The 57241-nt window shown below is 72.8% G+C and carries 53 protein-coding genes (1 of these 53 cut by a window edge); 14 read left to right on the top strand and 39 right to left on the bottom strand.

Features of this window, described 5'->3' with window-relative positions:
• Positions 1 to 396 carry the final stretch of an HpcH/HpaI aldolase/citrate lyase family protein gene (locus SCA03_RS27170; protein WP_051856934.1) on the top strand. 468 nt of this gene lie to the left of the window's left edge, so 396 of the gene's 864 nt are visible here — the last part of the coding sequence; the start codon falls outside the window, past its left edge; its stop codon occupies positions 394 to 396.
• 107 nt (positions 397 to 503) lie between these two features.
• On the opposite strand, the gene SCA03_RS27165 is transcribed toward SCA03_RS27170, so the two are convergent.
• The 18 genes from SCA03_RS27165 to hisI all read right to left on the bottom strand — a co-directional run bounded on the left by SCA03_RS27165 (position 504) and on the right by hisI (position 17976).
• Positions 504 to 1235, bottom strand: coding sequence for a VIT1/CCC1 transporter family protein (locus SCA03_RS27165; protein WP_030887098.1), 732 nt, complete (start codon positions 1233 to 1235; stop codon positions 504 to 506).
• Between the two features lie 205 nt (positions 1236 to 1440).
• A complete protein-coding gene (gene mnhG / locus SCA03_RS27160) occupies positions 1441 to 1944 on the bottom strand; it encodes a monovalent cation/H(+) antiporter subunit G (RefSeq protein WP_086817195.1) in 504 nt (167 codons plus the stop codon).
• The gene (locus tag SCA03_RS27155) at positions 1941 to 2309 is read right to left on the bottom strand and encodes an MrpF/PhaF family protein (RefSeq protein WP_030887103.1); all 369 of its coding nucleotides are present in this window, start codon (positions 2307 to 2309) and stop codon (positions 1941 to 1943) included. The genes mnhG and SCA03_RS27155 overlap by 4 nt, the downstream gene beginning before the upstream one ends.
• Positions 2300 to 2884 (bottom strand): Na+/H+ antiporter subunit E, encoded by a 585-nt coding sequence (locus tag SCA03_RS27150; protein ID WP_030887105.1) that lies wholly within the window; start codon positions 2882 to 2884, stop codon positions 2300 to 2302. The genes SCA03_RS27155 and SCA03_RS27150 overlap by 10 nt, the downstream gene beginning before the upstream one ends.
• Complete coding sequence (locus tag SCA03_RS27145; protein ID WP_141275713.1) at positions 2881 to 4722, bottom strand: Na+/H+ antiporter subunit D; 1842 nt, start codon at positions 4720 to 4722, stop codon at positions 2881 to 2883. The genes SCA03_RS27150 and SCA03_RS27145 overlap by 4 nt, the downstream gene beginning before the upstream one ends.
• Positions 4723 to 4894: 172 nt before the next feature.
• Entirely contained in the window at positions 4895 to 5530 is a 636-nt protein-coding gene (locus tag SCA03_RS27140) for a Na(+)/H(+) antiporter subunit C (RefSeq protein WP_030883725.1), read from the bottom strand.
• Positions 5527 to 8592, bottom strand: coding sequence for a Na+/H+ antiporter subunit A (locus SCA03_RS27135; protein WP_086815520.1), 3066 nt, complete (start codon positions 8590 to 8592; stop codon positions 5527 to 5529). The genes SCA03_RS27140 and SCA03_RS27135 overlap by 4 nt, the downstream gene beginning before the upstream one ends.
• 159 nt (positions 8593 to 8751) lie before the next feature.
• Complete coding sequence (lgt, locus tag SCA03_RS27130) at positions 8752 to 9789, bottom strand: prolipoprotein diacylglyceryl transferase (protein WP_086815519.1); 1038 nt, start codon at positions 9787 to 9789, stop codon at positions 8752 to 8754.
• 108 nt (positions 9790 to 9897) lie between these two features.
• Positions 9898 to 10638, bottom strand: a complete 741-nt coding sequence (locus tag SCA03_RS27125) for a DsbA family protein (protein ID WP_030883717.1) — start codon at positions 10636 to 10638, stop codon at positions 9898 to 9900.
• 121 nt (positions 10639 to 10759) lie between these two features.
• Positions 10760 to 11575, bottom strand: coding sequence for a tryptophan synthase subunit alpha (gene trpA, locus SCA03_RS27120; protein ID WP_030883715.1), 816 nt, complete (start codon positions 11573 to 11575; stop codon positions 10760 to 10762).
• Positions 11572 to 12825: a tryptophan synthase subunit beta gene (gene trpB / locus SCA03_RS27115; protein ID WP_030883713.1), complete on the bottom strand. Its 1254-nt coding sequence runs from the start codon at positions 12823 to 12825 to the stop codon at positions 11572 to 11574. The genes trpA and trpB overlap by 4 nt, the downstream gene beginning before the upstream one ends.
• 108 nt (positions 12826 to 12933) lie before the next feature.
• Positions 12934 to 13113: a tryptophan biosynthesis modulator TrpM gene (trpM, locus tag SCA03_RS37050; protein ID WP_078873454.1), complete on the bottom strand. Its 180-nt coding sequence runs from the start codon at positions 13111 to 13113 to the stop codon at positions 12934 to 12936.
• A gap of 7 nt (positions 13114 to 13120) precedes the next feature.
• Positions 13121 to 13930: an indole-3-glycerol phosphate synthase TrpC gene (trpC, locus tag SCA03_RS27105; RefSeq protein ID WP_086815518.1), complete on the bottom strand. Its 810-nt coding sequence runs from the start codon at positions 13928 to 13930 to the stop codon at positions 13121 to 13123.
• Positions 13931 to 14230: 300 nt separating this feature from the next.
• Positions 14231 to 14644 (bottom strand): DUF2752 domain-containing protein, encoded by a 414-nt coding sequence (locus tag SCA03_RS27100; RefSeq protein ID WP_037849953.1) that lies wholly within the window; start codon positions 14642 to 14644, stop codon positions 14231 to 14233.
• A 44-nt stretch (positions 14645 to 14688) separates the two neighbouring features.
• Positions 14689 to 14943, bottom strand: a complete 255-nt coding sequence (locus tag SCA03_RS27095; protein WP_037849836.1) for an HGxxPAAW family protein — start codon at positions 14941 to 14943, stop codon at positions 14689 to 14691.
• A 143-nt stretch (positions 14944 to 15086) separates the two neighbouring features.
• Entirely contained in the window at positions 15087 to 15797 is a 711-nt protein-coding gene (locus SCA03_RS27090) for a TIGR02234 family membrane protein (protein ID WP_086815522.1), read from the bottom strand.
• A gap of 71 nt (positions 15798 to 15868) precedes the next feature.
• Positions 15869 to 17398 carry an anthranilate synthase component I gene (locus SCA03_RS27085; RefSeq protein ID WP_030887258.1) on the bottom strand — a complete coding sequence of 510 codons (1530 nt, stop codon included), beginning with the start codon at positions 17396 to 17398 and terminating at the stop codon, positions 15869 to 15871.
• A 212-nt stretch (positions 17399 to 17610) separates the two neighbouring features.
• Complete coding sequence (hisI, locus tag SCA03_RS27080) at positions 17611 to 17976, bottom strand: phosphoribosyl-AMP cyclohydrolase (RefSeq protein ID WP_030883698.1); 366 nt, start codon at positions 17974 to 17976, stop codon at positions 17611 to 17613.
• A 137-nt stretch (positions 17977 to 18113) separates the two neighbouring features.
• On the opposite strand from hisI, the gene SCA03_RS27075 reads away from it, so the two are divergent.
• Complete coding sequence (locus tag SCA03_RS27075; RefSeq protein WP_030883695.1) at positions 18114 to 18746, top strand: TIGR03085 family metal-binding protein; 633 nt, start codon at positions 18114 to 18116, stop codon at positions 18744 to 18746.
• Between the two features lie 22 nt (positions 18747 to 18768).
• Here the strand turns inward: SCA03_RS27075 and SCA03_RS27070 are convergent, their stop codons facing one another.
• Positions 18769 to 19659: a LysR family transcriptional regulator gene (locus SCA03_RS27070; RefSeq protein WP_030883691.1), complete on the bottom strand. Its 891-nt coding sequence runs from the start codon at positions 19657 to 19659 to the stop codon at positions 18769 to 18771.
• Between the two features lie 98 nt (positions 19660 to 19757).
• Here SCA03_RS27070 and SCA03_RS27065 point away from each other — a divergent pair, with 98 nt between their 5' ends.
• Genes SCA03_RS27065 through SCA03_RS27055 form a run of 3 tightly spaced genes read left to right on the top strand, consistent with a single transcriptional unit; the run spans position 19758 to position 23294 of the window.
• Positions 19758 to 20540 carry a succinate dehydrogenase cytochrome b subunit gene (locus SCA03_RS27065; protein WP_078873452.1) on the top strand — a complete coding sequence of 261 codons (783 nt, stop codon included), beginning with the start codon at positions 19758 to 19760 and terminating at the stop codon, positions 20538 to 20540.
• 1 nt (position 20541) lies between these two features.
• Entirely contained in the window at positions 20542 to 22494 is a 1953-nt protein-coding gene (locus SCA03_RS27060; RefSeq protein ID WP_030883686.1) for a fumarate reductase/succinate dehydrogenase flavoprotein subunit, read from the top strand.
• Positions 22495 to 22541: 47 nt separating this feature from the next.
• The gene (locus SCA03_RS27055) at positions 22542 to 23294 is read left to right on the top strand and encodes a succinate dehydrogenase/fumarate reductase iron-sulfur subunit (protein WP_030883685.1); all 753 of its coding nucleotides are present in this window, start codon (positions 22542 to 22544) and stop codon (positions 23292 to 23294) included.
• On the opposite strand, the gene SCA03_RS27050 is transcribed toward SCA03_RS27055, so the two are convergent.
• The 6 genes from SCA03_RS27050 to SCA03_RS27025 form a co-directional block, all read right to left on the bottom strand.
• Complete coding sequence (locus SCA03_RS27050; RefSeq protein WP_030883680.1) at positions 23291 to 23650, bottom strand: DUF6463 family protein; 360 nt, start codon at positions 23648 to 23650, stop codon at positions 23291 to 23293. The two genes, SCA03_RS27055 and SCA03_RS27050, sit on opposite strands and share 4 nt — an antisense overlap.
• 22 nt (positions 23651 to 23672) lie before the next feature.
• Positions 23673 to 25703, bottom strand: a complete 2031-nt coding sequence (locus SCA03_RS27045) for an iron ABC transporter permease (RefSeq protein ID WP_086815517.1) — start codon at positions 25701 to 25703, stop codon at positions 23673 to 23675.
• Positions 25704 to 25821: 118 nt separating this feature from the next.
• Positions 25822 to 26799 carry an ABC transporter substrate-binding protein gene (locus tag SCA03_RS27040; RefSeq protein ID WP_086815516.1) on the bottom strand — a complete coding sequence of 326 codons (978 nt, stop codon included), beginning with the start codon at positions 26797 to 26799 and terminating at the stop codon, positions 25822 to 25824.
• On the bottom strand, positions 26796 to 27656 hold the full coding sequence (locus SCA03_RS27035) for an ABC transporter ATP-binding protein (protein ID WP_030883671.1): 861 nt from the start codon (positions 27654 to 27656) through the stop codon (positions 26796 to 26798). The genes SCA03_RS27040 and SCA03_RS27035 overlap by 4 nt, the downstream gene beginning before the upstream one ends.
• A gap of 166 nt (positions 27657 to 27822) precedes the next feature.
• Positions 27823 to 28749, bottom strand: coding sequence for a recombinase family protein (locus SCA03_RS27030; RefSeq protein ID WP_086815515.1), 927 nt, complete (start codon positions 28747 to 28749; stop codon positions 27823 to 27825).
• Between the two features lie 137 nt (positions 28750 to 28886).
• Positions 28887 to 29489 (bottom strand): TetR/AcrR family transcriptional regulator C-terminal domain-containing protein, encoded by a 603-nt coding sequence (locus SCA03_RS27025; RefSeq protein ID WP_086815514.1) that lies wholly within the window; start codon positions 29487 to 29489, stop codon positions 28887 to 28889.
• A 72-nt stretch (positions 29490 to 29561) separates the two neighbouring features.
• On the opposite strand from SCA03_RS27025, the gene SCA03_RS27020 reads away from it, so the two are divergent.
• Positions 29562 to 30812, top strand: a complete 1251-nt coding sequence (locus tag SCA03_RS27020) for an FAD-dependent monooxygenase (RefSeq protein ID WP_030883967.1) — start codon at positions 29562 to 29564, stop codon at positions 30810 to 30812.
• 100 nt (positions 30813 to 30912) lie between these two features.
• Here the strand turns inward: SCA03_RS27020 and SCA03_RS27015 are convergent, their stop codons facing one another.
• From SCA03_RS27015 to hisD, 9 genes are all read right to left on the bottom strand, one after another.
• Positions 30913 to 33963 (bottom strand): Tn3 family transposase, encoded by a 3051-nt coding sequence (locus SCA03_RS27015; RefSeq protein WP_030883970.1) that lies wholly within the window; start codon positions 33961 to 33963, stop codon positions 30913 to 30915.
• A 325-nt stretch (positions 33964 to 34288) separates the two neighbouring features.
• The gene (gene hisF / locus SCA03_RS27010; protein ID WP_030883668.1) at positions 34289 to 35062 is read right to left on the bottom strand and encodes an imidazole glycerol phosphate synthase subunit HisF; all 774 of its coding nucleotides are present in this window, start codon (positions 35060 to 35062) and stop codon (positions 34289 to 34291) included.
• 64 nt (positions 35063 to 35126) lie between these two features.
• Positions 35127 to 35576 carry a RidA family protein gene (locus SCA03_RS27005; protein ID WP_051846095.1) on the bottom strand — a complete coding sequence of 150 codons (450 nt, stop codon included), beginning with the start codon at positions 35574 to 35576 and terminating at the stop codon, positions 35127 to 35129.
• Positions 35573 to 36310: a bifunctional 1-(5-phosphoribosyl)-5-((5-phosphoribosylamino)methylideneamino)imidazole-4-carboxamide isomerase/phosphoribosylanthranilate isomerase PriA gene (gene priA, locus SCA03_RS27000; RefSeq protein WP_030883664.1), complete on the bottom strand. Its 738-nt coding sequence runs from the start codon at positions 36308 to 36310 to the stop codon at positions 35573 to 35575. The genes SCA03_RS27005 and priA overlap by 4 nt, the downstream gene beginning before the upstream one ends.
• Positions 36311 to 36333: 23 nt before the next feature.
• Positions 36334 to 36993: an imidazole glycerol phosphate synthase subunit HisH gene (hisH, locus tag SCA03_RS26995; protein ID WP_030883660.1), complete on the bottom strand. Its 660-nt coding sequence runs from the start codon at positions 36991 to 36993 to the stop codon at positions 36334 to 36336.
• The gene (locus SCA03_RS26990; protein WP_030883655.1) at positions 36990 to 37154 is read right to left on the bottom strand and encodes a CG2302 family histidine operon protein; all 165 of its coding nucleotides are present in this window, start codon (positions 37152 to 37154) and stop codon (positions 36990 to 36992) included. The genes hisH and SCA03_RS26990 overlap by 4 nt, the downstream gene beginning before the upstream one ends.
• 37 nt (positions 37155 to 37191) lie before the next feature.
• Positions 37192 to 37782, bottom strand: coding sequence for an imidazoleglycerol-phosphate dehydratase HisB (gene hisB / locus SCA03_RS26985; protein WP_030883652.1), 591 nt, complete (start codon positions 37780 to 37782; stop codon positions 37192 to 37194).
• Complete coding sequence (locus tag SCA03_RS26980; protein ID WP_086818315.1) at positions 37779 to 38915, bottom strand: histidinol-phosphate transaminase; 1137 nt, start codon at positions 38913 to 38915, stop codon at positions 37779 to 37781. Before SCA03_RS26980 ends, hisB begins: the two co-directional genes overlap by 4 nt.
• Positions 38912 to 40258 carry a histidinol dehydrogenase gene (gene hisD / locus SCA03_RS26975; protein WP_086818316.1) on the bottom strand — a complete coding sequence of 449 codons (1347 nt, stop codon included), beginning with the start codon at positions 40256 to 40258 and terminating at the stop codon, positions 38912 to 38914. Before hisD ends, SCA03_RS26980 begins: the two co-directional genes overlap by 4 nt.
• 405 nt (positions 40259 to 40663) lie before the next feature.
• On the opposite strand from hisD, the gene SCA03_RS26970 reads away from it, so the two are divergent.
• The 3 genes from SCA03_RS26970 (at position 40664) to ybaK (ending at position 43971) form a co-directional block, all read left to right on the top strand.
• Entirely contained in the window at positions 40664 to 42301 is a 1638-nt protein-coding gene (locus SCA03_RS26970) for a hypothetical protein (RefSeq protein ID WP_030883645.1), read from the top strand.
• A 232-nt stretch (positions 42302 to 42533) separates the two neighbouring features.
• Positions 42534 to 43349, top strand: a complete 816-nt coding sequence (locus SCA03_RS26965) for an LON peptidase substrate-binding domain-containing protein (protein WP_030883641.1) — start codon at positions 42534 to 42536, stop codon at positions 43347 to 43349.
• Between the two features lie 115 nt (positions 43350 to 43464).
• Entirely contained in the window at positions 43465 to 43971 is a 507-nt protein-coding gene (ybaK, locus tag SCA03_RS26960; RefSeq protein WP_141275712.1) for a Cys-tRNA(Pro) deacylase, read from the top strand.
• Between the two features lie 130 nt (positions 43972 to 44101).
• Here the strand turns inward: ybaK and SCA03_RS26955 are convergent, their stop codons facing one another.
• From SCA03_RS26955 to SCA03_RS26940, 4 genes are all read right to left on the bottom strand, one after another.
• Complete coding sequence (locus tag SCA03_RS26955) at positions 44102 to 44779, bottom strand: hypothetical protein (RefSeq protein WP_030883633.1); 678 nt, start codon at positions 44777 to 44779, stop codon at positions 44102 to 44104.
• Positions 44780 to 44825: 46 nt separating this feature from the next.
• Positions 44826 to 45575, bottom strand: a complete 750-nt coding sequence (locus SCA03_RS26950; RefSeq protein WP_030887284.1) for an ABC transporter permease — start codon at positions 45573 to 45575, stop codon at positions 44826 to 44828.
• Positions 45576 to 45996: 421 nt separating this feature from the next.
• A complete protein-coding gene (locus SCA03_RS26945; RefSeq protein ID WP_371863992.1) occupies positions 45997 to 47052 on the bottom strand; it encodes an ABC transporter ATP-binding protein in 1056 nt (351 codons plus the stop codon).
• A gap of 79 nt (positions 47053 to 47131) precedes the next feature.
• On the bottom strand, positions 47132 to 48421 hold the full coding sequence (locus tag SCA03_RS26940) for an NYN domain-containing protein (protein WP_030883624.1): 1290 nt from the start codon (positions 48419 to 48421) through the stop codon (positions 47132 to 47134).
• Positions 48422 to 48813: 392 nt separating this feature from the next.
• On the opposite strand from SCA03_RS26940, the gene SCA03_RS35285 reads away from it, so the two are divergent.
• Positions 48814 to 48981 (top strand): hypothetical protein, encoded by a 168-nt coding sequence (locus SCA03_RS35285; RefSeq protein ID WP_169729687.1) that lies wholly within the window; start codon positions 48814 to 48816, stop codon positions 48979 to 48981.
• A 178-nt stretch (positions 48982 to 49159) separates the two neighbouring features.
• Here SCA03_RS35285 and dnaE read toward each other — a convergent pair whose 3' ends face one another.
• Positions 49160 to 52702: a DNA polymerase III subunit alpha gene (dnaE, locus tag SCA03_RS26935; protein WP_030883621.1), complete on the bottom strand. Its 3543-nt coding sequence runs from the start codon at positions 52700 to 52702 to the stop codon at positions 49160 to 49162.
• A gap of 184 nt (positions 52703 to 52886) precedes the next feature.
• Between dnaE and SCA03_RS26930 the strand changes: the two genes are divergently transcribed.
• The 4 genes from SCA03_RS26930 to SCA03_RS26915 form a co-directional block, all read left to right on the top strand.
• Positions 52887 to 54233, top strand: a complete 1347-nt coding sequence (locus tag SCA03_RS26930; RefSeq protein WP_030883617.1) for a DUF2252 domain-containing protein — start codon at positions 52887 to 52889, stop codon at positions 54231 to 54233.
• A 129-nt stretch (positions 54234 to 54362) separates the two neighbouring features.
• Positions 54363 to 55058 carry a hypothetical protein gene (locus tag SCA03_RS26925; RefSeq protein ID WP_030883614.1) on the top strand — a complete coding sequence of 232 codons (696 nt, stop codon included), beginning with the start codon at positions 54363 to 54365 and terminating at the stop codon, positions 55056 to 55058.
• A 50-nt stretch (positions 55059 to 55108) separates the two neighbouring features.
• A complete protein-coding gene (locus tag SCA03_RS26920; RefSeq protein WP_086817881.1) occupies positions 55109 to 56020 on the top strand; it encodes a thioredoxin domain-containing protein in 912 nt (303 codons plus the stop codon).
• A 167-nt stretch (positions 56021 to 56187) separates the two neighbouring features.
• Positions 56188 to 57241: serine/threonine-protein kinase (locus tag SCA03_RS26915; protein ID WP_141275711.1), on the top strand; the 1054-nt coding region annotated here is incomplete at its 3' end.

The following is a 57241-nucleotide window of genomic DNA, read 5'->3' as shown; positions in this document are numbered from 1 at the left end:
GAGGCCGATCTGCGCGCGGATCTCGGCGTCACCTCCGGCTCCGGGCTGGCGTACGCGCGCAGCCGGGCGATCGTCGCGGCGCGCGCGGCCGGGCTCGCGCCGCCACCGCAGTCGGTGCACCCCGACGTCCGGGACACCGAGGGGCTGGCCCGCAGCTGCGCGGAGGGCCGCGCCGCCGGGTTCCTGGGCCGGACCGCCATCCATCCGCGGCAGCTTCCGGTGATCGAGGAGGCGTACCGGCCGACACAGGCGGAGATCGCGGCGGCCGAGGAGGTGGTGGCGGCGGCCGCCACCGACGCGGGTGCGCTGGCCCTGCCGGACGGCCGCTTCGTGGACGCCGCCGTCGTCGCCGCGGCCCGCCGCACCCTCGACCTGGCGCGGAGGCCCGGGAGTTGACGTCCGCCGGGGCGCGCGGTCGGATCCGGTGCGCGGGGGTGACGGGGACCTGACGTGGGGTGGCGCGGCGTGACGCGGCGTGACGTGGCGGGGCGGGCCCCGCCGCGTCAGCCGACGGCGACCCCGAACAGCGTCCCCAGCAGATAGGTGACGCCGGCGGCCGCCGCACCCAGCGCGAGCTGCCGCAGCCCGCTGAACCACCAGGGCCGCGCCGTGACCCGGGCGACGATCGCGCCGCAGGCGAACAGCCCCACCAGCGCGAGGAGCACGGCCGGCCACAGCTGCGTCATACCGAACAGATAGGGCAGCACCGGCAGCACGGCGCCCACGGAGAACGACAGGAACGAGGAGACGGCGGCCACCATCGGCGAGGGCAGCTCCGCCGGGTCGATGCCCAGCTCCTCCCTGGCGTGTATCTCCAGGGCCTGCTCGGGGTCGCGGTGCAGCTGCTTGGACACCTCCAGGGCGAGCGCGCGCTCCACGCCCCGCGACTCGTAGAGGGCGGCCAGCTCCTCGATCTCCTCGCGGGGGCTGCGCCGCAGCTCGCGCCGCTCCACCTCCAGCTCGGCGAGGACGAGTTCGCGCTGCGAGGCGACGGAGGTGTACTCGCCGGCAGCCATGGAGAAGGCGCCGGCGGCCAGCCCGGCGAGCCCGGCGATCACGATCGTCTGGGACGAGGCCGAGCTGCCCGCCACACCGGTCATCAGACCGAGGTTGGAGACCAGCCCGTCCATCGCGCCGAAGACGGCGGGGCGCAGCCAGCCGCCGTTGACGTCGCGGTGGGTGTGGTTGTCGCGGTGTGCGACATGGGACGGGTCCGAGACTCCGGCATCGGGCATGGCCGGCACGTCTCCCTTCGATCGGGGTTCCAACGCTCGAAGAGTAGGCACGAACAGGTGTCCCGTGCCAGCAAGGAAGGCCGTACTTACCCCGCTGACCAGCAGCTTTACCAAAACCGCCCACCCGGCCCGGCCCCGCACCGGCCCGCGCCCACGGCCCCCGCCACACCCCGCGGACCGTCCCCGCCACGCCGCCGGAACCCGGCTACCGCTCCGGCCCGCCGGAGCGTCCGTCCCCTTCCGCCGCGTCCCCGGTCCCGTTTCCCCCACCGGCCTCCTCGGGGGCCTCCCCGCGCTGCTCGGCCTCCTTCCGCTGCTGCTCGGCGCGGGCCTCGGCCAGGTCGTCGGCCACGAGTCCGTCCCGGTCCACACGTCCGGTGCGGTAGGCGGCGCGGCCCACCATGTGTGCGGCGACGGGCGTGGTGAGCAGCTGGAAGAGCCCGACGAGCAGCATCGTGCCGAGGTCGATGGGGCTGCGCAGCCACAGCCCGGCCCCGATGAGCACCAGCGTGAGGCCGAAGGACTGCGGCTTCGTGGCCGCGTGGATCCGGGTCGGGACGTCCGGCAGCCGGACGAGCCCGATCCCGGCGAGCAGACACAGCAGGGCACCGGCCAGCATGAAGACGGCGCCCGCCACGTCGGCCGCGTCCGTCCAGTGGGCCAGCGGCCCCGTGGCCAGGGCGTGCGCGGGGGCGAGGGGCCGCGTCATGCGAGCCGCCCGGGCCCGTCGCGGCGGCCGTCCCGCGGTGTGCCCACGTCCTCGACGGGGGCCGGCTCGCCGGTCTCCTCGCTGGAGTCGGCGTCCCCGGAGCCGGCCTCGTCCCGCAGCGCCATGAACCGTGCGACGCCGACCGAGCCGGTGAAGCCGAGGAAGGAGAGGACCAGCAGCACCGGCAGAGAGAAGGCGTTGCCCTGCACCGCGGTCTGCACACCGATGCCCGCCATCATCACCGAGACCAGCGCGTCCAGCGCGACCGCCCGGTCCAGCGTGGACGGCCCCCGCACCAGCCGGTAGGTGACCAGCAGCGCGGCGGCGACCAGCAGCGCGGCCAGCACGGTGGCGATCACAGCCACGGTCCGAACACCTCCTCGGCCGCCTCGGAGGCGGTGATCGCGTCCACGTCGGCCCGGGTGCCGAAGGCCCGTACGACCCGGCTCTCCAGCCGCAGCGTCTCCCGTCTGGCCCGCTCCCGCTCGGCCTCGGTCCCGGCGCCGAGCACATGCAGATAGAGCGTGCCGGACCGGCGGTGCACCTCCAGGACGGTGCTGCCGGGCACGGCGGAGACCGCCACCGCCGTCGCCGTCAGCATCAGATCGCCGGGGCAGCGCATCCGCACGCCGAGCACCGCGCACGGCGGCTTGCCGGGGCCGAGCAGATAGCGGTTGATCCGCCAGCTGGAGACGATCATGTCGAGCGTGAACCGCCCGACGAACCGGGCGAGTCCGAGCGGATGCCACCGCGCCTGCTTCTCGATCGGCGGCAGCGGAAAGACCATCACCACCAGCACGGCGACGATCACCCCGGTCACCGCGTTGACGGGGTTCGCGTTGCCCCACAGGAGCATCCACAACAGCGTCAGGCCGAGCACCATCGGCCACTGGGTGGCCCGCAGCCTGCTGGCCTCGGGCAGCCGCTGAGGTGCCGTCACCGCTGCATCACCGCCTCCACATAGGGGGTACGCGCGAGCAGTTCACCGGCCGCGCGCTGTGTGAGCCCGAACATCGGCCCGGCCAGCACCGTGAAGGCGAGGCCGAACACCACCAGCGCGACGGTCGAGCCGACCATGCTCACCGGCAGCGTCGTACTGGTGGTGATCTCCTGGCCGCCGAAGGTCGCCGTGGTCCTGCGCACGGCCGGCAGCACCGCGCGCCGCTTCCCCCTGCGCCCCCGCCGGCCCGGACCGCCCCCGCCGCCCGCCGGTCCGGGGCCCGCCGCCCGTCCCCAGGCCGCCGCCCCGCCCGCGTCGGGCGCGTCACCGGCCGGCTGCCGTGCGCCCTCCTCCGAGGGACGCCCCGGCCCGCCCGAAGTACCGTCGGCGCCCGCTCCGTTCTCGTCGCCGTCACCGTCGTCGCCCTCCTCGGGCGAGGCGCCCTCCGCGGTGTCCAGCACCGTGCCGACGACGCTCATCTCGGGCGTGGGCGCCCGCCAGAACGCCAGGTTCCACGCCTTGGCCAGCGCGTACAGCGTCAGCAGGCTGGTCAGCGTCGCCCCGGCCACCAGCACATAGGCGAGCGCCCCGCCGTCCGCGATACCGGCGCGCAGCAGACCGAGCTTGCCGAGGAAGCCGGACAGCGGCGGGATCCCGGCGAGGTTCATCGCCGGGACGAAGAAGGCCACGGCCAGCAGCGGCGCGAGGGACGTCAGCCCGCCGAGGCTCTGGAGGTCGGTCGTCCCGCTGCGCCGCTCGATCAGCCCGGCGACGAGGAACAGCGTGGTCTGCACGGTGATGTGGTGCGCCACGTAGTAGATGGCGCCCGAGACGCCCTGCGGCGTGGCGAGCGCGATCCCGAAGACCATGAAGCCGATATGGCTGACCAGCGTGAACGACAGCAGCCGCTTGAGGTCCGTCTGCGCGACGGCCCCCAGGATGCCGACCAGCAGCGACAGCAGCGCGACGACCATGAGCACGTCGGCGATGCGGTTCCCGGGGAAGAGCAGCGTCTGGGTGCGCAGCATCGCGTAGACGCCGACCTTGGTGAGCAGCCCGGCGAAGACGGCGGTGACGGGCGCGGGCGCCGTGGGATAGGAGTCCGGCAGCCAGGCGGCGAGCGGGAAGACGGCCGCCTTGATGCCGAACACCCCGAGGAGCACCACCTGGATGACGGCGCCGACGCCGTGCGGCAAGTCGTCGAGCCTGCCGGGGAGTTCGGCCATCGTGACGGTGCCGGTGGCCGCGTACACGACGCCGACGGCCGTCAGGAACAGCACGGAGGACAGCAGCGAGACCACCGCGTAGGTCGCACCGGCCCGGATACGGGCGAGGGTGCCGCCGATGGTCAGCAGCACATAGCTGGCCGTCAGCATGATCTCGAAGCCCACGTACAGGTTGAACAGATCGCCCGCCAGGAAGGTGTCCGAGACGCCCGCGACCAGCACCAGGTACGACGGGTGGAAGACCGACAGCGGGGTGGCCTCGTCGTTGTCGGCCATGCCCTGCCCGACGGAGTAGACGAGCACGCACAGCGTCACCGCGGAGGAGATCACCAGCATCAGCGCCGACAGCCGGTCGGCCACCAGTACGATGCCGACCGGCGGCGGCCAGCCCCCGGCGTCCATCACCTGCGGCCCGTGCCGGTCGGCCGTCACCAGCAGCACCAGCGAGACGACGAGCACCGCCAGCAGGACGGCCGCGCTGATGAACCGCTGCACCCGCTCCAGCCGCGCCCCGATCACCAGCTTCAGACCGGCGGCGCACAGCGGCAGGATCACCGGCAGCGGCACCAGCACCGCGGCGACCTCGGCGGCGCTCCCCCCACCGCCGCTCACCGCACCGCTCCGTCCCACGCACCCGCACACCCGCGGGCAGGGCCCGGACTCCCGCAGGCGCGGGGCGGACCCCAACTCCCGTAGGCGCGGCGCGTGTTCGGCGCCGTCCGGTGCGGTGGCCGAGGCAGTGGCCGGTGCAGTGGCCGGGGCCGTGCCGTCCGCCGGACGCCGCTCACCGGTCGGCGCCGAGAATCGTCTGCCACGGATCGTCCTCCCCTTCGCTCTCCTCCGCCGTCTCCTCGGCCCGCGCCTGCCGGGCACGGAAGGCGCGGGCCTCGGCCCGCACCCGGCGGCGCAGTTCGCGGTACTGGTCGCGGGCCTTGCCCAGCCGCTGGAAGGCGCTGTGCTCCTGCGCCTCGCGCTCCTCCTCCTCGTGCGCCAGGGCCCGGTACTCGTGGCGCCGGGCACGGTAGGTGGCACGCAGCCGCTCGCGTTCCTCCGCGTAGGCGGCACGGCGCACGATGCGGATGTCCTCGATGTCGTCGGGCACGTCGTCGCTCCCGGACAGCTGCCAGGACCGGTAGGCCATGGCCACCAGGAACGCGGTCAGCGCCAGCGTGATGACGATGGCCGTCAGGATGAACGCCTGCGGCAGCGGGTCGGCCATGTGTGCGCGCCGGGTCGTGCCGGGGTAGAGCAGCGCCGCGTCGCCCGCCGGCCCGGAGGTGGCCAGCACCAGGAGGTTGACGCCGTTGCCGACGAGGACGGCGCCGAGCAGGATCCGGGTCAGCGGACGGGCCAGCAGCATGGCCGTCCCGGAGGCGAACAGGACGCCCCCGCACACGATCAGCGCGACGGTGCCCGTCACGTCCCGGCCCTCCCGTCCGCCGCGCCCGGGGCCGTGCCCTCCTGGACGCCCTGCCGCCGGCGGCGCGCCTTCTTGGCCCGCTCGCGCTCCATCCGGCGGTCGATCTCGGAGCCGAGGCTGCGCAGCACGTCCAGGACGACCCCCAGCACCAGCAGGTAGATCCCGGTGTCGAACAGCACCGGGCTGGCGGCGTGGAACTCGCCCACCACCGGCAGCTCGGCGTGGAACGTCCCTCCGTCCAGGACGCTGCCGCCGAGGAACAGCCCGGCCAGCCCGGTGCAGGTGACGATCAGCAGCCCGAGCCCCAGCAGGAATCCGGCGTCGACGGGCGCCGCCGCGGCCAGCTCCAGCCGCCCGCCCGCCAGATAGCGCACGGCCAGCGCCAGCCCGGCGACGAGCCCCGCGGTGAAGCCGCCGCCGGGCAGGTTCTCGGCGCAGAAGAGCAGATAGAGGGAGAGCACCAGGAACGGGTGGAACACCAGCCGCGCCATGACCTCGAACATCACCGAGCGCCCCTCGGGCGCCATGGTGGCGCTGGCCGCGAGCCAGGTCCGGCGCGGTGCGACCGGGGAGCGGCGCGGCGGCGCCGCCTCGGGGTGGGCCGGCAGCTTCCAGGCGTCGCGCCGGCCCGCGGGCGGCTGCTGCCAGCTGTCCCGCCCGGTCGCGGGGGCCGTCCCGTCCTCGGCCCGGCCCTCGCCGCCGGTCGCGCCGGGCAGCGGCGTGGTGACCGGCATCCGTGCCCGGCGGCGCAGATAGACGAGGCTGGTGACGCCGACGGCCGCCACGGCGAGCACCGAGGACTCGCCCATCGTGTCCCAGGCGCGCAGATCGACGAGGGTGGTGGCGACGACGTTCTTCAGCCCCTCGTGGTCGGTCGTCTCCGTCAGCCGCGGCCCGGCGGGCGGCGCGGTGCGGGCGGCGAGCGCGAGATGGACGAGCCCGGCCACGAGCGCTCCGGCCGCCACGGAGATGACCAGGTGCAGCACCCGCCGGGCCCGCCACAGCCGTACCTCGTCGGGGAAGCAGGCCGGCAGCCGGCGCAGCACGAGCACGAAGACGATCAGTGAGACGGTCTCCACGGAGAACTGCGTCAGCGCCAGGTCGGGCGCCCCGTGCAGCACGTAGAGGACGCCCGCCCCGTAGCCGGTCACCCCGGCGAGCACCGCGGCCTTCATCCGCTGCCGCGCCAGGACGCACAGCACGGCGACCGCGCACACGCCGAGGACGACGACGAGCTGCGGCACCGAGTCGTACCAGCGGGGCGGGCCCAGCCGCGTCCAGGGCTGTTCGGTCACCAGCTCGATGCCTTCGAAGGCGAGCAGGACGACCAGCGCCGTGCCCAGGTACACGGGCAGCGAGCCCCGCTGCACGCTCCCGGTGACCTGGAGGGACAGCCGTTCCAGCCCCCACAGCGCGCGGGCGAACACCTGGTCGCCGTCGACCTGCGAGAGCTTCTCCCCCAGCGCGCCCAGCATCCGCCCGGCCGCGAAGACGGCGCAGCCCAAGAGCCAGGACAGCACCGAGAGCCCCAGCGCCGCACCGAAGCCGTGCCACAGCGCCAGGTGGTACGGGTGCCGGGTGCCCGGGACGGCCGGGAGGGTGTCGGCGTAGCCGGCGGCGAGCGGGTCGAGCCAGGAGGCGCCGGGCCCCAGCACCAGCCCGGCCAGCGCACAGCAGGCCGCGGGCAGGAAGACGGCGGGTCCGGCACGCAGCCGCGGGGGCAGCGGCACCGGCTTCCACGGCGGCGTGCCCTCCTTGCGGCCGAAGGCGCCCCACAGGAACCGCAGCGTGTAGGCGGTGGTGAGCGCGGATCCGGCGACGACGGCGGCGAGGCTCCACAGCTCGGCCGGCCGGCCCGCGGCGAGCGCGAAGACGGCGGCCTCCTTGGCGGCGAATCCGAGCAGCGGCGGCAGCCCGGCCATGGACAGCCCGGCCGCGACGGCCACGGCGCACACCCACGGCAGCGCGCGCCCGAGCCCGGAGAGCCGGTCCAGCTCACGGGTGCCGGTGAGCTTGTCGATGATGCCGACGACGAGGAAGAGCGGCGCCTTGAACAGCGCGTGCGCCAGGATCATCGCGGTGCCGGCGACGGCGGCGTCCCGGGTGCCGTCGCCGACGAGGAGGACGAGGAAGCCGAGCTGGCTGACCGTCCCGAAGGCCAGCAGCAGCTTCAGATCCGTCTCGCGCAGCGCACGCCAGCCGCCGAGCAGCATGGTGGCGGCCCCCAGCACCAGCACCAGGCCCCGCCAGGGCACCTCGTCGGCGAACCCGGGCGCGAGCCGCGCGACGAGATAGACACCGGCCTTGACCATGGCCGCCGCGTGCAGATACGCGGAGACGGGCGTGGGCGCGGCCATGGCGCCCGGCAGCCAGAAACTGAACGGCCACACCGCGGACTTCGACAGCGCGCCGACGAGCACCAGCACCAGGGCCGCCGAGACCAGCGGCCCGGAGGCGGGCGGGTCGGCGACGATGCGGGAGAGCCGGTAGCTGCCCGCCGCGTGCCCGAGCATGAGGAAGCCGACGAGCATCACCAGCCCGCCGAGCGTCGTCACGAGCAGCGCCTGGAGCGCGGCACGCCGGTTGGTGCGGCGCTCGGAGTTGTGGCCGACGAGCAGGAAGGAGAAGACGGTCGTCAGCTCCCACAGCACGTACAGGGTGATGAGCCCGTCGGCGAGGACGAGGCCGAGCATGGCACCGGCGAAGGCGGTCAGGGTTCCGGCGAAGGCGCCGAGCCGCGGCTCGTCCCGGCGGAAGTAGCCGGCGCAGTAGACCATCACGAGGGCGCCGATGCCGCCGGCGATCAGCACCATGAGCAGGGAGAGTTCGTCGCAGCGCAGCGCGATCCGGACGCCGAGCGCCGGGATCCAGTCCCACTGCTCGACGGGCACCCCGGACCCGCCGGCCCCGGCTGCCGCCACGTCCCCGTACCGCGTCGCCGCCCACAGCGCGGCCGCCCCGGGCGGAAGCGCCAGCACGAGGAACGCGCGTGTGCCGAGCCACCGCACCAGCGGCCCGGCACAGCACGCGGCCACGAAGTGGACGAGGATCAACCACAGCACGCACCGAGAATTGCATACATAACTGAGCAATTCGGGCAGGCATCACCTCATCCGGCCCCCACACGACGCGGTGCCACAGCGCAGCGCAGCGCTGTGGCACCGAGGGTCCGCACGAGCCGGGGAACGCACCGGCCGCACGGCCGCACGCCCCGGGGAGGACTAGGCGGTGGAGCCGTCCACCGCCTTGCTGCCGGAGCTGCCGGAGCTGCCGGATCCGGTGGAGCTGACGGAACTGCCGGAGCTGCCGGAGCTTTCGGAGCTGTCGGGGCTGTCCGAGGGGGCAGCGGTGGCGGAGCCGTCGGAGGTTCCGGAGTCGGAGCCGGTGGAGCTGGCGGGGCCGTCGGGGCCGTCGGCGTCCTGGCCGGTCGCGGAGCGGGGCTCGACGGCCTCCTCGCGGCCCGGCCGCTTCTTCGCGGAGACGGCGATACAGGCGACGGCCGCCAGGAAGACCACGATCGCCGTCCAGTTGTTCAGCCGCATGCCGAGCACGTGGTGGGCGTCGTCCACCCGCATGTACTCGATCCAGAACCGGCCCACGGTGTAGGCGGCGACGTACAGTGCGAAGGCGCGGCCGTGGCCGAGCTTGAAGCGGCGGTCGGCCCAGATCACCAGGAGCGCCACGCCCACGCACCACAGCGACTCGTACAGGAACGTCGGGTGGTAGGTGGCCAGATCCGGGGTGTCGACCGGCCGGTGCGCCGGGTCGATCTTCAGCGCCCAGGGCAGATCCGTGGGGCGGCCGTACAGCTCCTGGTTGAACCAGTTGCCCCAGCGGCCCAGCGCCTGTGCCAGCACGATGCCGGGCGCGACGGCGTCGGCGTAGGCGGGCAGCGGGATGCCGCGGCGGCGGCAGCCGATCCAGGCGCCGAGCGCGCCGAGCGCGATCGCACCCCAGATCCCGAGACCGCCGTCCCAGATCCGGAACGCGTCGACCCAGTTGCGGCCCTCGCCGAAGTAGAGCTGGTAGTCGGTGACGACGTGGTAGAGCCGGCCGCCGACGAGGCCGAACGGCACGGCCCAGACGGCGATGTCGGCGACGGTGCCCGGCTGCCCGCCCCGGGCGACCCAGCGACGCCCGCCGAGCCAGACCGCGACGAAGACGCCGAGGATGATGCAGAGCGCATAACCGCGCAGCGGGAGCGGCCCGAGATGGATCTCGCCGGCCGACGGACTGGGAATAAAGGCAAGGGTCTCCATGGCGCCCCTGACGCTACCGTGCCCGCCCGCCGCCCCGGCAATCCGCCTGCACAACGGCTCCATAACGGCCCCGCGGGGCGGGCGGCGCGGCGGGCGACGGGCCGCCGATCAGCTCTTCGCCTCGACCTTCTTCTTCAGGTCCTCGGGCGTCAGCGGCTTCGAACGGCCGCCGTAGATGTTCTTGCCGTCCAGCAGGATGGTGGGCGTCGCCTCGTGCTGGGAGTTGCGGAAGTCCTCGTTGGAGCGCTCCACCCAGTCGTTGTGCTTCCCGCTGTTCACACACTCGCGGAAGGCCGGGCCGTCGAGCCCCTTGACCTGCTTGGCCAGCGAGATCAGCCGCTTGGTGTCGGCGTACGCGTCCTCGGTCTCCACGGGCTGACGCAGATAGAGGATGTCGTGGTACTCGGAGAACTTCCCCTCGTCGCGGGCGCAGGCCGCCGCGTTCGCCGCCTTCTTCGAACCGCTGCCGCCCATGTTGCCGTCGATGAGCGTCACCAGGTGGTACTCGGCCTTGAGCTTGCCCGCCTTCTCCAGCTCCCGGATGGTGTCGCTGAACTGGTTCTCGAACTGGCCGCACGCCGGGCAGCGGAAGTCCTCGTAGACGGTGAGCTTCGCCGGGGCGTTCGCCCGGCCGACGCTGATCGGCTTCGCCGACTGGGCGGCGTCGTCGCCCCCGCCCTGCTGGCTGGCGACCAGCGCCCCCACCCCGCTGCCGACCGCGAGGACGGCCACCACGACGGCGCCCACCCGCAGCGTCCTGCGGCGCTTCTCCGCCGCCTTGTGCCGCTCCTGCTCCGCGCGCAGGCGCTCGCGGGCGGAGCCCTTGCCTTCGCTGTTCTTCTCGCTCATCACATCCGGGGCCAACGAGGTGCCCGGAGCCCCGCGAGCCCGCCCCGTGCGGTTTTCACCCGAAAGGGGAGCCCCGGCCCGGTTCCGGGGAACCGGGCCGGGGGCTCGCACCTGCGTGCGGTCAGCTCCGGCGCACACCGGCCGCCAGGCCGGACGCCAGCTCCCGTACGCCGTCGAGGCCGGCCGCCAGATCGTCACCGGCCGCCAGCAGCCGTTTGACGAAGGCCGAGCCGACGATCACGCCGTCCGCGAACTCGGCGACCTCGGCGGCCTGTTCGGCGTTGGAGACGCCCAGGCCGACGCACACCGGAAGCCGCGTCGTGCCCCGGGTGCGCTCGACGAGATCGCGCGCCTCGCGGCCGACGGACTCGCGCGTCCCGGTGACGCCCATCAGCGAGGCCGCGTAGACGAACCCGCTGCCGGCCGCCGTGATCCGCGCCAGCCGCTCCTCCCGGCTGCTCGGCGCGACGACGAACACCGTGGCCAGGCCGTGCTGTTCGGCCGCCTTCCGCCAGCCCTCGGACTCCTCGACGGGCAGGTCCGGCAGGATGCAGCCGGCGCCGCCCGCCTCGCCCAGCTCGGCCGCGAACCGCTCGGCGCCGTACCGGTCCACCGGGTTCCAGTACGTCATGACCAGCACGGGCTTGCCGGTGGCCGCGTGCGCCTCGCGCACCGTGCGCAGGACGTCCGCGATCCGGACGCCGCCGCGCAGCGCGATGTCGTCCGCGGTCTGGATCACCGGGCCGTCCAGCACCGGGTCGCTGTGCGGCAGGCCGACCTCCACTACGTCGCACCCGGACTCCAGCAGCGCCGTGCAGGCGGCGATGCCGCCGTCGACGGTGGGGAACCCGGCGGGCAGATAGCCCACCAGTGCCGCCCGGTTCTCCGCCTTCGCCGCGGCGAGGGTGGACTCCAACAGCTCGATGTTGCCGCTCACTTGGCCTCCCCGCCCTCGTTGCCGCCGTTGTCGTAGAGCCCGAAGTAGCGCGCCGCTGTGTCCATGTCCTTGTCGCCGCGCCCGGAGAGGTTCACCAGCACCAGCCCGTCCGGACCCAGCTCCTTGCCCAGGTCCAGCGCGCCGGCCAGGGCGTGGGCGCTCTCGATGGCCGGGATGATGCCCTCGGTCTCGGACAGCAGCCGCAGCGCCTGCATGGCCTCGTCGTCGGTCACGGGCCGGTACTCGCCGCGGCCGGAGTCCTTCAGATAGGCGTGCTCGGGGCCGATGCCCGGGTAGTCGAGCCCGGCGGAGATCGAGTAGGGCTCGGTGATCTGGCCCTCGTCGTCCTGGAGGACGTAGCTGCGCGAGCCGTGCAGGATGCCGGGCTCGCCCGCGGTGAGGGTGGCGGCGTGCTCGCCGGAGCCGACGCCGTGCCCGGCCGCCTCCAGCCCGACCAGCCGTACGCCCTCGTCGGGGACGAACGCGTGGAACAGCCCGATGGCGTTGGAGCCGCCGCCCACACAGGCCGCGACGGCGTCCGGCAGCCGGCCGGCCCGCTCCAGGATCTGCCGTCGCGCCTCCACCCCGATGACACGGTGGAAGTCCCGTACGAGCTGCGGGAACGGGTGCGGGCCCGCGACCGTGCCGAACAGGTAGTGGGTGCGGTCGACGTTGGCGACCCAGTCCCGGAACGCCTCGTTGATCGCGTCCTTGAGGGTGCGGCTGCCGGAGGCCACCGGGACGACCTCGGCGCCCAGCATCCGCATCCGGGCCACGTTCAGCGCCTGCCGCTGGGTGTCGATCTCGCCCATGTAGATGGTGCATTCGAGGCCGAACAGGGCACAGGCGGTGGCGGTGGCCACCCCGTGCTGGCCGGCTCCGGTCTCGGCGATGACACGGGTCTTGCCCATGCGCTTGGTGAGCAGCGCCTGGCCCAGCACATTGTTGATCTTGTGCGAGCCGGTGTGGTTGAGGTCCTCGCGCTTGAGGTAGATCCGGGCGCCCCCGCCGTGCCGGGCGAACCGCGGCACCTCGGTGAGCGGGCTCGGCCGGCCCGTGTAGTGCACGAGGAGGTCGTCGAGTTCGGCCGCGAAGGCCGGGTCCGCCTTGGCCTTCTCGTACTCGGCGGCCACCTCGTCGACGGCGGCCACCAGCGCCTCGGGGATGAACTTGCCGCCGAAGGCGCCGAAGTACCCGGCCGCGCTCGGCGTCCGGCCCTCGGCGTCGGGGATGAAGTAGTCGGAAGTCATGCCGACACAGCTCCTGTCGGATGAGGAGTGATGGATGGACGGTGCGCACAGCCGTACCGCCGCGCCCGGCGCCCGCCCGCGGGCGGCGTCAGGGAGCGGCGGCCGGTGTCAGCGCCATCGACGTCCGCGGATCACACCCGGCTCGCATCCGATGTGGTACCTCACCTGCCGGCCGCGCACCCGGCGCGCGGGCGCGCGGCACCCGCGGGGGCGGCACCCGCGCGCCAGGCCCGCGTGCCGGGAGACCCGGAACGGGCGGGGCGGGTGCGTCGGGCGCGGATGAGGCACGGGGCCGTCAGCTCCTGCCGTGCCGCAGCGCCGGGTGCGCCCCGGCGGCGACGAGATCGGCCACGGCGGTCTTCGGGTCCTTGCCGGTGACCAGCGATTCCCCGACGAGCACGGCGTCCGCGCCCTCGTTGGCGTAGGCGATCAGATCGTGCGGCCCGCGCACGCCCGACTCGGCGACCTTGACGATGTGGTCGGGGATCTCGGGTGCGATCCGGGTGAAGTTGCCGCGGTCGACCTCCAGGGTCTTCAGGTTCCGGGCGTTCACCCCGATGATCTTCGCTCCGGCAGCGACGGCCCGCTCCGTCTCCTCCTCGTCGTGCACCTCGACGAGCGGCGTGAGGCCGATGGACTCGGCGCGCTCGATGAGGGAGACCAGCGCCTCCTGCTCCAGGGCCGCGACGATCAGCAGGACCACGTCGGCGCCGTGCGCCCTGGCCTCCCACAGCTGGTAGGAGGAGAACATGAAGTCCTTGCGCAGCACCGGGATGTCGACCCGGGCGCGCACCGCCTCCAGGTCCTCCAGGGAGCCGGCGAAGCGGCGGCGCTCGGTGAGGACGGAGATGACGGAGGCGCCGCCCGCCTCGTAGTCGGTCGCGAGCCCGGCCGGATCGGCGATGGCGGCCAGCGCGCCCTTGGACGGGCTGGAGCGCTTGACCTCGCAGATAACCCGGACGTCGTCGCCCTTCAGCGCGGCCAGGCCGTCCTTGGCCTGCGGAGCCCGGGCGGCGCGCTCCTTGAGTTCGTCGAGGCTGACGCGCGCCTGCCGCTCGGCGAGGTCCTCACGCACGCCTTCGATGATCTCGTCGAGCACACTCACCGAGCGGCCCCCTTCTTGGCTGGGTGCGGACCTCCGCGCGCGGCGGTGCGGAGGATGGTCAGGCACTGCGATGGTATCCGCCACAGGACGGAGGTCTCGCATCCGGTTGACCGAACGTCCACATAGCGGGACGAAGCAACGCTGTGCGGCCGCACCCTCACAAGCGGGACATCCCCGCCGGGCCGGTTCCTCGCCGCGAGCAGGCCGGTTCCACCCCGCGGACAGGCCCGGCTCTCCCCCGCGAGCAGGACGGGTTCTGCCTCGCGGACAGGCCCGGCTCACCCCCGCGGACAGACCCCGTCACGGGGCGAGCGCGGACCCGAACGGGGTGTTCCGCAGCAGCGTGAAGGCCGCCAGGGCCGCGGCCGCCGCCCACAGGACCGCGGTGCGGGGCCCCGGCCGGGCGAGCAGGCGCATCGGCGGAGCGTAGGGGCGCCCGCGCGCGGTGAGCACCACCCAGTGCAACCAGAAGCCGGCGAAGGCGAGGAAGAAGAGCACGGCGGCGGCGTTGGCGCCCAGCGCCGGACCGAGGTCACCGTGCGCGAGGGCGTGCGCGCTGCGCAGGCCGCCGCAGGCCGGGCAGTACACGCCCAGGAAGGTCCACACGGGGCAGGCGGGGTAGCGGCCCGGCTCGCCGGGGTCGACGGCGGCCACATACACGAAGGCCGCGCCCGCACCCGCGAGGGTGGCCAGGGGCGCGGCCAGACGCGGCACCGCACGGCTGAGGCGGTGCCGCACACCGGCGTACGGCCGGTCGGTCAGTGGCTTTCCTTGGCGAAGGAGTTGCGGTGCGCCTCCAGCTGGGCCGCGTTCATGCCCTTCGTCTTCGACTGTCCCATGCCCATGACGTGCATGATGCCGCCGACGATCGCGCCCACCGCCAGCAGCACGAGACCCGCGATCACACCGACAGGCTCGGCCCGCACCATGAACAGCGAACCGACGCAGAAACCGATGAAGGCGATGATCACGCCGGTCCACGCGGCCGGGGTGTGTCCGTGGCTGTGCGCCATGAATGCTCCTAGGTGTCCCAACGAGGTGAACGAGGCGGGCCGGAACCCACCTGCCCCATTGTCCCCCTCGCACCTCACAGGGCCCGCACGGGGTCCGCCGTACGTGCGGGCCGGGCCGCTCCCCGGCGTGCGGGTACGGGCGCTCAGGCCGTTCCGGTGGTCGGATCCTCGCCGCGGTCCAGTGCCTTCCACAGGTCCTCGGGGCGGTCCGGGTCGATGCGCTGCTGACGGGCGGCCCGCTGCCGCAGCGGGGTGCGCTCGTAGCGTGCGCTGCCCGACATCGACGGCCAGACACGCGCGTACCGCAGGGCCAGCACCCCGGCCAGCACCAGCAGCAGGCCACCGGCGGCCGACAGATACGGCCAGGCGGTCACGTCGACGGTCCCGATGCCGCTGTCCGCGAGGCCGCTCGTCTTCGCGGCCTCCTCGGTGAGGGCCGCGGTGTCCCGCGAACCGGCCAGCGCCGAGGTGACGACCCCGGCGCCGCAGAGCGTCAGCAGCCCCGCCACGACGAGCCGTCCCGCGCGCCGTACGGCGAAGACGGCGACCAGCGCGGCCAGGCCGACCAGGGCCAGCGCGCTGGGCAGGCCCGTCACGTCGCCGCCCGAGGCGTGCACCGGGACGGTGCCCTGGGCGAAGGAGGCCGTGGACTCGCTCCACGTCTGCCCCGAGGCGATCAGCGCGAGCGCGGCGCCGACGGCTCCGCCCAGCAGCGCGACGGCCAGGGCGCGGTACGCGCCGCGACGGCCGGGCCGGGAAGCCGCGGCCGGACGCGCACCGGCGCTCTCCTGCTCGGGCTGCTCCGGCTGCTCCGGCTGCTCCGAGGGCGCGGACGTCTCCTGTGACGCGGACATCTCCGAGGACGCGGACCGGCCGGCCTGCGCGGCCTCGTCACCGTCCGCTTCGGGAGCGGGGGTTCGGGAAGTCACTCCACCACGCTACCCCTGAGCCGTTCAGCCGTTCGGACCGCCCTCAGCACGGCCGCGGCCTTGTTGGCGCACTCGGTGTCCTCGGCCGCGGGCTCGGAATCGGCGACGACTCCCGCGCCCGCCTGGACATACGCGGTGCCGTCGCGCAGCAGCGCGGTGCGGATCGCGATGGCCGTGTCGGCGTCGCCCGCGAAGTCGAGATATCCGACACATCCGCCGTAGACCCCGCGCCGGGTGGGCTCCAGCTCCTCGATGATCTGGAGCGCGCGCGGCTTGGGCGCGCCGGAGAGGGTGCCGGCCGGGAAGCAGGCGGTGAGCGCGTCGAAGGCGGTCCGGCCCGGCGCGAGCCGCCCGGTGACCGTCGAGACGAGATGCATGACGTGGCTGTAGCGCTCGACGGACATGAAGTCGACGACCTCGACGCTGCCCGGCTCGCACACCCGGCCGAGGTCGTTGCGGCCCAGGTCGACGAGCATCAGATGCTCGGCCCGCTCCTTGGGGTCGGCCAGCAGTTCCTCGGCGAGCGCGCTGTCCTCGCGCGGGTCGGCGCCGCGCGGGCGGGTGCCGGCGATGGGATGCATCATCGCCCGGCCGTCCTCGACCTTCACCAGCGCCTCCGGGCTGGAGCCGACGATGTCGTAGCCGTCCAGCCGCAGCAGGTACATGTACGGGCTCGGGTTGGTGGTGCGCAGCACGCGGTAGACGTCCAGGGCGCTCGCCGCGCACCGGGTCTCGAACCGCTGCGAGGGCACCACCTGGAACGCCTCGCCCGCCCTGATGCGCTCCTTGATGTCCTCCACCCAGCCCCGGTAGGTGTCGCCGCCGGAGCGCGCGGTGAACTCCGGCAGGGCCGAGGCGGGCAGCACGGCGGGGGCGACGGGTGCGGGGCGGGCGAGGTCGGCGGCCATCGCGTCGAGCCGGCGCACGGCGTCGGCGTACGCCTCGTCGACGCCGGTCTCCAGGTCGTTGTGGTTGATGGCGTTGGCGATCAGCAGGACGGTGCCGTCGCGGTGGTCGAGGACGGCGAGGTCGGAGGTGAGCAGCATGGTCATCTCCGGCAGGCCCAGATCGTCGGTGGGCGCCTCGCCCGCGCCGGCGCCGACGGCCTTCTCCAGCCGGTGGACGATGTCGTAGGCGAGGAAGCCGACCATGCCGCCGGTGAAGGGCGGCAGATCGCCGTCCTCGTGCAGATCGCGGGGCGTGTGCAGGGCCTCGACGGTGGCGCGCAGCGCGGCCAGCGGATCGCCGTCGCGGGGGACGCCGACGGGCGGGGAGCCCAGCCAGTGCGCCCGGCCGTCCTGGACGGTCAGCGTGGCGGCGCTGCGCACCCCGATGAAGGAGTACCGCGACCAGGTCCGGTTGTTCTCCGCCGACTCCAGCAGAAAGGTGCCGGGGCGCTCACCGGCCAGCTTGCGGTAGAGGGCGACGGGGGTGTCGCCGTCGGCGAGCAGTCGCCGGGTGACGGGGATGACCCGGCGGTCCTTGGCGAGCGTACGGAAGGTCGGCAGATCGGGCGCGCACGTCATGGCCCGTCAGCCTACTTCTTGGCGGGTGCGCCCCGGGCTGCTTCTTGTGACTTCGTGCTGCTTGTACTGCTTCGTGCGCTCCATACCGCTTCGACGTGCTGCTTCGACGTACCGCTTCGACGTACCGCTTCGACGCGGTTCTGTGGACGTGCTGCGGGGCGCCCCCGTGGACAGGGCCCGCGGACGGGGCCCGCGGACGGTGCGGCCGCGGGTCAGGACGCGGTGGGGCCGAGCGGCAGGACGTCGGCGTCGAAGCAGGTGCGGGCGCCGGTGTGGCAGGCGGCGCCGACCTGGTCGACCCGCACGAGGACGGTGTCCGCGTCGCAGTCCAGCGCCACGGACCTGACCCACTGCACATGGCCCGAGGTGTCGCCCTTGACCCAGTACTCACCGCGGCTGCGGCTCCAGTACGTGGCCCGCCCGGAGGTGAGGGTGCGGTGCAGCGCCTCGTCGTCCATCCAGCCGAGCATCAGCACCTCGCCGGTGTCGTACTGCTGGGCGATGGCGGGGACGAGGCCGTCGGGGCTGCGCTTGAGGCGGGCGGCGACGGCGGGGTCGAGGGAGCTCTCCTGGGACATGCGTCCATTGTCCCGCAGGTCGCCGCGCAGCCGTCACCTCCCGCGTCGCCCTCCCGCCGGCGGATACGCCCTGACGTGCGGGGAACACGCAGCGCGACCACTCGGGCACGGTGGCGCCGCAGGTCTACGCTGACCGCATGTCGACCCATGCCAAGCGGGAACGCCTGCTGCTCGCCGACCTGTTGGAGTCCTCCGGACCCGATGCCCCCACCCTGTGCGAGGGATGGAGGACCCGGGATCTGGCCGCGCACGTGGTGGTGCGCGAGCGGCGCGGGGACGCCGCGGGCGGGCTGCTGCTCAAGCCGCTCGCCGCCCGACTGGAGCGCGTCCAGGGCGAGTTCGCCGCCAAGCCGTACGAGGAACTGCTCCAGCTCATCCGCACCGGCCCGCCCCGGATGTCGCCGTTCGCGCTCAAGCAGGTGGACGAGGCGGCCAACACCGTGGAGTTCTTCATCCACACCGAGGACGTACGGCGTGCCCAGCCGGACTGGACGCCGCGCGAACTGGACGCCGTCTTCGAGGACGCGCTGTGGCGGCGGCTGGAGTCCGGCGCCCGGCTCTACGGCCGCAGGTCGCCCGTCGGTCTGGTGCTGCGCCGGCCCAACGGGCAGACGGCGGTGGCCCGCAAGGGCACGCCCGTGGTGACCGTCACCGGTTCGCCGTCGGAGCTGCTGCTGTTCGTCTCCGGACGGCAGGACTCCGCCCGGGTCGAGCCGGACGGCGACAAGGAGGCCGTCGCGCGGGTGCACGAGGCCCGGCTGGGGCTGTGACCACCGCGCCCGGCCCGGCCGTTCAGCCGTCGCGGGCGAGCCGTTCGGTGAGGATGCGCTGGAGTTCGCGGGCCGCGCGGGGCGGCGAGACGTCGCCCCGGTGCGCGACGGAGATGGTGCGGTGCAGGCCGGGCGCGGCGAACCGGGTGGTGCGCAGGCCGGACCGGTCGGCCACCATGCTCGGCACGACGGCGAGCCCCAACCCCGCCCTCACGAAGGCCAGTACGGCGTCCATCTCGCCGCCCTCGACGCCGAAGACGGGCTCGAAACCGGCCTCGCGGCAGGCGGCGACGGTGAACTCCCGCAGGTCGTAGCCGCGTCGGAACATCGCCAGGGGGCGCTCGCGCAGATCGTCGACGCGGATCCGGCCGCCGCGCACCGGCGCGGGCTCCTCCGGCGGCGAGACGAGGACCAGCTCCTCGCGCAGCAGCTCGACGGTGGTCAGCGCCGGGCGCTGGCCGGCGAGCGGGGTGATGATCAGCGCGAGGTCCAGCTCGCCGGCGGCCAGCACCCGCACCAGGTCCTGGGAGCCGTCCTCGTGCACCACCAGGTCCACACCGGGATAGCGGTCGTGGAAGGCGCGCAGCACATCCGGGACGATGCTCGCGCACAGGCTGGGCGGCGCCCCGAGCCGGACCCGGCCGCGGCGCAGCTGGGCGACCTCCTGGACCTCGCGGCGTGCGGTCTCGGTGTCGGCCAGCACCCTGCGGGCGAGCGGCAGCAGCGCGGCGCCGGCGTCGGTCAGCGAGATGTGCCCGCGGGCCCGGTGGAAGAGTTCGGCGCCCAACTCCCGCTCCAGCGCCCGGATCTGCTGGGAGAGCGAGGGCTGGGCGACGTGCTCGCGCTGGGCGGCGCGGGTGAAGTGGCGGGTCTCGGCGACGGCCGCGAAGTAGCGAAGCTGCTGGAGCTGCATGGTGTCCCAGGATAGACAGCGTTGATAGCCGCAGGCTATCGGGTACAGCTCCTTCATGTCTTGGACTGATGCTCCGGGGCTCCTTACCGTCGACAACCATGGCGACGGCGGCGACGAACACCAGCACCCGGAGCGCACCCGCGGCACCACCGGCCCGCACCCCGCGGCCACCCGGGCCCTCCCGGCCTCCCCGGCCCCGCGGCCGGTCCCGCGGGGGCTTCCTGCGCACCCTGTGGTCCTCGACGATCGGCAAGAAGACCGTCATGGCGGTCAGCGGGCTGGTCATGCTCGGCTATCTGGTCGCGCACATGCTCGGCAACCTCAAGGTCTTCTTCGGGCCGGACGAGATGAACGGCTACGCGCACTGGCTGCGCACCATCGGCGGTCCCGTCCTGCACCACGAGTGGTTCCTGTGGATCGTGCGTGTGGTCCTGCTGGCGGCCGTCGTCCTGCACGGGGTGAGCGCCTACCAGCTCAGCAGGCGCGGCATCGCGGCCCGTCCGGTCAAGTACCGGCGGCGCAGGACGGATTACGCGACGCGCACCATGCGCTGGGGCGGGGTGATCATCGCGCTCTTCGTCGTCTGGCACCTGCTCGATCTGACGACCGGCACGGTCAATCCGCGCGGCCAGGCGGGCCACCCGTACGAGAACATCGTCGCCGGTTTCGGCACCTGGTACGCGTGCGTCATCTACATCGTCGCGATGCTCGCCGTCGGCCTGCACATCCGGCACGGCTTCTGGGCGGCGGCCCAGACCCTCGGGGTGACCAGGCCGGGCGCCGCGCGCCTGCTCAAGGCCACGGCCGACGTGCTCGCCGCGGTGCTGACCGCCGGCTTCCTCGCAGTCCCGATCGGCGTCATGACGGGAGTCGTGAACTGAGATGAGCACCCCCTACGAGAGCTGGACGACGGGCGAGCCACTCGTCGACACGAAGGCACCCGACGGGCCGATCGCCGAGCGGTGGAAGCGGCGGCGGTTCGAGATGAAGCTGGTCAACCCGGCCAACCGGCGCAAGCACACCGTCATCGTCGTCGGCACCGGGCTGGCCGGCGGCTCGGCCGGGGCGACGCTGGCCGAGGCCGGCTACCGCGTCGTCCAGTTCTGCTACCAGGACTCGCCGCGCCGGGCGCACTCGGTGGCCGCGCAGGGCGGGATCAACGCGGCGAAGAACTACCGCAACGACGGCGACTCCGTGCAGCGGCTGTTCTACGACACCGTCAAGGGCGGTGACTTCCGCTCCCGCGAGTCCAATGTGCACCGGCTCGCCGAGGTCTCCGTGGAGATCATCGACCAGTGCGTCGCGCAGGGCGTGCCGTTCGCGCGGGAGTACGGGGGGCTGCTGGACACCCGGTCGTTCGGCGGCGTGCAGGTCTCCCGGACGTTCTACGCGCGCGGCCAGACCGGCCAGCAACTGCTGCTCGGGGCCTACCAGGCGCTCTCCCGGCAGATCGCGGCCGGCACCGTCGAGATGCATCCGCGCACCGAGATGCTCGATCTGCTCGTCATCGACGGCCGCGCCCGCGGAATCGTCGCCCGGGACCTGCTGACCGGGCGGATCGACACCTACTTCGCCGACGCCGTCGTCCTGGCCACCGGCGGCTACGGCAACGCCTTCTATCTGTCGACCAACGCCAAGAACTCCAACGCGACGGCCGTCTGGCGGGCCCACCGCAGGGGCGCCCACTTCGCCAACCCGTGCTTCACCCAGATCCATCCCACCTGCATCCCGCGCTCCGGCGACCACCAGTCGAAGCTGACGCTGATGAGCGAGTCGCTGCGCAACGACGGCCGGATCTGGGTGCCGAAGAAGGCCGGCGACCACCGCCCGCCGCAGGACATCCCCGAGGACGAGCGCGACTACTACCTGGAGCGGCTCTACCCCTCGTTCGGCAACCTCGTCCCCCGCGACATCGCCTCCCGCGCCGCCAAGAACGTGTGCGACGAAGGGCGCGGCGTCGGCCCCGGCGGGCAGGGCGTCTACCTCGACTTCGCCGACGCGCTCGCCCGGATGGGCCGCGCCGCCGTCGAGGAGAAGTACGGCAACCTCTTCGAGATGTACGCGCGGATCACCGCCGAGGACCCCTACGAGCGTCCCATGCGGATCTATCCCGCGATCCACTACACGATGGGCGGCCTGTGGGTCGACTACGACCTCCAGACCACCGTTCCCGGCCTCTTCGCCATCGGCGAGGCCAACTTCTCCGACCACGGGGCCAACCGGCTCGGCGCCTCCGCGCTGATGCAGGGCCTCGCCGACGGCTACTTCGTGCTGCCCGCCACCCTCGGCGACTACCTCGCCCGGCATCCGCACACGGACACGCCCACGGCGGACCATCCGGCCGTCCACGAGGCGGTGTCCGCCGTCACGGAACGGCTGTACGCGCTGCTGTCCAACCAGGGCGACCGCACCCCCGACTCCTTCCACCGGGAGCTGGGCGAACTGCTGTGGGACGAGTGCGGGATGTCTCGTACCGAGGCCGGGCTGCGCAAGGCGCTGGAGCGGGTGCCGCAGCTGCGCGCCGAGTTCTGGGAGCGGGTGCGGGTGCCCGGCTCGGGCGAGACCCTCAACCAGTCGCTGGAGAAGGCCAACCGCGTCGCCGACCACCTCGAACTGGCCGAACTCATGTGCCTGGACGCGCTGCACCGCACCGAGTCCTGCGGCGGCCACTTCCGCGAGGAGTCCCGCACCGAGCAGGGCGAGGCCGCCCGCAAGGACGAGGAGTTCTCCTACGTCGCCGCCTGGGAGTTCACCGGCACCGGCCGGCCGCCCGTGCTCCACAGGGAACATCTCGACTTCGCCCACGTCCACCCCACCCAGCGGAGCTACACATGAGCGTCCCCGCCACCGACGACACCGCGCACGGCCGGACCGGCCGGGGCATGCGGCTGACCCTGCGCATCTGGCGCCAGCCGGACGCCGGTTCACCCGGCGGCATGCACACCTACGAGGTCGAGGACATCTCCCCCGACATGTCGTTCCTGGAGATGCTCGACACCCTCAACGAGGCGCTGATCCTGCGCGGCGAGGAGCCGGTCGCCTTCGACCACGACTGCCGCGAGGGCATCTGCGGGGCCTGCGGCATGGTCATCAACGGCCAGGCGCACGGCCCGGAACGCACCACCACCTGCCAGCTGCACATGCGGCACTTCGCGGACGGCGACACCATCGACATCGAGCCGTGGCGCGCCGCGGCCTTCCCCGTCGTACGGGACCTGGTCGTCGACCGCTCCGCCTTCGACCGCGTCATCGGCGCCGGCGGCTACATCACCGTGCCCACCGGCAGCGCGCCGGAGGCACACGCCACCCCGGTGCCCAAGCCGGACGCCGACGCCGCGTTCACCCACGCCGAGTGCATCGGCTGCGGCGCCTGTGTGGCCGCCTGCCCCAACGGCTCGGCCATGCTGTTCACCTCGGCCAAGGTCAACCATCTGAACGTGCTGCCGCAGGGCGCACCGGAGCGGGAGACCCGGGTGCTGGACATGGTCGACCGGATGGACGAGGAGGGCTTCGGCGGCTGCACCCTGACCGGCGCCTGCGCCACCGCCTGTCCCAAGGGCATCCCGATGCCGTCGATCGCCGCGATGAACCGCGAATACCTCCGCGCGGCCCGCCGAACAGGCAACCGGAGCTAGAGCTTTCTCCCCCGGCGTACGGCCGCGCCGCCGATGGCGAGGAGGGCCCAGAAGCCGCCGCGCGGCATCATGGCGGAGCCCACAGCACCGACGCCGAGCAGGGTCGCGCCGGCGGTGCGCTGCGCGGCGCCGTCCCCGTGTTCCTCGGCGGAACGCAGCAGCCGGCCGCCGAGGAAGATCGCGGTACCGGCCGCGGTGAACCAGAACGCGGTGGCACGGTCGCCCCGTTCGGGCACGGTCGCGAGCACCTTGTCGCGGCCCATTCCCGCGTACACGTCCCGGTACAGCACGGCCCCGAGTGCCGTGTGCACCACGCCGGTTGTCTGAAGCCACCATCCGGGCGTACGTCGCAGCATGCCGCGATCCTAGGCCGTGTCCTCAGCGTCGGCTCCGGACGAGGAGGTGGAGGAAGTAGGGCGTGCCGACGACGGCCGTCATCAGGCCCGCGCCGAGCTGTGCCGGGGCGATGACCGTACGGCCGAGCAGATCGGCGAGGCACACCAGGGTGGCGCCCAGGAGCATCGCCACGGGCAGGCTGCGCACATGCCGCCGGCCCACCAGCGCCCGGGCGGCGTGCGGCGCCACGAGCCCCACGAAGCCGATCGTGCCGGCGGCGGCCACGGCGGTGGCGCTGAGCAGCACGCTCAGCACGAGGAAGCCGAATCGCCCGCTGCCGAGCCGCAGTCCGAGCAGCCGGGGTGTGTCCTCGTCGAGCGAGACGAGGTCGAGCGCGCCGCGCCGCGCGAGGGCGACGGCGGTGCCGGCCACGAGGACGACGGCGAGCGGCAGCACCTCGTCCGCCGTCCGCCCGTAGGTCGAGCCGGACAGCCAGGTGAGCGCCTTCGTCGCGTTGAACGGGTCGGTGAGGACGATGAGCAGGCTGATGAGCGCGCTGGTCCCGGCCGACACGCCGACGCCGACGAGGACGAGCCGGTTCTGCCGGAATCCGCCGCGTGCGGCGAGGCCGAAGACGAGCACGGCGGTGGCCGAGGCGCCGGCGAACGCGGCACCGGAGACGCCCCACGCGCCGGCGGCCGGCACCGCGGTGACGACCAGCACGGCGCCGAGCGCGGCACCGCCGGAGACACCGAGGATGCCGGGCTCCGCGAGGGGGTTGCGGGTGACGGCCTGCACCAGGGTGCCGGCCAGGGCGAGCGCCGCCCCGGCGAGAAGCGCGGCGAGCACCCGCGGCACCCGGGTGTCGAGCACGAAGGAGGTGGCCCGACCGGCCCGTCCCTGCGCCCAGTTGGCGACGTCGCCGAGCAGCAGCTTGGTGTCGCCCAGGAGCACGGCGGCGAGCGCCACTCCGACGACCACGGCCGTCAGGACGACCACGGTGACCACGACCGCGGTCCGGCCCCGCACCCGCAGCCGGTCGGGCGCCGAGGCGCCGCCGCCGTCCCGGATGCGCAGGGCCATCACGACGAGGAACCCGGCACCGACGACGCTGGTGACGACGCCCGTGGGCACGGCGACGGCGGACTCGGCGGAGACGGCGGCCCGCAGCAGCACATCCGAGCCGAGCACCAGCGCGGCCCCGGCCAGCCCGGCCACGGGGATGGTCAGCCGCGCCCGGGCGAAGGCCCGGTTCCGGCCCGCGAGCGGGCGCACCAGCGCCGGGGCGCACAGCCCGACGAAGCCGATCGGCCCGGCGAGCGTCACGGCGGCGGCGGAGAGCAGCGCGGCCAGTGCGACGACCGTGAGCCTCGTCCGGCGGACGGGGACGCCGAGTCCGCGTGCGGCGTCGTCGCCCAGTCCGAGCACGTCGATACGGCGGGCGACGAGCACCAGCCCGACGAGCCCGAGGAGCGCGACCGGTGCCATCTGCGCCACACCGCCCGCGCCGTTCTGCCCGATGGAGCCCTGGCCCCACTGGTAGAGGCCCTCGGTCCGTTCCGGGAAGAGCAGCAGCAGGCCGTCGGTCACCGAGCGGACGCCGAGCGCGAGCGCGCTGCCGGCCAGCACGAGCCGGACGGTCCCGGTGCCGGGGCCGGAGAGCCCGAGCACGGCGGCTGCCGCGGCGAGCGCTCCGACGAACGCGACGCCGGAGGAGGCCAGGAAGGGCAGCGACACCCCGGTGGCGGAGACCAGCGCGAGCATCAGATACGAGCCGGCGTTCACGGCGAGGGTGTCCGGTGTGGCGAGCACGTTGCGGCTCACGGCCTGCAACGCCGCACCGGCGGCGCCGAGTCCGACGCCGACGAGGACGCCGGCGGCGATCCGTGGCAGACGCGAGGCGAGCACGACGGAGGAGTCGCCCTGCCGGGCCTGCCCGGTGAGCGCCTCCCACACCTCGCGCGTCCCGACGGCGGCGGTGCCCTGCGTCAGATCGACGACGGCGAGGACGGCGACGAGCAGCACGAGCGCGCCCGTCACGACGGCCGCGCCGGCCCAGGCCGGCCGGGACACCCGGCTCTCCCGGGGATCTTCCGGTGCCCGGTGCTCCCCCGGCCCCGGGGCGGGGGCCGGGGGAGCACCGGTGCCGGAGGAGCGCCGGGCCGAGGGGGTTGCGGTGCCGGGCACGGCGCTACTTCTTCAGCGCGTCGACGAGGGCGTCGGCGTAGGCCCCCATCGAGGCCGGGCCGCCGAACATCCAGATGCCGTCGGGCAGTCGGTGCACATCGCCGGACTCGACGAACGGCAGCGACTTCCAGGTGGCGTTGTCGGCCAGCTCCTTCTTGAACGGGTCGCGGCCGCCCTCGTCACCGCCGATGTAGGCGAACCGGACGTCGTCCCCCAGCTCCGTCAGCCCCTCCACATCGGTGGTGGCCAGCCCGTAGTTCTTGTCGCCCTTGGCCTTCCAGGCGTTCTTCAGGCCGAGTTCCTCGTTGACGGCCCCGACCAGCGAGCCCTTGGTGTAGGGGCGGATGGAGACCTGATTGGAGGCCACGTAGCCGTCGGCGAAGGCGACCTTCGAACCGTCGAGCCCGGCGTCCTCGATCTTCTTCCGGTCCGCGGCGATCTTCGCGTCGAACGCCTTCTTCGCGGCTGCCGCCTGCTTCTCCCGGCCGGTGGCCTCGGCCATGAGGTCGAGGTTCTTCTTCATCCGGCCGAGCTGGTCGGAGGCGTCGGCCGAGCGGACCACCAGCACCGGCGCGATCTTCCGCAGCTGCTTGACCGCCGAGGCCGGCAGATCATTGGTGGCGACGACGAGGTCGGGCGCGATCGAGGCGACCGCGTCCATGCTCGGCTCGCCGCGGGTGCCGATGTCCTTGGGGCTGTTGCGCAGCGGGGCGGCCGTGTTCCACGTCTTGTAGCCCTTGACGTCGGCGACCCCGGCGGGGTCGACGCCCAGCGAGACGAGGCTCTCGACCACGTTCCACTCGGTGGCGACGACCTTCTTCGCGGGCTTGTCGAGGGTCACCTTCGCGCCGCCGGCGCCGGTGAGCGAGATCCGGTCCGCCGAGCCGTCCGAGCTGTCGGAGGCGGGTTCGGTGGTGCCGCAGCCGGCCAGCAGGAGGGCCGCCGCCGCGGCGGCGGACACGGTGATCGTCAGGCGTCTCATGGGGTGGTGCCGAGCCTTTCGCTTCGCAAGTGGTGACGGCCTATCGCACGGGTGCGCAGTTGGCCGGTCAGGGGATCGGTGTCGACCTCGATCCGGATGCCGTAGGCATCGGTCAGGCGCTCCGGTGTCAGCACTTCGGCGGGGGCGCCGTCGGCGACGATCCGCCCCGCCTGGATCAGCGCGATCCGGTCGGCGACGGCCGCCGCCTGGTCCAGGTCGTGCAGGACGACGCCCACCGCGATGGCGTGGTCGTCGGCCAGATCGCGGACGAGGTCCAGGAGTTCGACCTGGTAGCGCAGGTCGAGATAGGTCGTCGGCTCGTCGAGCAGGAGCACTCCGGTCTCCTGGGCGAGGCAGCCGGCGAGCCAGACGCGCTGGAGCTGCCCGCCCGAGAGGTGTTCGGCTCCCCGCCCGGCCAGCTCGTGGACGCCGGTCATCCGCAGGGCGCGGTCCACGGCGGCGGCGCCGTCCGGGTCCTGTCCGCCGAAGCGGCCCCGGTAGGGGTAGCGGCCGAACTCGACGAGGTCGCGCACGGTGAGTCCGCCGGGTGTGGGCCGTCCCTGGGTGAGCAGGGCGACGTGGCGGGCGAACTCCCGTGCGGTGAGGGCGAGACCGTCGGTCGCGGAGTCGAGGGTGAGCGTGCCGCGCCGGGCCCGCTGGAGCCGTGCCAGCGTGCGCAGGAGGGTCGACTTCCCGCTGCCGTTGGGGCCGACGAGCGCGGTGATGTCGCCGGGCCGGAGCGTGAGGGCGGCATCGTGCACGACATCGACGCCGTCGTAGGCCACCGTCACGCCTTCGGCCGCCAGCTGCTGCCCGCGCGCACGCGCGCTCCCGGCCGGGCCTTCACCAAGCTTCATGCCGCTTAGATTAGCCTAGCCTTACCTTCCCTGGAACATGAGCCTCCGCATACTTCGGCAGCCCGCGCCGGGCCCGGCCCCCGCACCGGTGAACGGCCTTGTGGACAGGGGGACTTGGCCCTTGGGGAGCATCCGAACGGAAAATAGCGGTAGCCGCTGACCTTGATCATGGTCCGGTCAGGATGAGGGCACTGACCCGGTTCTCGTACTCGCGGCGGGCCTTGCGTTGGGCCGGAACCGCAGGGGCGCCCTGGACGCCGTCGAGCGGCTGGCAGCGGGCGAGGAGCCCTCGGTGCACGGCGGGGACGGCGGTGACGCGCAGGGTGTAGCCCTGACCGCGCCGTACGGTCGCCCCTTGGCCGAGCGCGGCGCGCTCGGCGGGCTCCAGCTCGGTGGTGCGGAGGAAGTCGGCGACCTTGCCCGGCATGTCGAGGGTGACCGGCAGCTCCGGGGCGGGGACTTGCTCCTCGATGGCGGTGTGGTCGGGCAGGAGGCCCGCGACGGCGGTGCGGATCGCGCCGCGGCTGACGCCGTGATCGCGCGCGAGGGCGGCGATGGAGCGGCCCTGCAGGTACGAGGAGCGTACGGTTTCGGTCTTCGCGGCCGCCACGGCGGGGCGGCGTCCGCCCTTGCTGCCCTTGGCCTCGGCGGCGCGCAGTCCGTCGCAGGTCAGCTCGCGTTGGAGGTCGCGTTGGAGTTCGCCGGCGGCGGCGAGGGTCTGCACCATGAACTTCACTGTGGACAGCAGTTCGCCGGTGCGCGGGTGGCGGGCGGTGAGGTCCATGGCGGAGAACGCGCCGTCGTGGATGCGCAGCGCGAGGCGGTCGCGGTGGAGGACGTCGAGCACGTCAAGGATGTGGCCGGTGCCGCGTACTAGGCGGAACATCTCGGAGATGTGCACGGTGTCGCCCGGCCGCGCGTAGGTGAGCAGCTCGCCGAACTTCGGGCGCTGGAGGGGGTGAAGGCGGCTGGAGGTGCCGCCGTCCTCCTCGGAGACGACCGGGTCCTCGATCTCGGCCTCCTCCAGGACGAGGTTCTGGCGGGCGGTGGACTGCTGGTCGGTCGAGACGCGCTTGTAGACCAGGTTCGCCACCGAGGGGCCCTTCCGTACGGAGGATCGGACCCTACCTGTCGTCAAACCCTGTCAGCAATCTCTATCGGATCTGATTGGATTGCGCCGCCGCGAACCCCTGATTGCTCGGGTTCATTGGACGCGTCGGCTCCCTGTCGTCAAACGATCGTTTGACGACAGGTGGAGGCGGCCCGCATCGCGGTGCGGTGCACCAGGCCGTCCAGGATGAGGGTCAGGCCGGCCTCGAACGCCGACTCGTGGTCGATCGCAGGCATGTCCACCTGCGGAACCGAGCCGTCGCCGGAGCCGGCGTCCGCCTGCTCCTCCAGGACACTGCCGACCGTGAAACGGCTGGCGGCCAGCATCGCCATCTGCGCATCCCGCTCAGGCACTCCGGAGGCGACCAGGAATTCCATCTTGCGGCGGATCCGGTCGAGGTCGCCGACGGGGGTGCTGCCCGCGTGGAGGCGTGCGCCGTCCCGGCGCATCAGCAGGGTGCGCCGGAAGCTTCGCGTGTTGTCCAGGAACCAGTCACGCCAGTCGTCGTCGGGTGTCGGCAGCGCCACGGCCGCATGCGGTGCCATGGCTGCCTCCGCCATGGCGGCGAAGAGGTCCTTCTTGGTGCGGAAGTACCAGTAGAGCGAGGGCTGTTCGACGCCCAGTCGCTTCGCCAGCCGCCGCGTACTGACCGTGTCCAGCCCGACCTCGTCGAGCAGGTCGAGCGCTTCGGAGACGACGATCTCGCGGTTCACCTTGGTCATGTTGACAAATCTATCACTGATAGATGACTCTGGAGAGGAATCATTCACTGATAGATTTTTGGGGTGATGGGCATGGTCGACGGATCGGGAGCGCGCCCCCTGCGGGTCCTTGTCGCCGGCGGCGGGATAACAGGGCAGGCGCTGGGCTTCTGGCTCACGCGCGGCGGACACAGGGTAACGATCGTCGAACGCTTCCCGGCGCTGCGGGCCACCGGGGCGCAGGTCGACCTCCGGGGGCAGGGCATCGAGGCCGTCGAGCGGATGGGGCTTTTGGACTCCGTCCGCGGCAAGCTGGTGGACGAGGCAGGTGTCGCCTTCGTCGACGCGCGCGGCAGGGCCAAGGCGACGATCATGGCCAACACCTCAGGCCGTGGCCGGCAGAGCCTCACGTCCGAGTACGAGATCATGCGCGGTGACCTGGTACGCATCCTGCACGACGCGTCGAAGGACGACACCGAGTACGTCTTCGGCGTGAGCGTGGACGGCTTCGAGCAAGACGAACAGAAGGTCGTCGCGCACTTCTCCGACGGGTCCTCCGGCGAGTTCGATCTCCTGGTCGGCGCGGACGGGCAGGGATCGCGCATCCGGCAGGCGATCCTCCCGGAGGGCTTCGACCCGTACTGGCGGGTCGGCATCCACATGGCCTACTGGTTCGTCCCGCGCATCGCGTCCGACAGCAACATCCGGGACACCTACATGGTCCCGGGCGGCCGTCAGATCATGCGCCGCAGCCACAACCCGACCGAGACCCAGGTGTACTTCGTCATGCGGGAGGAGTCCGAGGAGGCCTCGGCCATCCACCGGGAACCCGTCGAGCGCCAGCAGGAGTTCTGGGCGAGCAGGTTCCGCGACGCGGGCTGGCAGACGGAACGCTTCATCGACGGCATGCGGACGAGCCCCTTCTTCTACTCCCAAGAGATAGTCCAGGTCCGAACCGACACCTGGTCCAAGGGCCGCGTGGTCCTCGCCGGCGACGCCGCCCACTGCGCTTCCCCGTACAGCGGCATGGGCATCTCCGGCGGCCTGGTGGGCGCCTACGTCCTGGCCGGCGAGATCAACCGGCACCCGGGCGACGTGCCGACCGCACTGGCGAACTACGACAGCGTGCTGCGGCCCTTCGTCGACGAGATCCAGGGCGAAGTGAATCCGCGTCTCCTGCGCCTGGGCATGCCGATGACCCAGCGTGCGATCGACGCCTTCCAGGCCGCCACCGCACTGGCCTGCTTCCTGCACGTTCCCGATCTCGCCGCGCGCTTTTCGGCGGAGGACCGCGGTGGCAGCTGGCAGCTCCCCGAGAACCCGGCGCCGATCAGCACCGCCTGAAAGCGGCCGGACATCGGGGGCCGATGGCCGTCGCGAGTAGCACGGCAAGCACGAAGGCGCTGGCCCGCACAGTGATCAGCGTCCTGTCGGCTCTTGACACTCAATTCTGCCCGCAGTCGTCATCATCTTCGTCCGTGCGCGGGTCGCGTAGCTGTCGCAGCCCCGGCGCAGCAGGTCGGGTGAAGGCGTAGCGGCCGAGGAAGTTGATGTGGTCGTACTGGAGTGGGGAGAGCCGGGCGAGCAGTTCGTCGGTGACGGGGAAGCCGTCGGCGGCCAGCTGCTTGACGGCGGCGTCGATGTAGAGGCTGTTGAACAGGACCACCGCGTTCAGTGCCAGGCCCAGGGCGCCGAGCTGGTCCTCCATGCCCTCGCGGTAGTGCTGGCGCAGTTCGCCGCGCTGGCCGAAGAAGATCTTCCGGGCGAGGCGGTGGCGGGCCTCGGCGACGTTGAGCTGGGCGCCGATCATGCGCCGGTATCCCTCGTCAGAGACGAACTGGAGCAGGTGCAGGGTCTTGAAGATCCGTCCGTAGTGGGCGAACGCGTCGCCGAGCCCGGTGGGCTTGCCGTCGCGGGAGAGCATGCGGATGAGGTCGTGTCCGCGGATCTCGCCCAGGGTCAGGGAGCCTGCCACGCGGAGCATGTCGCCCCAGTGGGCGCGTATCCGGTCCAGGCGGATGGTGTGGTTGGAGACCGGCTGGAGCGGCCCGTAGTCGGCCGCGGTGTTCGTCCGCCACAGCCGGGCGTCGGAGATGTCGGCGATCCTCGGCGAGAACTGGTAGCCACAGATGGCGAACAGGCCGAAGACGATGTCGGAGTACGACGCGGTGTCGGTGATGACGGTCTCCGGCTTCGGGCCGCCGTCGCGGGCGTGGATGGCGTCCAGGATGAACAGCGAGTCGCGCAGCGTGCCCGGCACGACCACCCCGCCCAGCCCCATCACCTGGTCGTTCACCACATTCAGCCAGGTGGCGCCCTTGTGCCGCAGACCGAAATACCGGGGGTTCGAACCCGCGTACAGGGTCTGGACGGGCACGGTGAAGCGGACCCCGTCGGCGGAGGCGACCAGGCCGCCACCCCACGCCCTCACGACGTCGATCTTTGCCTGGGCCTCGATGAACAGGCCGTTCGCCACCGAGATGTTCTCCGCCCGGAAGTAGCCCTGATCGACTTGGACCAGACGGCCCCGGCTGAGCGCCGGGACGTCCGGCTTGATGACCGGGGTGAACCCGACGTTGCACGCTTCCGTCAGCAGGACGGCGCACAGACTGGTGGTGAAGCCTTCCATGTGAGAGTCGGCGCCGGAGATGTGCGTGAAGGCGTCCGCCATCCCGGTCAGCTCGGCGACCTCCAGCAGCAGCTCGGGGAAGTCGACCTTCGGCAGCATGCCGTTGACCAGCTGCCGGAACGGCGGCATGAGCTTGGGCTCCTCCGCTCTGCCGAGCTTGCCCAGCTTCAGCTTCCCGCCCACGACCTCCAGCGCCGTGTTGCCCGGAAGCCCGGTGGCGACCTGGACGTACGCGGCGTGCAGAGCGGAGGCGAGTTCGGCGAGGTGTCCGGCCGGCTCGCTCTCCAGGCCGAGCGCGGTGAGCACCTTCGGCGCGGCGGCCGTCCACTTTTCCCCGGCCAGCAGCTTGGCGCGGGGGTCGCCCCAGCGGTCGCCGTCCTTGGCGAACACGTCCCGCCGGCGCAGGGAGCGGTGCAGATGCTCCAGGACGCAGAACGAGTATGCGGCCTTGTCGACCAGGCCGTGCGGCAGGTTGGGGTTGGCGAACACCAGCCGCCGCCACGAGCCCGTCACCAGATGGGAGGCGACCTCTTCGGCGCCGACCTTCTTGCGGCCGATCAGATCCGGGAGCTGCTTGAGGGCCTGAACGACGGGCGTCCCGGCTTCGACGGCGCCGAAGTCGATGACCTCGACCAGGAGGCGGATGAAGCCACGCACCGTGCCGTAGCGGGCGACCAGCTCGGCCCGCCATTCCGCGTCGTCGTCCCCGTCGCTTTCCGGGACCACCGAGGCGATCGTGGCGAGCGCCTCGGCCAGCTGCTCGCGCGGCACGACCTGCTCGATTGCGGACCACGCGTCGACCACGGAGACGAGCTCGCCGGTGTCGGTTGCGGGCGGCGTCGTCATCAGCACGTCGACTGCTGCGGCGACCTTCTTCGCGGCCTTGCGCAACTGCGGCAGGGCCTTGAGCTTGGCGTCGTTGCCCATCCGCTCGGCCTTCGCCAGCAGCTTGGTGGCCATCAGCGCATGCAGCAGATCGAGCGCGTCATCCACCGTCGCGGTCTCCAGGTGCCGAACGGTCGCCAGCAGCGTCGCGGTCTGCCGCGTAACCTCCAGCCGCTTCAGCGTTGGCGCCTTCGAGGTCAGCCCGTACCGGGCCAGCCCGGTCATCCGCGCGGCCGGAACCCGTCCGGCATCCACCGCGCCGGCCCCCAGGCCCCGCACCTCGCGGGCGCGGTCCAGGGCCAGTTCCATAGCCTTGCCCGACACCCGCATCGGGCCCAGCCGCAGCCGCTCCAGCTCCGACACCCGCTTCTTCTCCGGCACCTCCAGCAGCCGGACCATCTCGGTCCGCAGCTCGTACGGCACCACCTCGTACAGCGCGGCGTGCAGCCGGTCGTTCTCCTCCTGACGGAGCGCGGCCACCATCCGGGCCAGCGACGTCACACCCGGCAGCAGCACCCGGTTGTTCACCAGCCACACCACCGCCCGGTCGAACAGGGCCCGCGGCCCCTCAAGCGACGACCACACCCGCGCCGCCAGAAACTCCCGCAGCTCCGCCTCCCCGGCCGCGAAGTCCCGGTAGCCGTAGGTGTCGCGGATCTCCCACGCGTGTTCGTAGACCGTCTGCGCGCGCGTCCCGTACTCGGCGAATTGCTCGTCGTCCAGACCGAGCTGCTCGGCGACGAACCGCACCACGGAGGCCGGTACCGCCGTGGGGTCCTCGGTCAGGAAGGTGCCGAGCATCCGCACCGTGCCCCACTGCACCGCCCACCCCAACCTCGTAGCCGAACGGCGCTTCGCCCGAGCGAGCTCCAGGGCCCTGGTGTCCAGGCGGAAGAACTGTTCCAGCTCTCCGGGTGAGGGTTCCGTGGCGAACCGGCCGTAGCGGGCCTCTTGCTCAGCAGACAGGTATTCAACAGGCATGGCCAGGAACGTAGAGCCCGCTGAGCAGGCAAAACGGGCACGTCGCCGAACCGGAATCAAGATCGCTCCGCTACCGCTAATTTCCGTTCGGATACTCCCCGAGGGCCGACTTCCTCCCGCCCGTCGCCCTCCACCGCCCATGGGTTGAGCCGGACCGGAAAGGGAGGGGCGGAGAGGGAGGGCGGATGGGCCGAGCCGAATGAGAAAGGGTCGGGGAACGGCTGAGCCGGGCCGGAGGGCGGGAACGGGCCGAGCCGGACTCGAAAAGGGCGGGGAGGGCGGGAACGGGCCGAGCCGGGCGGGGAAAGAGGCGGCGGGAGAGGGGTCAGCGGACCGGGTGGCCGGTGTCGGCCAGGGACTGCTTGACCTCGCTGATGCGCAGATCGCCGAAGTGGAAGACGGAGGCGGCCAGTACGGCGTCGGCGCCCGCCTCGACCGCCGGGGGGAAGTGCTCGGCCCGGCCTGCCCCGCCGGAGGCGATGACCGGTACGGACACCTGTGCGCGGACGGCGGCGAGCATCTCCGTGTCGTAGCCGTCCTTCGTACCGTCCGCGTCCATGGAGTTCAGCAGGATCTCGCCCGCGCCCAGCTCGGCGGCCCGGTGCGCCCATGCGACGGCGTCGATGCCGGTGCCGCGCCGCCCGCCGTGCGTGGTCACCTCGAAGCCGGACGCCGTGGCCGTAGCGCCGTCCGGCACCCGGCGGGCGTCCACCGACAGCACGAGCACCTGCCGGCCGAAGCGTTCGGCGATCTCCCGGATCAGCTCCGGGCGGGCGACCGCGGCCGTGTTGACGCCGACCTTGTCGGCACCGGCCCGCAGCAGCCTGTCGACGTCCTCCGGGGTGCGGACCCCGCCGCCCACCGTGAGCGGGATGAACACCTGCTCGGCGGTGCGGCGGACCACGTCGTAGGTGGTCTCGCGGTCGCCGGAGGAGGCGGTGATGTCGAGGAAGGTCAACTCGTCGGCGCCCTCGGCGTCGTAGACCTTCGCCATCTCGACGGGGTCGCCGGCGTCGCGCAGATTCTGGAAGTTGACGCCCTTGACGACCCGGCCGCCGTCCACGTCCAGGCAGGGAATGACTCGGACCGCCAGGGACATAGCGGTGTGCTCCTTCGTACGTTCACGGTGTCGGTTCTTCGGGTGCGGAAGCGGCCCGGCCGGATCAGCCGGCGGCGGGCCCCTCGCCGGGCGCCGCCGGCTCCGAACCGGCCCGGGCCGCGCCGCGGAGGGCCTCCAGTTCGACCTCGACCAGCACCCGCGAGTCCACGAAGCCGGAGACGACCACCAGCGTCGCCGCCGGCCTGACCTGGCCGAACAGTTCCTTGTGCGCCCGGCCGACCTCGTCCACGTCCCGCGCGTGGGTCAGATACATCCGGGTGCGGACCACATCCGCCACACCGAGGCCGAAGGGCTCCAGCGCGCCGAGCGCCGTGCCGAACGCGGCCTTGGCCTGCTCGTACGGCGAGCCTTCGCCGACGAGCACGCCCTCGGACAGCGGCAGCGTGCCCGCGACCAGGACACGGTCCCCCGCCGCGACGGCGCGCGCGAAGCCGATGCTGTCCTCCCAGGGGCTGTCGCTCTGCACGCGGTCGACGCGGCGGTCAGGGCTCATGGTGTGACGGCCTCCAAAGCCTCTTCCAGGGTGAACGCCTGTGCGTAGAGGGCCTTGCCGACGATGGCGCCCTCGACGCCCTCCGGTACCAGAGTGGCGATGGCCCGCAGATCGTCAAGGGAGGAGACTCCGCCACTGGCCACCACCGGGCGGTCGGTGACGGCGCAGACGTTGCGCAGCAGCTCCAGATTGGGGCCCTGGAGCGTGCCGTCCTTCGCGATGTCGGTGACGACGTAGCGGGCGCAGCCCTCGGCGTCGAGCCGGGCCAGGGTCTCGTAGAGGTCCCCGCCGTCCCGCGTCCAGCCGCGGCCGCGCAGCGTGGTGCCGCGGACGTCCAGCCCGACCGCGATCCGGTCCCCGTGCTCGGCGATGATCTTGGCGACCCACTCCGGGGACTCCAGCGCCGCCGTGCCCAGGTTGACGCGGGTGCAGCCGGTGGCGAGGGCCGCGGCGAGCGAGGCGTCGTCGCGGATACCGCCGGACAGCTCGACCTTGATGTCCATCGCGGCCGCCACCTCGGCGATCTGCGCCCGGTTGTCGCCGGTGCCGAACGCGGCGTCCAGATCCACCAGATGCAGCCACTCGGCGCCCGCACGCTGCCACGCCTGGGCGGCCTCCATCGGGTCGCCGTACGAGGTCTCCGAACCGGACTCGCCGTGCACCAGCCGGACGGCCTGGCCGTCCCGGACATCGACGGCGGGCAGCAGTTCGAGCTTGCTGTTCACAGGGCTCACGGGGCTCTCCGGGCGTGCGGTGGTCACAGGGTCTCGATCCAGTTGCTCAGCAGATGTGCTCCGGCGTCGCCGGACTTCTCGGGGTGGAACTGGGTGGCCCACAGCGGGCCGTTCTCCACGGCGGAGACGAAGCGACTGCCGTGCGTGGTCCAACTGACCTTCGGCGCCCGCAGCGACGGGTTGCCCGTCTCCATCTCCCAGTCGTGCACGGCGTAGGAGTGCACGAAGTAGAACCGCTCGTCCGCCGGCAGCCCGGCGAACAGCCGGGAGTCGGCCGGGGCCTCGACGGTGTTCCAGCCCATGTGCGGAACGGCGTGCTCCGGGTCGGCCTTCAGCGGGCCGACGGTGCCGGGCCACTCGTCCATGCCCTCCGCCTCCTCGCCGTGCTCGACGCCCCGGCTGAAGAGGATCTGCATACCGACGCAGATCCCCAGCACGGGACGGCCGCCGGCCAGCCGGCGGCCGATGACCCAGTCCCCGCGCGCGGCCCGCAGCCCCGCGATGCACGCGGCGAACGCGCCCACACCGGGCACCAGCAGGCCGTCGGCCGCCATCGCCTTGTCGTAGTCCCGGGTGATCTCCACCTCGGCGCCGGCGCGCTGAACGGCCCGCTCGGCCGAGCGCACATTGCCGAAGCCGTAGTCGAAGACCACCACGCTCTTCCTGTCCGCGGCGCCGCTCATGACCACCAGTCCAGTCGCAGGATCCCGGCCAGCAGGGCCAGCACGGAGGCACCGGCCAGCAGCACCACGACGCCCTTGGGCAGCTTCTGCTTCCAGAAGGAGATCGCGCCGCCGGCCAGGAACAGCCCGACGAAGATCAGAATCGCGGACAGCCCCGTCATGCGGCCACCTCCGCACGCAGCGGCCCGCGCCCGCGCATCACAGCGCACCCTTCGTGGAGGGGACGCCCGTCTGCCGCGGGTCGATCTCGGCCGCGTACCGCAGCGCACGGGCGAGCGCCTTGAACTGACACTCGACGATGTGGTGCGCGTTGCGGCCGTAGGGCACATGGACGTGCAGCGCGATCTGCGCCTGCGCGACGAAGGACTCCAGGATGTGCCGGGTCATCGTCGTGTCGTAGGTGCCGATCATCGGGGCGATGCCCTCGGGCTCGGTGTGCACCAGATACGGGCGGCCGGACAGATCGACGGTCACCCGGGCCAGCGACTCGTCCAGCGGGACCGAGGCGTCGGCGAACCGCACGATGCCGCGCTTGTCGCCGAGCGCCTGCTTGAACGCGGCGCCGAGCGCGAGGGCGGTGTCCTCGATCGTGTGGTGGGTGTCGATGTGCAGATCGCCGTCGGTCTTGACCGTGAGGTCGAACAGGCCGTGCCGGCCGAGCTGGTCGAGCATGTGGTCGTAGAAGCCCACGCCCGTCGACACATCGACCCGGCCCGTGCCGTCGAGGTCGATCTCGACCACGACGGAGGTCTCCTTCGTGGTCCGCTCCACGCGACCCTTGCGCGTCATCGCTCGCTCTTCTCCTTCAGCTCCTTCGAGGCGGCACGCACCGCGTCGAGGAACGCGTCGTTCTCCTTGGGCGTCCCCGCCGTCACCCGCAGCCATCCGGGCACGCCGTTGTCCCGGACGAGGACGCCGTGGGCCAGGAGCGCCTCCCACATCGCGTGGGCGCCGCCCTCCCCCTCGAACCGGCCGAACTGGATGAAGTTGGCGTCGGAGTCGGTCACTTCGCAGCCGAGCGCGCGCAGTTCGGCGACCAGCCGGTCGCGCTCGGCCTTCAGCTGCTCGACATAGCCGAGCAGCGTATCGGTGTGCTCCAGCGCCGCCAGCGCCGTGGCCTGGGTGACGGCCGACAGATGGTAGGGCAGCCGGACGAGCTGGACGGCGTCGACGACGGCGGCGGCCGCGGCCAGATAGCCCAGCCGCAGCCCGGCGGCGCCGAACGCCTTGGACATGGTGCGTGAGACGACCAGCGTCGGCCGGCCCGCCAGCAGCGGCAGCAGCGAGGGCCGGTGCGAGAACTCGCCGTACGCCTCGTCCACCACCACCAGCGCGCCCTGCTCGGGCCGCGCCGCCTGCGCCGCCTCGTACAGCGCCAGCACCGTGGCCTCGTCGACGGCCGTGCCCGTGGGGTTGTTGGGCGAGCAGACGAACACCACGTGCGGCCGGTGCTCGCCGATCGCGCGGACGGCCGCCTCGGTGTCGATGGTGAAGTCCGCGTTGCGCGGCCCGGAGATCCAGCCGGTGCCGGTGCCGCGCGCGATCAGCCCGTGCATCGAGTACGAGGGCTCGAAGCCGATCGCGGTACGCCCCGGCCCGCCGAACGCCTGGAGGAGCTGCTGGAGCACCTCGTTGGAGCCGTTGGCCGCCCACACCTGCTCATGGCCGAGCGGGTGGCCGGTCGAGCGCGTCAGATAGCGGGCCAGCTCGGTGCGCAGCTCGACGGCGTCCCGGTCCGGGTACCGGTTGAGCTGCCGCGCGGCCTCGGTGACCCGCTCGGCGATGCGCTCCACCAGCGCCTCGGGCAGCGGGTAGGGGTTCTCGTTGGTGTTCAGCCGTACCGGGACGTCCAACTGGGGCGCGCCGTACGGGGACTTGCCGCGCAGTTCGTCGCGGAGGGGCAGGTCGTTCAGCTCGGTCACTTGCTGTTCTCCGGGACGTTCCAGGCGAACCGTGCCTTCAGGGCGGCGCCGTGCGCGGGCAGGTCCTCGGCCTCGGCGAGGGCGACGACATGGTGGGTGACCTCGGCCAGCGCGTCCCTGGTGTAGTCCACGACGTGGATGCCGCGCAGGAAGGACTGCACGGACAGACCGGAGGAGTGACAGGCGCAACCGCCCGTCGGCAGCACGTGGTTGGAGCCGGCCGCGTAGTCCCCCAGGGACACCGGCGCGTAGGGGCCGACGAAGACGGCGCCCGCGTTGCGCACCCGGGCCGCCCACCGCGCCGCGTCCTCGGTCTGGATCTCCAGGTGCTCGGCGGCGTAGGCGTTGACGACGGCCAGGCCGTGCTCCAGGGAGTCGACCAGGACGATGCCGGACTGCCGCCCGGAGAGCGCCTCGGCGATGCGCTCGCTGTGCTTGGTGGCCGGCACCTGCGTCTCCAGCTCGGCCTCGACCGCTTCGGCCAGCGCCTCGGAGGGCGTGACCAGCACGGCTGCCGCGACCACGTCGTGCTCGGCCTGGCTGATCAGATCGGCGGCGACATGGGCGGCGTCCGCGCTGTCGTCGGCCAGGACGGCGATCTCGGTGGGCCCGGCCTCGGAGTCGATCCCGATGACGCCCTTGAGCAGCCGCTTGGCCGCCGCGACATAGATGTTGCCCGGGCCGGTGACCAGCTGCGCGGGGGCGCACTCGGCGGTGCCGTACGCGAACATCGCGATCGCCTGGGCGCCGCCGGCCGCGTACACCTCGTCGACGCCGAGCAGCGCGCAGGCCGCCAGGATCGTCGGATGCGGCAGCCCGCCGAACTCGGCCTGCGGCGGGGAGGTGACCGCGAGCGAGCCGACACCGGCCTCCTGCGCGGGCACCACGTTCATCACGACCGACGAGGGATAGACCGCCCGGCCACCCGGCACGTACAGCCCGACCCGCTCCACCGGCACCCAGCGCTCGGTGACCGTCCCGCCCGGGACGACCTGCACCGTGGAGTCCGTACGCCGCTGGTCGCGGTGGACGATCCGGGCCCGCCGGATCGACTCCTCCAGCGCCGCGCGCACCGCCGGATCCAGCCCGGCGAGCGCCTTCTCCAGTGCCTCGGCGGGCACCCGCAGCTGCTCGGGCCGCACGCCGTCGAACCGCTCCGTCAGCTCCAGCACCGCCGCCGTCCCGCGATGATGGACGTCCTCGCAGAGGGGCCGCACCTTCGCCAGGGCGGCCTCGACGTCCAGCTCGGCACGGGGCAGCAGGTCGCGGTCGATCACACCGTTCGCCGGGCCGGAGGCGGCCTCGGCGGGGGCGGAACCACGCAGATCGATTCGGGAGATCACACACTCCAGTCTCTCAGACCCGCCGAGCGGACCGAGCGCCCGTATCAGTGGCTGATACGCACCACATCCGGCGCGCGGCGTCCGGGCAGCCTCGCGCGTTCATCCGGTCACAGAGCGGGAATGTCACCGGTACGACCTCCGCGTTCGCACCCCGTGGCCCACCGGCGGCCCGGACCGCAGCGACGCCCGAGAAGCCACGGCAGCGAGGCACCGCGAGCACACCGGCCGCCGACGGCAGCGCTCCGACGAACCGGGGCACCGGCCAACCGGCCAACCGGCGAACCGGGGCACGAGCGCACCGACGCAGCACCGCACGACCGACCGGGCCCGGCCGCACGACCGGCCGGACCCCGCAGCGCAGCACCGACCGATCCGGTCACAGACCGACGAAGCGAGGGGGAAAGTGTGAGCGAGCCGCAGGACTCCGGCGAACCGCCCTCCGGGCTCCAGCTGACCACGGCCGAGTGGGGGCTGTGGCAGGCGTTCCGGAACGGCAGCGAGCACGATCTGCGCACCCGCGAGCCCGAGCTGGACGATCCGAACGGCGACCACACCTGGGGGCCCGAACGTTCCGTACGGGCCCGGGTGATCGCGCTGCTTCTGCTGCACGGCCCGCCCCCGCTGCTGGGCCGGGTCGCCTCCCTCCATCTGACCGGCGCGTATGTGACCGGCTGCCTGGACGTCTCCGGCGGCGCCGTCGAGCCGTACTTCGAGCTGCGGCACTGCCGGTTCGAGCAGGAGGTCAGGATGCCCGAGGCGCGGCTGCACACGGCGCGCTTCGTCGACTGCTATCTGCCGCGCCTGGAGGCGGCCCGGCTGACCACGGAGGGCGATCTGCACCTGCCGCGGTGCAGCATCCCCGAGGGCATCAAGCTCACGGACGCGACGATCGGCACGGACCTGCTGCTCAACGAGGCCACCGTGGGCAGCTCCCGCAGATCCCGGGCGATCTCCGCCGACGGCCTCACCGTCTCGCAGGAGCTCCAGGCCAGCCTGCTGCGCGTGGACGGCCAGACGAGCCTGCGCGGCGCGACGATCGGCAGCTCCCTGCACATGTTCGGCACCGTCCTGCGCAACCCCTACGGACGGTTCGCGCTCTACGCGCCGCAGATGACCGTCGAGCAGGTGGCGAGCTTCGCCGACGCCAACCGCGGCAGCGCGCCCCAGTTCTACGGCGCGACGCCGCCCACGGGGACGGACTACACGTTCGCCGGCCTCACCGGCGCCGGCGGCCGCAGGTGGGACCCGCACCGCACCAAGCACTTCGAGTGCACCGGCGGCGTCGTCCTGGACGACGGCCGGTTCGGCTCCTCGCTGGTCATCGAGAACGCCCGCTTCGAGCTGCAACGCGACCAGGAGCTGTCGCTGCGCCGCCTCAGCACACCGGAGCTGACCTTCACCCCGCAGGCCACCGAGCGCGGCCTGATCGTCCTGTCCGGCGCGACCGTGGAGAAGCTGCTGGACCGGGTCACCAGCTGGCCGCGCGACAACCGCCTGTGGATGGCCGGCTTCACCTACCAGCACGCCATCCCCAAAGAGGGCCACTTCAACGTCCACGAGCGCCTCCAGTGGGTGGCGGCGGCCACCGCCGAGTACGCGCCCGAGCCCTACGAACAGCTCGCCGCCATGTACCGGAACAACGGCGACGACACCAACGCACGCCTCGTCCTGCTCGCCAAGCAGCGCCGGCGCCGCGAGACCCTGCCGCTGCCCGGCAAGCTGTGGGGCTACCTCCAGGACTGGACCGTGGCCTACGGCTACCGTCCCGCGCAGGCCGCCCTGTGGATGGGCGTGCTGTGGCTGGCCGGCTCCCTGCTGTTCGAGGCGCACCGCCCGCCCGCGCTCAAGGGCGACGAGGCCCCGCACTGGAGCGCCGCGCTCTACGTCCTCGATCTGCTGCTGCCCGTCATCTCCTTCGGCCAGGACACGGCCTGGGACCCGGGCGGGGTCTACCAGTGGATCGCCGCGCTCATGATCATGCTGGGCTGGATCCTCGCGACGACGGTCGCCGCCGGCGCCACCAGGCTGCTGCGCCGCCAGTGAGGCCGCCGCCCCGCGGGCCCTTTGCTGCCCTCCCCCTCCCACCCGCGTGGGACCCGCGACGCTGCCGGAGCCCCCGTCGGCCCGGCGGCCCGGCGGCCCCGGCACGCGGCGCGCGCGGCGGGGTCGCCCGGGTCCGGCCGGCCCCGCCACCGCCGCTCCGGCGGGGCCCGAGCCCACGGATCTCCCGCCCGGGCCCCGATCGAGCCCCCGGAAGGCTTTAGGCTTACCCGTTGTGACAACCGCGCTTCCGCTCTTCCCGCTGAACACGGTGCTGTTCCCGGGCCTGGTGCTGCCCCTGAACGTCTTCGAGGCGCGGTACCGCGCCCTGATGCGCGATCTGCTCGCGCTTCCGGAGGACGTACCGCGCCGGTTCGCGGTGGTGGCCATCCGGGACGGCCGGGAGGTCGCGCCGACCGCCGTCGGCATGCCCGAGGACGTCCCGCCGCCCGGCGCTGACCCGGCCGCCGGTTTCGGTGCGGACCCGATGAAGGCGTTCTACTCCGTCGGCTGCATCGCCGACGCCTCCACGATCCGCGAGCGCACCGGCGGCCCGCCGCCCGAGGCGGCCGACCCGACGGCCGGCACCGGCTCGCCGGACGCCGCCGCGGAAGCCGACGCGGCCGGCTACGAGGTGCTCGCCACCGGCACGACCCGCTTCCGGCTGCTGTCGGTGGACGCCACGGGCCCGTATCTGACCGGCGAGATCGAGGAGTTGCCGGAGGACGAGGGCGACGGCGCCGGCGCCCTGGCCTCCGGGGTGCTGCGGGCCTTCCGCTCCTACCAGAAGCGGCTCGCGGGCGCCCGCGAGCGCACGCTGTCCGCGAGCCAGGAGCAGGATCTGCCCGACGACCCGACCGTCGTCTCGTATCTCGTCGCGGCGGCCACGGTGCTGGACACACCCGCCAAACAGCGGCTGCTCCAGGCCCCGGACACGGCGACACGGCTCGCCGAGGAGCTGCGGGTGCTGCGCCGTGAGACCTCGGTGATCGGCAAGCTCCCCTCGCTCCCGGCCCCGGACCTCACCCGCAAGCCGACCAGCCCCAACTGAGGCCCCGGCCACGGCGGGCGGCGACCGGTCGGCGGCGGCCGTTCCCGAGCGGCGCAGCGGTCGTCCCCGGCGGCGGCGCGGTGATTCCCGAGCGACGGACGAGACGAGCGGAGCAGTGGGCAAGAAGAGCAAGAAGCAGGGCAGGCAGCAGCCGGGCGCGACCCCGGCGACGGTCGCGGCGGCGGACGCCGGGGTGGAGTTCACGACCCACTCCTACGCGCACGACCCCTCAGCGGCCGGCTACGGCGAGGAGGCGGCCGAGGCCCTGGGGGTCGCTCCGGAACGGGTGTTCAAGACGCTCGTGGCCGAGGTCGACGGGGCGCTGACGGTGGCGATCGTGCCGGTCTCCGCCTCCCTCGACCTCAAGGCGCTGGCCTCCGCCGTCGGCGGCAAGCGGGCCGCCATGGCCGACCCGGCCGCCGCCGAGCGCACCACGGGCTATGTGCGCGGCGGGATCTCCCCGCTGGGCCAGCGCAAGAAGCTGCCCACCGTGCTGGACGCCTCGGCCTCGGACCACCCCACCGTGTGTGTCTCGGCGGGGCGCCGTGGGCTGGAGATCGAACTGTCCTGGGCCGACCTGGCCGCGCTCACCGACGCCCTGGTGGCGCCGGTCGCGCGCTAGCGAGCGTCTTCGAAGCGGCGGCGTCCGCCCGCCGCCGCGCTCCGGCGGGGCGAGACGGGGGCACGGGGGCACGGGGGCACGGGGGACACGAGGGACACGAGGGGACACGGGAAGCACGGGAAGAACGAGGTCACCACTTCGCCGGGGCGACGGCCCGTACCTCGTCGCGAGGCCCGAACAGGGCGGTGGCGATGAGGTGGACGAGGAGCCCGGCGAACGGCCAGGCCAGGAGCACGCCCTTGGCGGCGAGCTTCAGCGGTGCGTCGAACGTGGCGTTCCGGCCGGCCGCACGGGCCGCGGCCACCAGGTCCGTCTCCGGGCCGAGCCAGACGCCGAGGCGCCAGGCCAGCACCGAGCCGAGGAGCCCGCCGACGGCCAGACCCGCGACGAGCCCGACGCCGCCGCGCCGCCGGACAAGAAACAGGATCAGCCCCGTCACCACGCCGAACACCACACCGAGCAGTGCGAACGTCCCGTCGGCGCCGATGGACTCCTCGCCCTCCGGGTCCTTGAGATAGACGGCGCGGCCGTCCGTGTAGAGCGGCACCCGCGGCGCGAGCCACAGCCACAGCAGGCCCAGCAGCACCCCGAGGACGGTGACTGCCACGGCGACGAGCGCCGCGTCGCGCAGCTCGCGCCGCACCAGCAGGCTGTCCGCGCCCTGGTCCGCACCGGGCCCGTGCGGCGGCGGGTCGTCGGGCCAGGAGCCGGAGCCGGTGCCGGAGCCGCCGTCGCCCCGCGGCTGATCGGGCCGGGTCCCGGACCGGCCGTGGTCCGGGTTGTTCCAAGAAGGCGTCGGTACGGTCACTCCGCCATCGTGCCAGGTCCCGGGCGTACGGCGAGCCCCGGGCCGCTCAACGGGTGGCGGCCCGGCGGTAGGCCCTGGTGGCCAGGGCCAGCGAGAGGACGCCGACGACGGCGCACACGGTCAGATCGGCCAGCACGCTCCCCCAGTCCGGCCGCGCCTCGAACGTCCGGGCGAGCGCCTCGACGCCGTACGTCGACGGCAGCAGATCCCGCGCCCAGCCGAGCACCGCGGGCAGCCCGTCCCCGGGCACGACCCCCAGCAGCAGCGCCGCCGACATGCCCAACTGCCCGCAGAGCGTGGCCAGTTCGGGCCGGGGCGCGAGCAGCCCGAGCGCGGCACCGAGCCCGGAGAGCGCCGCACCGGTGAGCGGCACGACCGCGACGAGCACCCACAGCCCGCCCAGCGGCAGCTGGAACAGCACACTTCCGGCCACTGCGGTGACGAGCACACCGGGAGCGGTGAACGAGGCGTAGGCGGCGGCCGTCCCCAGCACCACGGAGGCCGCCGGGACCGGCAGGGTGGCGTAGTGGTCGAGCCCGCCGGTGGCCCGCAACTGGCCGAAGTACTGCGCCAGCAGATTGAGGGCGACGAAGGCGACCACGAGCACGCTCGATCCGGCGACCACGGCCCGCGCCTCCGCGCCGCCGTCCACCACACCGCGCATCAGGATCATGATCCCCAGCGACTGGAACGTGGCCACGAACAGCAGCGGGATCCGGGCGACCCGCGCCCGGGACAACTGCGCCCGGTAGACGGCGCCCAGCGCCGCCCCCCACCGCGCACGCGGCGCCAGCACGGCCGCACCGGCCCGGGCACCCCCGTCCGCCGACCGCTCCGCACCGTCACCGGCCCACGCGGCGCCGCCGTCCGCCGTCCGCCCCGGCGCTGCCTTCTGCGCTGCCGCGCCGTCCGCCCGCGCCCCGGCGCGGGTGTCCGCCCCTACCGCCGCGGGGGAGCGCGCCTCCGCCGCGTCGTGCGCCGGGCCGGGGGACTCCCCGGCCCCGGGTGCGGCCGTCCCGGTGGCCGTCGTGCCGTTGCTCGCCGCCGTACTCACCCGACTCCGCCCCTCGCGCAGCACGGCATCCGCGTGCGCGACCTTCCGCTGCCCTTCGCGGCGCCGGCGCACACCGCACCGGCTCCGCCTGCCGTCACCGTCCCCGAGGGCCCGGTGTGACCCGCGCGCCCCGGATGCTTCCCGCGCCCCGCACGCCGCGCCCTCACGCCCGGACCAGCCCCTCCGCGCCGTCCGCCCGGCCGCCGAGCGCGACATAGACGTCCTCCAGGCTGGGGGTGGCCAGCCGGAAGTCGTCGAGTGCGGTGAAGGCCGGGCCCTGGGTGACGAGGCCGACCGCGGCCCGGGCCTCGTCGGGCGCCAGGCGCAGCGTCCAGCGGCGGCCGGAGGTGGTCGCGGCGTCGGCGAGCGCCGCGATCTGCGGGATGTCGAGCGGCGCGCGGTCCCGCCACACCAGCTCCAGCCGTACCTCGTCGCCCACGGTCGCCTTGAGCCCGCCCGGGGTGTCGCAGGCGATCACCCGGCCGCGGTCCAGCACGGCGACCCGGTCGAGCACGGTCTCGGCCTCGATCACGTTGTGCGTGACCAGCAGCACCGTCGCCCCGCGCTCGGCCCGCCGCCGGTCGACGGCCGCCCACACGGCACGCCGCGCGTGCGGGTCCATACCGGTGGTCGGCTCGTCCAGCACGAGCAGCGGCCGGTCGCCGACGAGCGCGGCGGCCACACAGGCGAGCCGGCGCTGCCCGCCGGAGAGCTTCTTGAGCGGACGCGCTGCCAGCCCCTCCAGCTCCAGCTCGGCCAGCACCTCGTCGCGCGCGGCGCGCGCCGCCCCGGCGTCCATACCGCGCAGCCGGGCCGTGGTCTCGGCGGCCAGCGCGACGGTCAGTTCGTCCAGCGCGCTGGATTCCTGGCCGAGGTAGGCCAGCAGCCGGGCCGCCCGCTCCGGGTACCGCACCAGGTCGTGACCGAGCACCCGCACGGTGCCGGCGTCCGGCCGCAGCAGGCCCGTGAGCTGGCGTACGAGGGTGGACTTGCCGGCGCCGTTCGGCCCGAGCAGCCCGAAGATCTCGCCCCGGCGCACCTCCAGGCCGATGCCGTCGCTGGCGCGTACCGCGGGCGCCGCCGGGGCGCCGCGCCGCGGCCTGCCCGGGGGGTAGGTCTTGACCAGTCCGTCGACACGCACGGCGGGCGCCGCCGCCCGGTCCGGTGTCCGTGCGCCGTCCACCGAGCTGTCCACCGCCTGCCGAGTGCCCGTTCTCACGACCTATGAGGGTACGCGCCCGGCTTCGCCGTTCTCCGCGCGGGCCCGGCACGCCACGCGCCCGCGGGCGCCCGGCCGCTCACTCACCCGCCGGGGCGCGCTCGGCGGCCGAACCGCTGCGGGCGTCGACCTCGCGCCAGAAACCGGCCCTGATGGCATAGCGGTCGTGCTCGTCGATCTGGTCGTCCTTGTGCGCGAGGAGCCCGAACCGGGCGGCGTAGCGCAGCAGTTCGCCGTCGATACGGTGCGGGATGCGCGGATACTCGCCGGAGAGCTGCTCCAGGTGGACGGGCACGATCAGGCGCTCGATCCAGCGGCGTGCGAAGACCTGGCCGACCTCGAAGGGGTCGCCGCTGACGGCGGTGATGTCCTCCTCGCGGTCCGCCCAGCGCTGCTCGGCCGTCGTCAGCTGGGCGAGCATCGGCAGTCCCGCCGTCTCCGGGGACTCGCCCGCGGGCCGCTCCACCCAGCCGCGGTCGGAGGACCAGCGCAAGGTGGCGCCGGGCGCGGGCCCGTTCGCGGGTGCGGTGCCGGGTGTGGGACGGCCGAGTCCGGCCAGGTCCTTGGGGGTGGGTACGCCCTCCGGCCGCGGCGCGGGGCCGCCGCCCGGTCCGGCACGGCCCCCGGTGTCCGGTGCGTCCTCGGAGCGGCCGTCGGGCGCGGGGGGCTCGGTGGGGCTCTCGCCCTCGGACGCCCGGGGGCTGTCGCTGCCGTGCTGCACCGCGCCGTTGGCGTTCTTGGCGGTCTCCGGGAGCGGCGCGGAGAGGATGGCGGCGATCTCGGGGCGGGGCGCGGGCTGGGGCGCGCACACCCCGGTGAAGTCCTTGGCGTGCACGACCGGCGTGATCCAGGTGCGGTCCAGCACGCGCCGTTCGTCGGCCTCGGCCACCAGGTCCTCGGACTGGTTGTAGTCGCCGTCGGCGGCCTGTACGGCCCACAGATGGACGGCGACGCCGTGCTCCTTGGCGGACATCAGACCGGGCAGCAGATCGCCGTCCCCGGTGACGAGCACGATGTCGGAACAGGCGCGGTTGCGGGCGAGTTCGGTGAGTTCGGCGTGCATGGCGGCGTCGACGCCCTTCTGCGCCCAGCGGCCGTCGCTGCGGGTGAGGGCGCCGAGCCGGACCGTCACCCGGGGCATCACACGCAACCGCCGGTGTTCGGGCTGCGGGACGCGGTCGGGGGCGCCGTCGAACCAGTAGATGCGCAGCAGCGCGCACTCGGTGTCGGCCTCCGCCTGCCGGCGCAGTGCCTGGATCAGGCCGGAGTGGTCGACGGAGATCCGGGAGCGGGTCGGCTCCCCCGCCAGCAGACTCGCGGCCGCGCCCAACAGGTAGCCCGCATCCACAAGGACGACGCAGCGGTCCACGACGCTTCACCCACTCCCGGTCACTTCCGTACAGCCGACGCTGTGCCTTCGCGTGCTGCCGATCTCCCCGTGTTCTGCCCGTGTGCCTTCGAGTCTGCCCGACCGTACGGGGGTTATCAGCCCGGCTCGATCACCGGCGTGGCGTTCAAGGGTTCTGCCGGGCCGGTCCGGGGGCACCCGGTGCGGGAATCCGCCGATATGCACGTGCAGATACGTACGGAGACATACAGAGGCGTGCACAGGCAGACACGGGCAGGCACAGGCAGGCAGAGATGTGCACGGGCACACGGAAGCGCGCAGACAAGTACACAACGTAACTGTCCGACATGCGCACCATGTCCGGTCGTGTCACGCTGATCCCGGCCAGGTGTCCGAAAGCCCGGGAGGCGATCATGGCCAAGAACAAGAAGCAGGACCGCCGGCGTGCGCAGGAGCAGAGTCGTACGGCCGACGAACAGACACAGCAGCGCGAGCAGGCGAGGAACGACACCGCCGAGCGCACCCCGAGCCCCGCCGATGTCGCACGCAAGGGCCGCGAGCGCCGCTTCGGCCACAACTGAGCCCGAACGGCCCGCTGTCGCACCCGGCCGGGACGGCAGCGGGCGGCACCGGAACCGCCGACCGGCCACCGCCGGCGCACAGTCGGCACCCGCACCTCGCACAGCCGACGGTCGGCGACCGGCCGGAGACGGCACGAGGGGCGCCCCGCGCGGGGCGCCCCTTCCGTGTGCGTACCGCTCAGCTCGCCAGGCAGGCGGGGCCCAGCAGTTCCTTCAGATCGCCGAACAGCGCCGGATCGGGGGTGACCCGGTGCCGGTCGAGGCGGAGGACCGTCGTCTTCCGGGCGCCCTGGAGGCGCACCCGCACCTCGCTGCTGCCGCGGTGCTGCGTGAGCACATAGCCGAGCTTCTCCACCAGCGGCGGGGTCACCTTCACGGTGGGGATGGTGATGGTGACCGGTGCGCTGACGGATGCCTCGCTCAGATCGGGGACCGTCAGCTCCATCGCGACGAGCCGGGGCACGTCCTCGCGCTTGTCCAGCCGGCCCTTGACGAAGACCACCGCGTCCTCCACCAGCTGCGTGGAGACCAGTTGGTACGTCGCCGGGAAGAACATGCAGTCGATCGAACCGGCCAGATCCTCCACCGTGGCGATCGCCCAGGCGTTGCCCTGCTTGGTCATCTTGCGCTGGAGGCCCGAGATGATGCCGCCGATCGTCACGATCGAGCCGTCCGAGTAGTCGCCGCCCGTCAGCTGGGCGATGGCCGCGTCCGCCTTGTCGTTCAGCACGTGCTCCAGGCCGAACAGCGGATGGTCCGAGACGTACAGGCCCAGCATCTCCCGCTCCTGGGCCAGCAGATACGTCTTGTCCCACTCCTCCTCGGAGAACTCGACGTCCAGCCCGAAGCCCGGGCCCGAGTCGCCGTCGTCCCCGCCCAGATCGCCGAACAGGTCGAACTGGCCCTCGGCCTCCTTGCGCTTGACCTGGACCACGTTGTCGATCATCGGCTCGAACTGTGCGGTGAGGCCCTTGCGGCTGTGCCCCATCTCGTCGAACGCGCCGGCCTTGATCAGCGATTCCACCGTGCGCTTGTTGCACACGACCGCCTCGACCTTGTCCAGGAAGTCCGGAAACGAGGTGTACTTGCCCTTCGCCTTGCGGCACTTGACGATCGAGTCGACGACGTTCTGGCCGACGTTGCGCACCGCCGTCAGGCCGAAGACGATCGTGGAGTCGTCCCGGGAGGTGAAGTTGGCCTCCGACTCGTTCACATTCGGCGGGAGCACCTGGATGCCCATCTTGCGGCACTCGTTGAGATAGACCGCCGACTTGTCCTTGTCGTCGCGCACCGAGGTGAGCAGCGCCGACATGTACTCGGCCGGGTAGTTGGCCTTCAGATAGGCCGTCCAGTACGTGACCAGGCCGTACGCCGAGGAGTGCGCCTTGTTGAACGCGTAGCCGGCGAAGGGGACCAGCACGTCCCAGACGGCCTGGATGGCCTCGTCCGAGTAGCCGTTGTCCCGCATGCCCTTCTGGAAGTTCACGAACTCCTTGTCGAGAACCTCCTTCTTCTTCTTGCCCATCGCCCGGCGCAGCAGGTCGGCCTGGCCCAGCGAGTAGCCGGCGAGCACCTGCGCGGCCTTCTGCACCTGCTCCTGGTAGACGATCAGGCCGTAGGTGATGTCGAGGACCTCCTTGAGAGGCTCCTCCAACTCCTTGTGGATCGGCGTGATCTCCTGCTGGCCGTTCTTCCGCAGGGCGTAGTTGATGTGCGAGTTCATGCCCATCGGGCCCGGGCGGTACAGGGCCGAGACGGCGGAAATGTCCTCGAAGTTGTCCGGCTTCATCATGCGCAGCAGGGAGCGCATGGGGCCGCCGTCGAACTGGAAGACGCCCAGGGTGTCGCCGCGCTGGAGGAGTTCGAAGGTCTTGGGATCGTCCAGCGGCAGATCGAGGAGCTTGAGGTCGATGTCCTTGTTCTTGCGGATCATCTTGACCGCGTCGTCCATGATCGTGAGGTTGCGCAGCCCCAGGAAGTCCATCTTCAGCAGGCCGAGCGACTCACAGCTCGGGTAGTCCCACTGGGTCACCACCGTGCCGTCGTTCTTCGGGGAGAAGATCGGCGCGTGGTCGATGACCGGTTCGCTGGACATGATCACGCCGGCCGCGTGCATGCCCATCTGCCGCACCAGGCCCTCGATGCCCTTGGCGGCGTCGATGGCCTTCTTCACATCCGGCTCGTTCTCGTACATCGCACGGACCTCGGCGGCCTCGCTGTAGCGCGGGTGCTCCGGGTCCGTGATGCCGGAGAGGGGGATGCCCTTGCCCAGGACGTCGGCCGGCATGGCCTTGGTGATGCGGTCGCCCAGCGCGTAGGGGTAACCCAGCACACGCGAGGCGTCCTTGATGGCGGCCTTGGCCTTAATGGTGCCGTAGGTGCCGATCATGGCGACCTTGTCGGCGCCGTACTTCTCCGTCACGTACCGGATGACGTCACCGCGCCTGCGCTCGTCGAAGTCGATGTCGACGTCCGGCATGGTGATGCGCTCGGGGTTGAGGAACCGCTCGAAGATCAGCCCGTGCACGACGGGGTCGAGGTCGGTGATGCCCATCGCGTAACTGACGATCGAACCGGCCGCCGAGCCACGGCCCGGACCGACCGCGATGCCGTTGTCCTTGGCCCAGTTGATGAAGTCGGCGACGACGAGGAAGTAGCCGGGGAACCCCATGTCGATGATGACGCTCATCTCGTAGTCCGCCAGCTCCTGGCGGTCCTGCGGGACCCCGCCGGGGAAGCGGCGGGCCATGCCGCGCCGGACCTCCTCCTTGAACCAGGACACCTCGTCGTACCCCTCGGGCACGTCGAACTTCGGCATCAGGTTCTTCGGGACGAACATGCCCTCGGTGTCGACCCGGTCGGCGATCAGCAGCTGGGTGTTGCGGCAGCCCTGCTGCCAGGCGTCCGAGGAGTCGATCGCGTACATCTCGGCGGCGGACTTGAGGTAGTAGCCCGCGCCGTCGAAGCGGAAGCGGTCCGGGTCGGAGAGGTTGCTGCCGGTCTGGATGCACAGCAGGGTGTCGTGCGCCGACGCCTCGTGCTCGTACGTGTAGTGCGAGTCGTTCGTGACGACGAACGGGGCGTTGATCTTGCGGGCGATCTCCTCCAGGCCGTCCCGCGCGCGCTTGTCGATGTCGATGCCGTGGTCCATCAGCTCGACGAAGAAGTTCTCCTTGCCGAAGATGTCCTGGAACTCCCCGGCCGCCTTGAGCGCCTCGTCGAACTGATCCAGCCGGATCTTGGTGCTGACCTCGCCCGAGGGGCAGCCCGTGGTGGCCATCAGGCCCTCGGCGTACTCGGCCAGCAGCTCGCGGTCCATCCGCGGCTTGCGGAAGAAGCCCTCCAGGCTGGCCCGCGACTGGGCCCGGAAGAGGTTGTGCAGCCCCGTGGCGTTCCGCGCCCACATCGTCATGTGCGTGTACGCGCCGTTACCGGAGACGTCGTCCCGCTTCTGGTGCGGCGTGCCCCACTTCACCGGGCGGGTGTTCCTGCGGTGGTCCGGCGCGACGTACGCCTCGATGCCGACGATCGGCGTGACCCCGGCGTCCTTCGCCGAGTGGAAGAAGTCGTAGGCCCCGTGGAGGTTGCCGTGGTCCGTCATGGCGATGTGCGACATGTTCATCTCGTTGCAGGCGTTGAACATGTCCTTGAGCCGGGCGGCGCCGTCCAGCAGCGAGTACTGCGTGTGCACGTGCAGATGCGTGAAGGGCTGCTCACTCACGGCGAAGGCCACCTCCGGGCGCGGGACTTCTGGGGCGACTGAGGAGTCTACGACCCGGCACCGACAGCCGGCGGGCACGGGCCTGCACCCATACTCGTGGTCGTCGTCGTACGGATTTCCGGGCCTGCCGCCCGGTGCCGTCCGCCACGGCCCCGCACATCCACCGACGCACGACGGAGCGCTCATGACCGCACCCGCAGCAACGGCCACGCCCGCCCAGGCACGCGGCAGGGAGATCCTGGAGGTCTTCGACGCCGCGTTCGGCGAACTCCTCGCCGCCGACCCGGCCGCCTTCCAGACGAAGTTCCGCAAGATGGCCGCGTCCGCCTTCGCCTTCTACCGCGGCACGGCCTGCCTCTTCTACGCCGACATGGACGGGGAGCAGCGGCCGCACGCCAACCCCTTCCTGGACGAGCGCACCAGCCGGGTGTGGATCCACGGCGACCTGCACGCCGAGAACTTCGGCACCTACATGAACGCCAACGGCCGCCTGCTGTTCAACGTCAACGACTTCGACGAGGCGTACGTCGGCCCCTTCACCTGGGACCTCAAGCGGTTCGCCGCCTCCGTCGCCCTGCTCGGCTACGCCAAGGCACTCAGCGACGAGCAGATCACCGCGCTCGTCACCACCTACGCCGACGCCTACCGCGACCGGATCCGCGCCCTGGCCTCCGGCGCCGCCGCCGGCGAGCCGACGGCCCTCACCCTGGACACGGCACGCGGCCCGGTGCTGGACGCCCTGCGCAACGCCCGCACCCACACCCGCTTCGGGCTGCTCGGCACCATGACGGAGATCCGCGACCACGAGCGCCGGTTCACACCCGGTGGCGGCTCGACGGAGCTGGACAAGGACACCAGGGCAGCCGTCCTGGACGCCTTCGACGCCTACCTGGACACCCTCCCGGCCGGCGAGGCACGCGACCGGCGCGGCGCCCACCGGGTCAAGGACGTCGTGGGCCGCCGCGGCATCGGCATCGGCAGCGCGGGGCTCCCCTCGTACAACATCCTGCTGGAGGGGCACAGCGACGCCCTGGAGAACGACCTGGTCATCTATATGAAGCAGGCGCAGACCCCGGCGGCATCCCGGCACATCACCGACCGGGCCGTCCGCGACTACTTCCACCACGAGGGCCACCGCACGGTGATCTCCCAGCGGGCCCTCCAGGCGCACGCCGACCCGTGGCTGGGCTGGACGGAGCTGAACGGGACGGGCCAGCTGGTGGCCGAGGTCTCGCCGTACGCGGTGGACCTCGACTGGTCGGATCTGTCGGACCCGGACCAGATCGCCCAGGTCACGGCCGACCTGGGACGGGCGACGGCCACGATGCACGCGGCGGCCGACGAGGCGGAGAGCGGCCACAGCCTGGTGCCGTTCTCCACCGAGCGCGCCATCGACGAGGCCATCGGCACCGACGAGGACGGGTTCCGCGGCATGCTCGTGGAGTTCGCGCACAGCTACGGCGCGACCGCACGCCGCGACCACCAGATCTTCGTCGACCTGTTCCGCAACGGCCGTATCCCGGGCCTGTAACCGCCGTCCGCCGCAGAGACCGGGACGGAGTCCGACACGGAGTCCGGCACGGAGAGCAGAGCATCCCGCACAGTCTGTCGCCACCCTTTAGGGAGCACTTACGCGAACCCGTGGCAGACTCGTTCGGCGATGGACATGGGAGCAGCAGGAGTGCGCGCGGCGCGAGCGGCGGTCTTCACCGCGCTCTGCGTCACGCTGTCCACCGGCGCCCATGTCCTGCTCTCCGGCTCGCCCGTCCCGCTGACGCCGCTCGTGGCCGTCTCGGCGGGCGTCTTCCTGCTCGCCTTCGCGCTGGCCGGGCGCGAGCGCGGCTTCCTGCGGATCGCCTCGCTGCTGATCCCGCTGGAGCTGGCCGCCGACACCGTCTTCACCTCGGGCCAGCACGCCTGCTACGGGCAGGCCGGCGGCCCGGTCGCCGGGCCGCTGCGCTCGGTCGGGGTGGATCTGCTGTGCGGCGGGGGCGAGGTCGGCACCCCGCTGGCCAGGATGGCGGCACACGGCGGCCAGGCGGCCGCGCTGCCGTTCGGCGGCGGCCCCGCCGGCGACCCCGCGCTGCCCTGGCTGCTGCTGGCCGCGCACGTCGGCGTCGGCCTGCTCGCCGCCGTCTGGCTGCGCCGCGGCGAGGCCGCCCTCGCCCAGCTGCTGAGCGCGGTGGCGGCGAGCGCCTTCCGCCCGCTGCGCCTCGCGTTCGCGGTCTGCTGCGGCTGCCCCGCCGGGACGGGCCCGGCCCGGGCGCCGCGCGCGGCGGAGAGCCCTGTGGCCTGCGCTCCCGCGCTGCTGACGCACTCCGTGCACCGCCGCGGTCCACCCGCGCTCGCCGCCTGAGCGGCACGCGCGAGACCCGGATCGACGGAACGACGGAGAAGAGAAGAATCATGAGCAAGCGCAACAGCCAGGACGCCAAGCGCGCCGCCCGCGAGCGGCTGCGCGCCGAACGGGAGCGGCAGGCGAAGAAGGACCGCGCCAAGCGGCAACTCCTCGTGGCGGCCTCGGTCGTCGGTGCGCTCGTCGTGGTGGGCGGCATCGGCACCGCGGTGGCCGTCATGAACGGCAAGGACTCCAGCGGCGACGACATGGCCGTCACCATGGGCGGCGCCAAGGCCGAGAAGACGATCGACATCTACGAGGACCTGCGCTGCCCGGCCTGCGCCCAGTTCGAGCAGGCCATGGGCGACACCCTGAAGAAGGGCGCGGACCAGGGGAAGTTCAAGCTGCGCGTCCACCTGGGCTCGATCATCGACAACAACATGGGCGGCTCGGGCTCCAAGAACGCCGCCCGTGCGCTGGGCGCCGCCAAGGCGGTGAGCATGGACGCGTTCACCGAGTACCACAAGCTGCTCTACTCGGCGAAGTACCACCCGCAGGAGCAGGACGACAAGTTCGCCGACAACAAGTACCTGCTGAAGGTGGCCGACGAGGTCCCCGAGCTGAAGGACAACACCGCGTTCGAGAAGGCGGTCAAGTCCAACAAGTACAACAAGTGGGCCAAGGACATGATCGCGAGCTTCAACGGCGCGAACATCGAGAGCACGCCCACGGTCAAGATCGACGGTGAGCAGATCGAGCCGCAGAACCTGCCCGGCGAGCTGAAGAAGATGGGCGTCGACCTGAAGGCCGGCGGCGAGGACGAGAAGAGCGAGAAGGACTCCAAGGGCTCCCAGGACTCCAAGGGCGAGGACTCCTCGGCCAAGGACGAGAAGGACTCCAAGGGCGACAAGGGCGACAAGGGCGCCGAGGACTCCAAGAGCTCCGACAGCTCGGACGGTTCGGACAGCTCCGACAAGTAACCGCCGCCCCGCGGCGCACAGCGGGCGGACGGGCAGGCCGGTTCCCCCTCCCCGGCCTGCCCGTCCGCCGTCTCCGCACCCGTCGGCCCGCGCGGGCCCGCGGCCCCGCGCGCGGTACCCGGCTGCCGACGGATCGCCCACAGCCGGCACCCCGTACGCTGAGGGCCATGGCTGGGGGATCACGCCGCGGATACCGCGGACACGTCGTCGACGGACGCTTCGAGCTGCTCGAACAGCTGGGCGCGGGAGGCATGGGCACCGTGTGGCGGGCCCGGGACACCGCGCTCGACCGGGACGTCGCTCTCAAGGAGGTCCGTCCGCCGGCCGCCGACCCGGGCGCCGCCGCCACCGAGGCGGACGACCCGGACGAGTCGGAGGGCTCACGCGCGCTGCGGGAGCGCGTCCTGCGCGAGGCCCGGGCGCTGGCCCGGCTCAGCCATCCGCACGTGGTGACGATCCACCACATCGTCGACGAACGCCCCTATCCCTGGCTGGTGATGGAGCTGGTCCGCGGGCCCTCCCTCGAACAGCGCCTCGCCGAGGGCCCGTTGGCGCCGCCCGAGGCCGCCCGGCTCGGGCGTCAGGTGCTCGCGGCGCTCGTGACGGCGCACGCGGCCGGGATCCAGCACCGGGACGTCAAGCCCGGCAACATCCTGCTGCGCGAACGCACCGGCGAGCCGGGCGGGTTCGACGCGGTCCTCACCGACTTCGGCATCGCCGGGGTCCAGGGCTCGACCTCGGTCACGGCGACCGGCGAGTTCGTCGGCTCGCCCGAGTACACCGCGCCGGAACGTATCCGCGGCGACGACGAGGCCCCCAGCGGCGATCTGTGGTCGCTCGGCCTGACGCTGTACGTCTGCACCGAGGGCCGCAACCCGATGCGCCGCGCCACCTCGCTGGCCACCATCGCCGCCGTCCTGGACGACCCCGTTCCACCGCCCGCCCGCAGCGGTGGACTCGGCCCCGTCCTCCAGGCCCTGCTGGTGGAGGATCCGGCGGCGCGTCCCGGCCCGGCCGAACTCGACCGCATGCTGGCCGATGTGGCCGAGGGACGGGCGCCCGCCGCCCATCTGCCGACCCAGCACGCGCTGCCCGTACGCCCCTCCCCCGCCGCGCCGCCACCGCCCGGCCCCACCCTGACGGGCGCGCCCACCGCACCGGAGGCGGGTGACGGGTCGGCGCGGCGCGGCCGGCGCCGGAGGGGGCTCCTCGCCACCGTGG

Origin of the sequence: Streptomyces cacaoi, from assembly GCF_006539165.1 — a bacterium.
Classification (GTDB): domain Bacteria; phylum Actinomycetota; class Actinomycetes; order Streptomycetales; family Streptomycetaceae; genus Streptomyces; species Streptomyces cacaoi.
The sequence above is the reverse complement of the archived record's forward strand: the minus strand, read 5'-3'. Positions and strand labels throughout refer to the sequence as shown.

Coding starts and splice junctions, on each gene's coding strand:
- SCA03_RS27165 (WP_030887098.1), bottom strand. CDS start 1,235: ATGCCCGATGCCGGAGTCTCGGACCCGTCCCATGTCGCACACCGCGAC.
- mnhG (WP_086817195.1), bottom strand. CDS start 1,944: ATGACGCGGCCCCTCGCCCCCGCGCACGCCCTGGCCACGGGGCCGCTG.
- lgt (WP_086815519.1), bottom strand. CDS start 9,789: ATGGAGACCCTTGCCTTTATTCCCAGTCCGTCGGCCGGCGAGATCCAT.
- SCA03_RS27125 (WP_030883717.1), bottom strand. CDS start 10,638: ATGAGCGAGAAGAACAGCGAAGGCAAGGGCTCCGCCCGCGAGCGCCTG.
- trpB (WP_030883713.1), bottom strand. CDS start 12,825: ATGACTTCCGACTACTTCATCCCCGACGCCGAGGGCCGGACGCCGAGC.
- SCA03_RS27095 (WP_037849836.1), bottom strand. CDS start 14,943: ATGGCGCACAGCCACGGACACACCCCGGCCGCGTGGACCGGCGTGATC.
- SCA03_RS27090 (WP_086815522.1), bottom strand. CDS start 15,797: ATGTCCGCGTCACAGGAGACGTCCGCGCCCTCGGAGCAGCCGGAGCAG.
- SCA03_RS27085 (WP_030887258.1), bottom strand. CDS start 17,398: ATGACGTGCGCGCCCGATCTGCCGACCTTCCGTACGCTCGCCAAGGAC.
- hisI (WP_030883698.1), bottom strand. CDS start 17,976: ATGTCCCAGGAGAGCTCCCTCGACCCCGCCGTCGCCGCCCGCCTCAAG.
- SCA03_RS27075 (WP_030883695.1), top strand. CDS start 18,114: ATGTCGACCCATGCCAAGCGGGAACGCCTGCTGCTCGCCGACCTGTTG.
- SCA03_RS27070 (WP_030883691.1), bottom strand. CDS start 19,659: ATGCAGCTCCAGCAGCTTCGCTACTTCGCGGCCGTCGCCGAGACCCGC.
- SCA03_RS27065 (WP_078873452.1), top strand. CDS start 19,758: ATGGCGACGGCGGCGACGAACACCAGCACCCGGAGCGCACCCGCGGCA.
- SCA03_RS27060 (WP_030883686.1), top strand. CDS start 20,542: ATGAGCACCCCCTACGAGAGCTGGACGACGGGCGAGCCACTCGTCGAC.
- SCA03_RS27055 (WP_030883685.1), top strand. CDS start 22,542: ATGCGGCTGACCCTGCGCATCTGGCGCCAGCCGGACGCCGGTTCACCC.
- SCA03_RS27050 (WP_030883680.1), bottom strand. CDS start 23,650: ATGCTGCGACGTACGCCCGGATGGTGGCTTCAGACAACCGGCGTGGTG.
- SCA03_RS27040 (WP_086815516.1), bottom strand. CDS start 26,799: ATGAGACGCCTGACGATCACCGTGTCCGCCGCCGCGGCGGCGGCCCTC.
- SCA03_RS27035 (WP_030883671.1), bottom strand. CDS start 27,656: ATGAAGCTTGGTGAAGGCCCGGCCGGGAGCGCGCGTGCGCGCGGGCAG.
- SCA03_RS27025 (WP_086815514.1), bottom strand. CDS start 29,489: ATGACCAAGGTGAACCGCGAGATCGTCGTCTCCGAAGCGCTCGACCTG.
- SCA03_RS27020 (WP_030883967.1), top strand. CDS start 29,562: ATGGTCGACGGATCGGGAGCGCGCCCCCTGCGGGTCCTTGTCGCCGGC.
- SCA03_RS27015 (WP_030883970.1), bottom strand. CDS start 33,963: ATGCCTGTTGAATACCTGTCTGCTGAGCAAGAGGCCCGCTACGGCCGG.
- hisF (WP_030883668.1), bottom strand. CDS start 35,062: ATGTCCCTGGCGGTCCGAGTCATTCCCTGCCTGGACGTGGACGGCGGC.
- SCA03_RS27005 (WP_051846095.1), bottom strand. CDS start 35,576: ATGAGCCCTGACCGCCGCGTCGACCGCGTGCAGAGCGACAGCCCCTGG.
- hisH (WP_030883660.1), bottom strand. CDS start 36,993: ATGAGCGGCGCCGCGGACAGGAAGAGCGTGGTGGTCTTCGACTACGGC.
- SCA03_RS26990 (WP_030883655.1), bottom strand. CDS start 37,154: ATGACGGGGCTGTCCGCGATTCTGATCTTCGTCGGGCTGTTCCTGGCC.
- hisB (WP_030883652.1), bottom strand. CDS start 37,782: ATGACGCGCAAGGGTCGCGTGGAGCGGACCACGAAGGAGACCTCCGTC.
- SCA03_RS35285 (WP_169729687.1), top strand. CDS start 48,814: ATGGCCAAGAACAAGAAGCAGGACCGCCGGCGTGCGCAGGAGCAGAGT.
- SCA03_RS26930 (WP_030883617.1), top strand. CDS start 52,887: ATGACCGCACCCGCAGCAACGGCCACGCCCGCCCAGGCACGCGGCAGG.
- SCA03_RS26925 (WP_030883614.1), top strand. CDS start 54,363: ATGGACATGGGAGCAGCAGGAGTGCGCGCGGCGCGAGCGGCGGTCTTC.
- SCA03_RS26920 (WP_086817881.1), top strand. CDS start 55,109: ATGAGCAAGCGCAACAGCCAGGACGCCAAGCGCGCCGCCCGCGAGCGG.